Raw genomic sequence first — 57,671 nt, forward strand, 5'->3', positions numbered from 1 at the left:
ATCAGAGGAGGCAGCATCAAGGCGGGCCCCGCCATCGTCGCCATCCTCTTCGGCTTCTTCCTCGCCTCCAGCGGCATGGCTCCGTCGATCAACCGGTTCCTCAACTCGCTGGCCGACACCATCAACTCGATCAGCTTCTGAGGCCGCGGCGCCTACGGACGGCGGTAACCGTCACTCTGGGTCGGCGAGGTGCCGTCCATCGACATCGCGTTGTAGGAGGCGCGGTCGTGGTGTGCCCGCAGTCGGCGGTCCTGCTCGATGAGGAGCCCGTCCGCGTTCTCGGTGGCGCGGTTCCCCCGGCGCAGCAGCTTGACGATCAGGAAGACCGCCAGCGCGATCATGACCCCGAACATGACCCCCAGCTCGACCACCGCAACCCCCGTCCGCGCGCGACCCGCTCCCGCGCCCCACGGTAGCGGCGGCCCCGGGGCGCACTGAAGACGCGGGGAACGAATCAAGCCACCGGCCCTGGCGGTCGCCACCGGCCCTGTCGGTCACCGGTCCGGCAGGGGCATGCCACCCGTCGCGGTGATCATGAATGATGGGCCCATGGATCCTCGATTAAGCCGCATCGTCGGCACGCTGCTCCTTCTGCTCGGTATCACCGTCGTGCTCTGGCGGGCCCTCGGCAGTCCCCGGGACTGGGAGGGCGACATGAGACTGTTCCGCGGCGCCCTCATGCTGGGGGCCCTGGGGGTGATCGGCCTCAGCGCACGGCTGATCTTCCCCGGCACCCGGGGCGAGGCACCGGACGACACGACCGAGAAGGCCGACAGCTGATGGCGCCCCCGCCGGATCCCGGGAACGACCGAAGGCCCAGGGAGAGGATTCCGACCTCTCGCCTGGGCCTTCGGCGTGAAGAGCGGGCGACGGGAATCGAACCCGCGTAGCTAGTTTGGAAGACTAGGGCTCTACCATTGAGCTACGCCCGCACAGCGCGCGCCGCAGGTCAGCGGACCGCGGCACTGCACGCATCGTAGCGGGTCGACGCCACCGCCCGCACATCCCTTCCCGGCGCGCGCCCCCGCCCGCTCCCCGTGCTCCGCAAATGCGGCGGTCAGGGCGGCCTGCGGGCATGTACCCTACGTGTCGCACCAGACGGGGTGTGGCGCAGCTTGGTAGCGCGTCCGCTTTGGGAGCGGAAGGCCGTGGGTTCAAATCCCGCCACCCCGACCACCTGCGCGATCACCCGCGCCGTCCACCCGCGTGATCACACCCCGTGCCTGGCCGGTGATCGGCTTTTGGGCGGCTCACCCGCTGCGGTTACTATGCAAGCTGCGCGCTCGTGTGTCCCGGCCCACCCGGCCGGCGAAATCTCCCGGGCGGCGAATCGCCGGGCCTGTCGGGCTCCGGCGAACCCCAAGAAGTCAGCCACAAGGAGACCGAACCGTGAAGAGCGCCGTGGAGACCCTGAACCCGACCCGGGTTCGGCTCACTGTCGAGGTGCCCTTCGAGGAGCTCAAGGACAGCCTCGACGCGGCGTACAAGAAGATCAACCAGCAGGTCACGGTGAAGGGCTTCCGCAAGGGCAAGATCCCGGCCCGGGTCATCGACCAGCGGTTCGGCCGCGGTGCGGTCCTGGAGGAGGCGGTCAACGACGCGCTTCCGAAGTTCTACACCGAGGCGGTCAACGAGGCGGAGATCGACGTCCTCGGCCAGCCCGAGGTCGACATCACGGAGCTGAAGGACGGCGAGACGCTGAACTTCACCGCCGAGGTCGACGTCCGCCCCGCCCTGGAGCTCCCCGAGGACTTCTCCTCGATCGAGGTCGAGGTCGACGCCGTCGAGGTGGGCGACGAGGACATCGACAAGTCGGTCGAGCAGCTCCGTGAGCGCTTCGCCTCCACCTCCCCGGTGGAGCGCGCTGCCGAGGACGGCGACGTCGTGACCGTGGACCTGGAGGCCAAGGTCGACGGCGAGGTCCTGGAGGACGGCGTCGCCAGTGGCGTCTCCTACACCATCGGCTCCGGCGAGCTGCTCGAGGGCATCGACGACGCCGTGAAGGGCCTGGAGGCCGGTGGCGAGGCCACCTTCACCTCCGAGCTCAAGGGCGGCTCCGCGGCCGGCAAGGAGGCCGAGGTCACCGTCAAGGTCACCCAGGTCGCCGCCCGCGAACTGCCCGAGCTGGACGACGAGTTCGCGCAGCTCGCCTCCGAGTTCGACACCCTGGAGGAGCTGCGCGCGGACAGCCGCAAGCGCCTCGAGAACATGAAGCAGTACGACCAGGCCACGCAGGCCCAGGAGCGCGTCCTGGAGAAGCTGCTGGAGCTCGTCGAGGTGCCCGTCCCCGAGAAGCTGCTCGAGGACGAGATCAACACCCGCAAGCACAACCTGGAGCACCACCAGCTCGGCCAGATGGGCCTGACCCTCGACAAGTACCTGGAGATCCAGGGCAAGACCGCCGAGGAGTTCGAGACCGAGACCCGCGAGGCCGCGGTCAAGGGCATCAAGACCCAGTTCGTCCTGGACGAGCTCGTCAAGCGCGAGAAGCTCAACGTGAACCAGGAGGAGCTCACCGAGCACCTCATGCGCCGCGCCGCCTCCTCCGGCATGTCCCCCGACCAGTTCGCCCAGGCGGTCGTCGAGGGCGGCCAGGTTCCGCTGCTCGTCGGCGAGGTCGCCCGCGGCAAGGCCCTGGCCACGGTCGTCGAGTCCGCCACGGTCAAGGACACCAACGGCGAGATCATCGACCTGGACGACGAGGACGAGGACGAGGCCGAGGCCGCCACCGAGACGGCCGAGGCCGCCGAGGGTGCCGCCGAGGCCGAGGGCGAGGGCGAGGGCGACGAGAAGGCCGACGCCTGATCCCCACCCAGCTTCGCTGTGACGGGCCCCGGAACCTTGCGTTCCGGGGCCCGTTCCGTTACTCGCGCGACTACGCGCCGCTACGCCCCCGGCGAACACCCACCTCTCCGGGATTCTCCGGCGGGACCCGCGCGTTAGGGTCCATGAATACGAGGGCAGGGGAGTCCCCGTTGCCCCCGGCAGTACACGTGAGACGGCCCGGCGCCGTCGTAAGACGAGCAGGTGGAGACGTGACGAATCTGATGCCCTACGCCGCCGGCGAGCCCTCTATCGGTGGTGGCCTCGGCGACCAGGTCTACAACCGGCTGCTCGGCGAGCGGATCATCTTCCTCGGCCAGCCGGTCGACGACGACATCGCGAACAAGATCACCGCACAACTGCTGCTCCTTGCCGCGGACCCGGACAAGGACATCTACCTCTACATCAACAGCCCCGGCGGTTCGATCACGGCCGGCATGGCGATCTACGACACCATGCAGTTCATCAAGAACGACGTGGTGACCATCGCCATGGGCCTCGCTGCCTCGATGGGCCAGTTCCTGCTCAGCGCGGGCACCCCCGGCAAGCGCTTCGCGCTGCCGAACGCCGAGATCCTGATCCACCAGCCCTCCGCCGGCCTGGCCGGCTCGGCCTCGGACATCAAGATCCACGCCGAGCGGCTGCTGCACACCAAGAAGCGCATGGCCGAGCTCACCTCGCAGCACACCGGCCAGTCGGTCGAGCAGATCACCCGTGACTCGGACCGTGACCGCTGGTTCGACGCGTTCGAGGCCAAGGAGTACGGCCTCATCGACGACGTCATCCCCACGGCCGCCGGCATGCCGGGCGGCGGCGGTACCGGGGCGGCGTAGGACCACGACCGACGGCAGCGGCCCCTACGGGCCACGGCCGGCCGAGGCCCGGGCGATCTCCGGGGACGCCGGGTTCGCACGATCCCACGCAGGTCGACGGAGACTTGTCGGGTGTCACGGGATCGCACCGGACCCCACCGGTCCCTCCGGATCGCAACGGTCCGGGCAGCCCCGCAGCCCGCAGCCCGACGGTCCGCCCGACGGCGGCCCGCGGCACCCGGCGGGTCGCGCACCCCTCGGGGGCCGACCCGACAGGGCACCGGTCCCGCGAGGGTCGGCGCGCCCCGCAAGGGCTCGCAGGTCCCGCAAGGACCACCGCCCCGCAGGCGGCGGGTCCCGCGAGGGCACGGCAGGCCCGAAAGGGCCCCCGAGCCCCGTGAAGGCCTTCACGGGCCCCTCAGGGGTCACGAGGCCCCCGCGGAGCCCGTCGAACCCGACAGGGCCCCCACGGAGTCCCCGAGGCCCTCGTGGAGCCCGTAGAGCCCGACAGGGCTCACGGAGCCCGGGGAGCCGACCGGGAACCGGCCGTGGCCACCGGACGGAACCGGGGCCCTCGGAAGGACCCGGGGCCACCGGAGGACCGAGGCCACCCGGCCCGCCGGGACCCCGCCCGCCCCGCCCGTGAGGACGCCGCCGTCGCCAGACCCAGAGGGACCCTGCCGTCAGAGTCCCGCCCGCCCCTCCCAGCCCCCGCCCCACCCTCTCTCCAGGAGACACCGTGAACGACTTCCCCGGCAGCGGCCTCTACGCCGGCACGGCGGCCGAGTACACCGGCCCCCGCGCCGAGTCCCGCTACGTCATCCCCCGCTTCGTCGAGCGCACCTCCCAGGGCATCCGCGAGTACGACCCGTACGCGAAGCTCTTCGAGGAGCGCGTGATCTTCCTCGGCGTGCAGATCGACGACGCCTCCGCCAACGACGTCATGGCGCAGCTGCTGTGCCTGGAGTCGATGGACCCCGACCGCGACATCTCGGTCTACATCAACAGCCCCGGTGGTTCCTTCACCGCGCTGACGGCCATCTACGACACGATGCAGTTCGTCAAGCCCGACATCCAGACGGTCTGCATGGGCCAGGCGGCCTCCGCCGCCGCGATCCTGCTGGCGGCCGGCACGCCGGGCAAGCGCATGGCCCTGCCGAACGCGCGCGTGCTGATCCACCAGCCGTACAGTGAGACGGGCCGCGGTCAGGTCTCCGACCTGGAGATCGCCGCCAACGAGATCCTCCGGATGCGTGCGCAGCTGGAGGAGATGCTGGCCAAGCACTCGACCACGCCGATCGAGAAGATCCGCGAGGACATCGAGCGCGACAAGATCCTCACGGCCGAGGACGCCCTGTCGTACGGCCTGATCGACCAGATCATCTCCACCCGGAAGATGAACAACAGCTCTCTGCGTTGACGCACTGGGCGCTCTCGTCCGTACCCCTTGGCACGGTGTGACACGGTCCACGCGGAAGTGAACCGTGCCAAGGGGGGCCCGAACGGGGGTCCCGGCAAGGTACCGTCGGAATAAGGCAGCACCAGGAGCCGCTGGATTCGAAAGTGTCCAGGCGTCTCCCAGGCGAAGGGGAAGCACACCGTGGCACGCATCGGTGACGGCGGCGATCTGCTCAAGTGCTCGTTCTGCGGCAAGAGCCAGAAGCAGGTCAAGAAGCTCATCGCAGGGCCCGGTGTGTACATCTGCGACGAGTGCATCGATCTCTGCAACGAGATCATCGAGGAGGAACTCGCCGAGACGAGCGAGGTGCGCTGGGAGGAACTCCCCAAGCCCCGCGAGATCTACGAGTTCCTGGAGGGGTACGTCGTCGGCCAGGAGGCCGCGAAGAAGTCCCTCTCGGTCGCGGTGTACAACCACTACAAGCGGGTCCAGGCCGGTGAGAACGGCGGAGCCCAGAGCCGCGAGGACGCCATCGAGTTGGCGAAGTCCAACATCCTCCTGCTCGGCCCCACGGGCTCGGGCAAGACCCTCCTCGCACAGACCCTCGCCCGCATGCTGAACGTGCCGTTCGCCATCGCCGACGCCACGGCGCTGACCGAGGCGGGGTACGTCGGCGAGGACGTCGAGAACATCCTCCTCAAGCTCATCCAGGCCGCCGACTACGACGTCAAGAAGGCCGAGACCGGGATCATCTACATCGATGAGATCGACAAGGTCGCCCGGAAGAGCGAAAACCCCTCCATCACGCGCGACGTGAGCGGGGAGGGCGTGCAGCAGGCGCTGCTGAAGATCCTGGAGGGCACCACGGCCTCCGTCCCGCCGCAGGGCGGACGCAAGCACCCGCACCAGGAGTTCATCCAGATCGACACGACGAACGTGCTGTTCATCGTGGGCGGTGCCTTCGCGGGCCTGGAGAAGATCATCGAGTCCCGGGCCGGCGCCAAGGGCATCGGCTTCGGCGCGACGATCCGCTCCAAGCGGGAGCTGGAGGCCAAGGACCAGTTCGAGGACGTCATGCCCGAGGACCTGGTGAAGTTCGGCATGATCCCGGAGTTCATCGGCCGCCTCCCCGTCATCACCAGCGTCCACAACCTCGACCGCGAGGCCCTGCTCCAGATCCTGGTCGAGCCGCGCAACGCGCTGGTCAAGCAGTACCAGCGGCTGTTCGAACTCGACGGCGTGGAGCTGGACTTCGAGCGCGAGGCGCTGGAGGCCATCGCGGACCAGGCCATCCTCCGCCAGACCGGCGCCCGCGGTCTGCGCGCCATCATGGAGGAGGTCCTGATGTCGGTGATGTACGAGGTCCCGTCCCGCAAGGACGTGGCCCGCGTGGTCATCACGGCCGACGTCGTCCACTCCAACGTCAACCCGACCCTGATCCCGCGCGAGCAGCGCGGCGGCCGGGGCCCGGGCGAGCAGAAGACGGCGTAGAGGCCGAGGCACCCGGTGGGGCTCCGCGCGTAGTCGCAGAGCCCCACCACCTTTTGGGCTCACAAAGGGAGAGGCCGCCCGGGTGAATGTGCCACGGGCGGCCTGTGCATGTGAGGGTAAGCGCGAGCTTTACGCCCACTCACACGCGCTTATCGCGTGTTTGTTCGTCACTCCGATGCCCACGAGCTGGGTCACGCAGAGGGAGTGCGGTACGGACTTGCCGAAGAAGTAGGAGTGAGGGTAGCCACAGGCCGTAGTCGACTTGGCTCCTACCGCGTATCCGTAGCTGTGCAAGATGCCCGTGCACTGTGCGACGGTGGCGGATGCGGGCGCCGCCGTTGCCAGAGGGGCGATGGCCCCTGCGATCACAAGTCCCGTAATGGTGAGTGCTCGCTTGAGCATCCGGAATCCTCTCGATGATCCAACAGTGGTAAGTCGTGATCATGACAGGTTGGCTGGCGGTCGATCAGGGGATACCTGGCTGTCCTCAGGAATGTGGCCGAGAACGAGTCCTGCAGTAAGAACATGGCCAGGAACGAGCCCCGCAGTCCCCCGCCCTTCGCCGACGACGGCGTGGCAGTCTCTGCCGTAGGACGTGCAAGGGGCCCAGGTCGACCGACCGGGGCCTCTTCGCCGTTCAGCGCCGCCGCGCTCAGGCCTTCACGCGGACCGCGTTGCGGAACTTCGCCGTCAGTTCGGCGTCCGCTTCCGCGTCGGTGGGGCGGCCCGCCGCGGCCGTGGCGATGTCCATCGGCATCACGAACCCGAGCGTGCTGTAGTCGCCCCAGATGCAGAAGTCGAACGAGATCTCCTTGGGCCCCTGGGAGGTGTCGGAGTTCGATCCCTTGGCCTGCTGGCACTTGAGGACTGCGCCGTCGAGTGAAGCCGGCTTGTACTCCTTCGGCTCGCCGACCAGGCTGAAGTCCTCGTCGTTCTCCTTGGTGGTCTCCGTCTTCATGTAGGCGAACATCGCGTCGACGGCCTTCTCCGGGTCGTCGATGGTGCCGTACACGCCGCCGAACTGGATGAGCTTCTGGCTCAGCGGGTTGTCCTTGTCCCCGGCCGTGTACTGTGCGCTGACGTCCTTCGGGTCGTGTACGCCCCACTTCTCGGCGTCCTTCAGATCGTCCTTCGTCATCGTGTCGCTGTCGCCGTCGGTCTTCTTGTACTCGGTCAGCACTGTCGCCGGAGTCGTCAACGTGTGCGGCCCGTCGTCCTCGATCCCGCCGGCGCCCCCGCCGCCGCCCAGGACGAAGAACGCGCCCACGCCGATCGCCACGACCACGGCGACCGCGCCGAGGATGATGCCGGCCTTCTTGCCGCCGCCCCCGCTGGGCACGGGGGGCTGCGGGACGCCGTAGGGGGCCTGGCCGTACGGGGGCTGCTGGCCGTAGCCGGGGACGGTCGGCGGCTGGCCGTACGCCGGCTGCTGCCCGTAGGGCCCGGCCTGCGGGGGCTGCGCCGGGTAGCCGTAACCGGGCTGCGGGGCGGGGGGCTGCTGGGGGTAGCCGTAGCCGGGCTGGGGCGCCTGCGGGGGCTGGCCGTAGGGGCCGGGCTGGCCGCCGTACGGTCCGGGCTGCTGGGGCTGCCCGCCGTACGGACCCGGCTGGTGCTGACTCATTCTGGGTTCCCCTCCAGATGCTTATGTGATTTTCACATCCTGGCTTAAACCTGGTGCCTGCTCGGCGGCGGGGGCCCGACCGTTACAAGGCAAACACGTTTCGGGACGGCCCCGTGACACCCCTAAACTGGGCCCGTGACCGAGAACGCTCATCAGCAGCCATCAGCGCCCCACACCGAACTGCCGACCCAGTACGCGCCGGCCGACGTAGAGGGGCCGCTGTACGAGCGCTGGGTGGAGCGGGGTTACTTCGAGGCGGACGAGAAGAGCGACAAGCCGCCGTACACCATCGTCATCCCGCCGCCGAACGTCACGGGCAGCCTGCACCTGGGCCACGCCTTCGAGCACACCCTCATCGACGCCCTCACCCGCCGCAAGCGCATGCAGGGCTTCGAGACGCTGTGGCAGCCCGGCATGGACCACGCCGGCATCGCCACCCAGAACGTCGTCGAGCGCGAGCTGGGCAAGGAGGGCAAGTCCCGCCACGACCTCGGCCGTGAGGCGTTCGTCGAGCGCGTCTGGCAGTGGAAGGGCGAGTCCGGCGGCCAGATCAGCGGCCAGATGCGCCGCCTCGGCGACGGCGTCGCCTGGTCCCGTGAGCGCTTCACCATGGACGAGGGCCTCTCCCAGGCCGTCCAGACCATCTTCAAGCGGCTCTACGACGACGAGCTGATCTACCGCGCCGAGCGCATCATCAACTGGTGCCCGCGCTGTCTGACCGCCATCTCGGACATCGAGGTCGAGTACCAGGACGACGACGGCGAGCTCGTCTCCATGAAGTACGGCGAGGGGGACGACACCATCGTCGTCGCCACCACCCGCGCCGAGACGATGCTCGGTGACACCGCCGTCGCCGTCCACCCCGACGACGAGCGCTACCGGCACCTGGTCGGCAAGGAGATCCGCCTGCCGCTGACCGACCGCTCCATCCCGGTCGTCGCCGACACCCACGTCGACCCGGAGTTCGGCACCGGCGCCGTCAAGGTGACCCCGGCGCACGACCCGAACGACTTCGAGATCGGCCAGCGCCACAACCTGCCGTCCCTCACCGTCATGGACGAGCACGCCGTCATCACGGCCCACGGCCCCTTCCAGGGCCTGGACCGGCTGGAGGCCCGCTCCGCCATCGTCGCCGCCCTGCGCGCCGAGGGCCGGATCGTCGCCGAGAAGCGGCCGTACGTCCACTCCGTCGGCCACTGCTCCCGCTGCAAGACGACGATCGAGCCGCGCCTGTCCATGCAGTGGTGGGTCAAGGTCGGCCCGCTCGCGAAGGCCGCCGGTGACGCGGTCCGCGACGGCCGCGTCAAGATCCACCCGCAGGAGATGGAGAAGCGGTACTTCGACTGGGTCGACAACCTCCACGACTGGTGCATCTCGCGGCAGTTGTGGTGGGGCCACCGCATCCCCGTCTGGTACGGCCCGAACGGCGAGGTCGTCTGTGTCGGCCCCGACGACGAGGCCCCGGGCGGCGAGGGCTGGCGCCAGGACACCGACGTCCTCGACACCTGGTTCTCCTCCGGCCTGTGGCCCTTCTCCACCCTGGGCTGGCCCGAACGGACCGAGTCGCTCGCGAAGTTCTACCCGAACTCCGTCCTGGTCACCGGCTACGACATCCTCTTCTTCTGGGTCGCCCGGATGATGATGTTCGGCCTGTACGCGATGGACGGCACCCCGCCGTTCCACACCATCGCCCTGCACGGCATGGTCCGCGACCAGTTCGGCAAGAAGATGTCCAAGTCCTTCGGCAACGCGGTCAATCCGCTCGACTGGATGGACAAGTACGGCTCCGACGCCCTCCGCTTCACCCTCGCGCGCGGCGCCAACCCGGGCGTCGACGTCCCGATCGGCGAGGACTGGGTCCAGGGCTCCCGCAACTTCGCCAACAAGATCTGGAACGCGACCCGCTTCGCCCTCATGAACGGCGCGACGGTGGACGGGCCCCTCCCGGACGCCTCCGCGATGTCGGCGACGGACCGCTGGATCCTCTCCCGCCTCAACTCGGTCGTCGCCGAGGTCGACGCGTTCTACGAGGACTTCCAGTTCGCCAAGCTCTCCGACGCCCTCTTCCACTTCGCGTGGGACGAGGTCTTCGACTGGTACGTCGAGCTGTCCAAGACGACGTTCCAGGCCGGCGGCGAGCCCGCGAAGGTCTCCCAGCGCGTCCTCGGCGAGGTCCTCGACGTCACCCTGAAGCTGCTGCACCCGGTGGTCCCGTTCGTCACCGAGACCCTCTGGACCACACTGACCGGCGGGGAGTCGGTCGTCGTCGCCGACTGGCCGACCGACTCGGGCTTCCGGGACCCGGCCGCCGAACAGGAGATCGAGAGCCTCCAGTCGGTGATCACCGAGGTCCGCCGCTTCCGCGCCGACCAGGGCCTCCAGCCCGGCCAGCGCGTCCCGGCCCGGCTGACCCTGGAGGGCACGGCCCTGGCGCCCCACGAGGCCGCCATCCGCCAGCTGCTGCGCCTGCAGCCGGAGGGCGAGGCCTTCTCCGCCACCGCCACCCTCCCGGTGGCCGGCGCCACGGTCGCCCTCGACCTCTCCGGCACGATCGACGTGGCGGCCGAGCGCAAGCGCCTCGCGAAGGACCTCGCGGCGGCCGAGAAGGAGAAGGCCCAGGCCCACGCCAAGCTCGGCAACGAGGCGTTCCTGGCGAAGGCCCCCGACCAGGTGGTCGACAAGATCCGGGGCCGCCTGGCCAAGGCGGACGAGGACATCGCCCGCATCGGGGCCCAGCTGGACAGGCTGCCCGAGGCGTAAGCGCCCTGAAAGGGCGCGGGGAACTGCGCGACCAGCCGCAGACTCCCCGCGCCCGCAGGACGGGACCAGCCACCCTCTTCCGTAGGCCCCGGCCTAGACTGAACCCCGTGAGCGACAGCGACTCCTTCGACGAGATCATCGAGGCCGAGACCGAGCGCGACCCGGATCTCGCGGTCATCGAGGCCGGCAGCCGCACCCTCCGCACCCAGGGCGGAGCCCCGAGCGCCGACGTCCCGACCCGCCCCGAGGACCCCGAGGTCGACAAGGCGCTCCGCGCGGTCGAGGCCGATCTGGCCACCCGCTGGGGCGAGACCAAGCTGGAGCCGTCCGTCAGCCGGATCGCCGCGCTGATGGACGTCCTGGGCGAGCCGCAGCGGACGTACCCCTCGATCCACATCACGGGCACCAACGGCAAGACCTCCACCGCCCGCATGATCGAGGCCCTCCTCGGCGCCTTCGACCTGCGCACCGGCCGTTACACCTCCCCCCACGTGCAGTCCGTCACCGAGCGCATCAGCCTCGACGGCGCACCGATCTCCGCCGAACGCTTCATCGAGACGTACGACGACATCAAGGCGTACGTCGAGATGGTCGACTCCCAGCAGGAGTACCGGCTCTCCTTCTTCGAGGTGCTGACCGGCATGGCGTACGCCGCCTTCGCGGACGCCCCGGTTGACGTCGCCGTCGTCGAGGTCGGCATGGGCGGCTCCTGGGACGCCACCAACGTCATCGACGGCGATGTCGCCGTGGTCACGCCCATCGACCTCGACCACACCGACCGGCTGGGGGAGACCCCGGGTGAGATCGCGGGCGAGAAGGGCGGGATCATCAAGCAGGACGCCACGGTCATCCTGGCCCAGCAGCCGGTCGACGCGGCCCAGGTCCTGCTGAAGCGGGCCGTCGAGGTCGACGCCACGGTGGCCCGCGAGGGCCTGGAGTTCGGTGTCGTGGCGCGCCAGGTCGCCGTCGGCGGACAGCTGGTCACCCTGCGCGGGCTGGGCGGCGAGTACCCCGAGGTGTACCTCCCGCTGCACGGCGAGCACCAGGCGCACAACGCGGCCGTCGCGCTCGCCGCCGTCGAGGCGTTCTTCGGCGTCGGCTCCCAGCGGCCCGAGCCGCTCGACGTCGACGCCGTCCGCAAGGCCTTCGCGGCCGTGTCCTCGCCGGGCCGGCTGGAGGTCGTACGGCGCTCCCCGACCGTCGTCCTGGACGCCGCCCACAACCCGGCCGGCGCGCGGGTGACCGCCGACGCCGTCCGTGAGGCCTTCGACTTCAGCCGGCTGATCGGCGTGGTCGGGGCGAGCGGCGACAAGAACGTCCGCGGGGTGCTGGAGGCCTTCGAGCCGATCTTCGCGGAGGTCGTCGTCACGCAGAACTCCAGCCACCGCGCCATGGACGCCGACGAGCTGGCCGCGATCGCCGTGGAGGTGTTCGGCGACGAGCGCGTCCAGGTCGAGCCGCGGTTGCCGGACGCCCTGGAGGCGGCGATCACGCTCGCCGAGGAGGAGGGCGAGTTCGCCGGCGGCGGCGTGCTGGTCACCGGTTCCGTCATCACGGTCGGCGAGGCCCGGCTGCTCCTCGGGAAGGGCTGAACACCCCGCCATGCGTACGCTCTGTTCCTCGACCCTGATCGGCGAGTTCTTCATCATCGGATTCGCCGGTCTGGTCGCCATGAAGGACCCCGACCTGTCCATGACCACGGTGTGGACGGTGTGCGGGATCGCGATGTTCCTCAGTGTGCTGCTGTGCGCCGTGGTCACCCGGCCCGGCGGCGTGGCCCTCGGCTGGGCGCTCCAGATCGCCCTGGTCGCGTCCGGTTTCTTCGTCCCGATGATGTTCGTCATCGGGGTGCTGTTCGCCGGCCTGTGGTGGGCCTCGGTGCACTATGGGCGCAAGGTCGACGAGGCGAGGGCCCGCTTCGCGGCCCAGGCCGGGACCTGACCGCCGGTCCTGCTGACGCTGTGTGACAGGTTCACGGACAATCCCTGTAATCTCGTCCCACCGCACCCGGCAGTAGTGCACCTCAGCAGTCCCCGAAGGAGTCCCCCGTGAGCCAGCGCACCCTCGTCCTCCTCAAGCCCGACGCGGTCCGTCGTGGCCTGACCGGCGAGATCATCAGCCGTATCGAGCGCAAGGCGGGCTGGCGGATCACCGCGCTGGAGCTGCGGACCCTGGACCAGGACACGCTGGAGCAGCACTACGGCGAGCACAAGGGCAAGCCCTTCTACGAGCCGCTGGTGGAGTTCATGGCGTCCGGCCCGGTCGTCGCGCTGATCGTCGAGGGCGACCGGGTCGTCGAGGGCGTGCGCGCGCTGGCCGGCCCGACCGACCCGATCGCTGCCGCTCCCGGATCGATCCGCGGCGACTACGGCGTCATCGTCCGCGAGAACCTGATCCACGCCTCCGACTCCGAGGAGTCCTCCGAGCGCGAGATCAAGATCTTCTTCCCGGGTCGCGCGTAACCGTTCCGAGACGACCGGACGGGCGATCGAGGGAACGAGACTCCCCGAACGCCCGTCTCCGGAAGCGAACCCACACAGCATCTGCTGACAATGGCCAAGACCCTTCCGCAGTGTCCGAGAAGGCGCGTCTACGATGGAAGCCTTCACGTCACCGCACCCACCTCGCCGACCTGAAAAGCCCTCAAAAGCTCATGGAAGGCCAGTCGAATCCTGATGGGGAACTCAATGTCGTTCATCGGCCGTGACATGGCTGTCGACCTCGGGACCGCCAACACGCTGGTGTACGTCAGGGGTCGCGGGATCGTACTCAACGAGCCGTCCGTCGTCGCGATCAACACCAACACCGGTGGCATCCTCGCGGTCGGCGCCGAAGCGAAGAAGATGATCGGGCGCACGCCGGGCAACATCGTGGCCGTGCGGCCGCTGAAGGACGGCGTGATCGCCGACTTCGAGATCACCGAGCGGATGCTCCGCTACTTCATCCTGAAGATCCACAAGCGGCGGTATCTGGCTCGTCCGCGGGTCGTCGTCTGTGTGCCGTCGGGCATCACCGGCGTCGAGCGCCGCGCCGTCATCGAGGCGTCGACCCAGGCCGGCGCCCGTCAGGTGCACATCATCGAGGAGCCCATGGCCGCGGCCATCGGTTCCGGCCTGCCGGTCCACGAGGCCACGGGCAACATGGTGGTGGACATCGGCGGCGGCACCACGGAGGTCGCGGTCATCTCGCTCGGCGGCATCGTCACCGCCCAGTCCATCCGTGTCGCGGGCGACGAGCTGGACAACGCGATCATCCAGCACATCAAGAAGGAGTACAGCCTCCTGCTGGGTGAGCGCACGGCCGAGCAGATCAAGATCACCATCGGCTCGGCGTACGACCTCGACTCCGACGAGCACACCGAAATCCGTGGCCGGGACCTCGTCTCCGGGCTGCCCAAGACCGTCGTCATCTCGGCCGCCGAGGTGCGCAAGGCGATCGAGGAGCCCGTCAACGCGATCGTCGACGCCGTCAAGACCACGCTGGACAAGTGTCCGCCGGAGCTCTCCGGCGACATCATGGACCGCGGAATCGTTCTGACCGGCGGCGGAGCGCTGCTGCGCGGTCTGGACGAGCGGCTGCGCCGGGAGACCGGCATGCCGATCCACATCGCCGAGGACCCGCTGGACAGCGTGGCCCTCGGTTCCGGCAAGTGCGTCGAGGAGTTCGAGGCGCTCCAGCAGGTTCTGGACGCCGCGCCCCGCAGATGACGTAACGCTTCGGTTCCGCCGTACGGGATGATCGCCTCTCGTGCGGCGGATCGTTGACATCCCGGCATAAGCTCCCACAAAGCGCCCTTGGTCATCCTGGCCCGGGGCTACCCGAATTCCTGTGTAGTGATTTCCCTATCGAGGAAGGGCACGGCCGCCGCACGTGAGGGACACACGAGAGAGCCGGCTGCTCCTGGTGCTGCTGATCGCCATCGCGTTCGCACTGATCACGGTGGACATCCGCGGTGGTGAGGACTCCCCGGTCGACGGTGCCCGGCAGGCCGCGGCCGCGGTCTTCGGCCCGATCGAGGAGGGGGTGTCCTCGGCGGTGGACCCGGTCGGCAACGCCGTCTCGGCGGTCCGCGACTCCGGTGAGCGCCACGACCGGATGGCGCTGCTGGAGAAGGAGAACGCGGCCCTCAAGGCGAAGCTCGGCAGCGACGACCGCAACCGCAGCAGGCTCGCCCAGCTCGACAAGATGCTCAAGATCGCGGGCGAGGGCCAGTACGGCATCAAGGGCGCCGAGGTCATCGCGATCGGGGCGGCCCAGGGCTTCTCCTGGACGATCACCATCGACGTCGGCGCGAACGACGGCATCAGGCGCGACATGACCGTCCTCAACGGCGACGGGCTCGTCGGCCGCGTCACCACGGTCGGCCCGAACACCGCGACCGTGCTCCTCGCCAACGACCCCGACTTCACCGTCGGCACCCGCATGGAGGGCAACGACGAACTGGGCTTCGCCTCCGGACAGGGTGACAGCCCGCTGCGCGTCGAACTCCTCAACGGCAAGGCGGACGTGAAGAAGGGCGACCGGCTGGTCACCTTCGGCTCGCAGGCCGACAAGCCGTTCGTGCCCGGGGTCCCGGTCGGTGTGGTCTCCCGGGTCGACCCCTCCGGCGGCGACCTCACCCGCACCCTCTACGTCACGCCGTACGTCAGCTTCACCAAGCTGGACGTCGTCGGCGTGGTCGTCGAGACCCCGAAGAAGGACCCGCGCGACACCGTGCTCCCGGCCAGACCCAAGCCGGTGCCCACCCCGACGGTCACCGTCACCGTGACCCCGAACGCCGACGGCCAGCAGCAAGAGCAGCAGTAGGAGCTGACAACCCCCATGCGCGTCAACCGGATCCTGCTCTCCGTCCCGCTGGTCGTCGTCGCCCTGGTGATCCAGGTGAGCGTCCTCGCCCGCCTCCACCTCCCGGGCGCGGTCCCCGATCTGCTGCTGCTCACCGTCCTCGGCCTCGCCATGGTGTACGGCCATGTCGGCGGCGCCCTCATCGGCTTCGGCGCCGGCCTCCTCGCCGACCTCGCGCCGCCCGCCGACCACGCGGCCGGGCGCTACGCCCTGGTGCTGTGTGTGATCGGGTACCTCGCCGGGCTGGTCAAGCCGGAGACCGGCCAGATCAAGTCGGCCACCGGTCCGATGGCCGTGGTGGTCGCCGCCGCGGTCGGCTCCACCCTGCTGTACGCGGGCGTCGGCGCCCTCGTCGGCGACACGGCGGCCCGTCATGTCGGCCTGACCGGGCTGCTGTTCTCGGCCGCCCTGTACGACCTGCTGCTCGCGCCCTTCGTGGTCCCGGGCGTGATGTTCCTGGCCCGGCGGGCCGAGAACGATCCGCTCGCCGAGACCCACTCGGCGGCCAAGGGCTCGGATATCTCCTCGGGCTGGCCGGCCTCCGGGACGGGCCTGAAGATCGGCGGCCAGCGCGGCGGGCTCAAGCTGAAGGCGGCGAAGTCGCGGGCGACCCGGGCGGGGCGCATCAAGGGGGTCAAGCGGCTGTGAACACGCAGGAGTTCACCCGAACGGGTCACTTTCGGCGGAACGCGGCCTCACAGGCCGCTCGTTCATCATTCGTACGCACGGCCAGCCGTGCACCTGTGTTCGCTCACTGAGAGGGGGAGGCAGCCGCAGTGACCAACATTCCCGAGACCGGCCGGACGCCACGCGTCCAGATCCGGCTCGTCGTGATCCAGATCCTCGTCCTCTCCCTCCTCGGCACCCTCGGCGGCCGGCTGTGGTACCTCCAGATCCGCGAGGGCGCTGCCTACGCCAAGGAGGCCTCCGGCAACCACGTCCAGCAGGTCGTCCAGCCCGCCGTGCGCGGCTCCATCCTGGACGCGCGCGGAGTACCCCTCGCGGACAACGAGACACGGCTGGTGGTCTCCGCCTCCCGCACCGAGCTCCTCAAGCAGCAGGACGACGGCAAGGCGGTCCTGACCAAGCTCGCGGGCGTCCTCGGCATGGACCCCGCCGAGGTCATGCAGAAGGTCCGGCTGTGCGACGCGAAGACCCCCCAGCCCTGCTGGAACGGCTCGCCCTACCAGCCGATCCCCATCACCGACGAGGCCACCGCCAAGCAGGCCCTGCAGATCCGCGAGCGCGCCGAGGACTTCCCCGGCATCACCGCCGAGCCGCAGGCCGTGCGCCGCTACCCCGCGCCCGGCAAGTCCAACACCGCCCAGGTCCTCGGCTACCTCTCGCCGGTCACCGACGACGAGCTCACCAAGGCCCGGGACACCGACTCGCCCTATCTGCGGTCCGACCAGGTCGGCCGCTCCGGCCTGGAGCGCCAGTACGACAAGGAGCTGCGCGGCAAGGCCGGCGTCACCCGCTACGAGGTCGACAACCTCGGCCGGGTCATCGGCCAGGCCGAGGCCACCCCGGCACAGCCCGGCTCCAACCTGGTCACCAGCATCGACTCCCGCGTCCAGCGCGTCGCCGAGTACGAACTGAACAACGCGATGAAGGTCGCCCGCCAGCAGTTCGACAAGATCACCGGCACCAACTACAAGGCCGACTCCGGCGCCGTCGTCGTGATGGAGGCCAAGACCGGCCGGATCGTCGCCATGGCCTCCGCGCCCACCTACGACCCGAACGTCTGGGTGGGTGGCATCTCCGCCAAGGACTACCGGAAGCTCACCGGGAAGAAGTCCGACTACCCGCTGCTCAACCGGGCCATACAGGGTCAGGCCGCGCCCGGCTCGACGTTCAAGGTGGTCTCCACGGCCGCCGCGGTCGAGGCCGGTTACGTCTGGGACGGCGGCTACCCGTGCACCAGCTCGTACTCGGTGGGCGGCCAGGTCTTCAACAACTTCGAGGGCGAGAACTTCGGCCCGATCTCGCTCGGCCGGGCCCTGGAGGTCTCCTGCGACACCGTCTTCTACGCCCTCGCGGACCGCGAGTGGAAGAAGGACGGCGGCATCAACCCCAAGAAGGGTGAGCCGAAGGACTACTTCTACAAGGCGGCCCACCAGTTCGGCCTCGGCAAGGAGACCGGCGTCGACCTGCCGAACGAGGTCACCGGCCGGGTCCCGGACCGCCAGTGGAAGGAGTCCTACTGGAAGGCCAACAAGGGCGCCTGGTGCAAGTACGGCAAGAAGAACGGCACGTACGTCGAGAAGATCGCCTACGAGAACTGCCTCGAGGGCAACAAGATGCGTGAGGGCGACTCGATCAACTACTCCATCGGCCAGGGCGACACCCTCGTCACGCCGATCCAGGAGGCGGTGATCTACGGCGCCCTCGCCAACGGCGGCACCATGTACCAGCCGTCCATCGGCAAGGCCGTCGTCAGCGCCGACGGCAAGACCGTCACCGAGATCAAGCCGAAGAAGACGGGCAGACTGCCCATCAGCAAGGCCACCCTGGCCGGCATGGACGACGCCCTCGCGGGCGTGGTCACCCGGGGTACGGCCGCCTGGAAGTTCGGCGGCTGGCCGCAGGACAAGATCGAGCTGCACGCCAAGACCGGTACCGCGGAGGTCTACGGCAAGCAGACCACGTCCTGGCTGGCCACCTACAGCAAGGACTACACGGTCATCATGACCATCGCCCAGGCCGGTACCGGTTCGGGCGCCTCCGGTGAGGCCGTGCGCCACATCTACAACGCCCTCTACGGCGTCTCCGCGGACGGCTCGATCGACACGAAGAACGCCCTGCTGCCCACCCCGCAGAAGGCCCTGCCGACCATCCAGACGGACGGCACGATCCAGTCCCCGAAGGTCGCCAAGGACCCGGCCAAGGACCAGCGCGCCAGCCAGGAGAAGGCCCCCGAGCCGGACGCCTCCCAGCCCGCCGCGACCACCGGGCAGAACACCACGAACCAGAACACCCGCAGACGACGACGGCGGCGACGGGACGGATGCGGCCGGGCCGCGGGCCGGCGGTCGGTCGGCAGGAGGTCGCTCGCATGACCGGTGTGAACAGCTTCTCCGTCTCCGGATACGGGCCCCGGCGGGCCGGCTGGACCCGGGTCTTCGCCCGTGACTCGCTGGCCCGCCGACTGGACTGGCCGATACTGCTGTCGGCCGTTGCCCTCTCCCTGATCGGCTCGGCGCTGGTCTTCTCCGCGACCCGCAACCGCACCGAGATCAACCAGGGCGACCAGTACTACTTCCTGATCCGCCATCTGATGAACACCGGCATCGGGATCGCCCTGATGATCGGCACCATCTGGCTCGGCCACCGCACCCTGCGCAACGCCGTCCCCGTCCTCTACGGCCTCTCGCTGCTCGGCATCCTGCTGGTGCTGACCCCGCTGGGCTCGACGGTCAACGGCGCGCACTCCTGGATCGTGTTCGGCGGCGGCTTCTCGCTCCAGCCCTCGGAGTTCGTGAAGATCACGATCATCCTGGGCATGTCGATGCTGCTCGCAGCCCGGGTCGACGCGGGCGACAAGATGTACCCCGACCACCGCACGGTCGTGCAGGCGCTCGGTCTCGCGGCCGTCCCGATGCTGATCGTGATGCTCATGCCCGACCTCGGGTCGGTCATGGTGATGGTGATGATCGTGCTCGGGGTGCTGCTCGCCTCCGGCGCCTCCAACCGCTGGGTCTTCGGCCTGCTCGGGGCGGGCGCGGCCGGTGCGGTCGCCGTCTGGCAGCTGCACATCCTCGACGAGTACCAGATCGCCCGCTTCGCCGCGTTCGCCAACCCCAGCCTCGACCCGGCCGGCGTCGGCTACAACACCAACCAGGCGCGCATCGCGATCGGTTCCGGCGGGCTGACGGGCGCGGGACTGTTCCACGGCTCGCAGACCACCGGCCAGTTCGTCCCCGAGCAGCAGACGGACTTCGTCTTCACCGTGGCGGGCGAGGAGCTGGGCTTCGTCGGCGCGGGCCTGATCATCGTGCTCCTCGGGGTGATCCTCTGGCGCGCCTGCCGTATCGCCCGCGAGACGACCGAGCTGTACGGCACGATCGTCGCCGCGGGGATCGTGGCGTGGTTCGCGTTCCAGTCGTTCGAGAACATCGGGATGACGCTCGGGATCATGCCGGTGACCGGTCTGCCCCTGCCGTTCGTCTCGTACGGCGGATCGTCGATGTTCGCCGTGTGGGTGGCGATGGGGCTGTTGCAGTCGATCCGGGTACAGCGGCCGATGTCCGCCTGAACGAGGGTTTTCCGGCCGTTGGTATTGAATTCAACGGAAGTTGACCCTGCCGTCGCGGCCCGACTGCGACTAGATTCATTTCATGGCGGAGACGAAACGCGAGATCGAGCGCAAGTACGAATCCGACGACAGCGGGCTGCCCGACCTGACCGGCGTCGCCGGCGTGGCGAGCGTCCTCGACAAGGGCACAGCCGAGCTGGACGCGACCTACTACGACACCTCCGACCTGCGCCTGGCCTCGGCCTCCATCACCCTGCGCCGCCGCACGGGCGGCTCCGACGCCGGCTGGCACCTGAAGCTTCCGGTCGGCCCCGGAGTCCGGGACGAGATCCGAGCCCCGCTCTCCGACACCGTCCCGGACGAGCTGGCCGCACTGGTGCGCTCCCGGGTGCGCGAGGGCCAGCTGGTGGCGGTGGTCCGGCTGCGCTCCGCACGGGACGTGAGGGACCTGGTGGACGCCGGGGGCAGACTGCTCGCCGAGGCGAGCGTGGACACCGTACGGGCGCAGCGGCTGTTCGGCGGGCAGGGCAGCGCCCAGTGGAGCGAGATCGAGGTCGAGCTGGCCGACCACGGTACCCCGGCCCTCCTCGACAAGGTGGAGAAACGGCTGCGCAAGGCGGGCGTCCGCCCGTCGAGGTCGGCGTCGAAGCTGGCGCGGGCCCTCGCGGAGACCAAGGGCGGACATCCGCGCCCCGAGGACGATGCCCCCGGCGAACCCGTCACCGCGGGCGACCACGTCCTGGCGTACGTCCGCGCCCAGCGCGACGCGATCGTCGCGCTGGACCCGGCGGTGCGCCAGGACACCGAGGAGTCGGTGCACGACATGCGGGTCGCCACCCGCCGACTGCGCAGCACCTTCCGCTCCTTCGGCAAGGTCCTCGACCGGGACGTCACCGACCCGGTCGCCGTCGAGCTGAAATGGCTGGCCGGCGAGCTGGGCGTGGGCCGCGACCACGAGGTGCTGGCCGAGCGGCTGACGGCGGCCTTCGACGAACTGCCGCCCACCCTGGTGGCCGGCCCGGTCCGGGAACGGCTGCGGACATGGTCCAAGGCCGGGGAGAAGGGGTCGAGGCGCCGGCTGCTCGGGGTGCTGGACTCCGCGCGCTATCTGACGCTCCTCGACACCCTGGACGCGCTCGTCGCCGATCCGCCGGTGCTGAAGGCAGCCGGCAAGAAGCCGAAGAAGGTGCTGTCCAAGGCCGTGCGCAAGGACTTCGCGAAGGTGTCCGCGCTGATCGAGGAGGCCCTCGAGCAGCCGCCGGGCGCGGACCGCGACCTCGCCCTGCACGAGGCCCGCAAGAAGGCCAAGCGCACGCGGTACGCGGCGGAGACGTCCGTGCCCGCCCTCGGCCGTCCGGCGAAGCACCTGGTCAAGTCCATGAAGTCGCTCCAGAGCCTGCTCGGCGACCACCAGGACAGCGTGATGGCCCGGACGACCCTGCGCGAGCTGTCCGCCGTGGCCCACGCGGTGGGGGAGAACGGCTTCACGTACGGCGTGCTCTACGCCCGTGAGGAGCGGCGCGCCCAGCGGGTGGAGGAGGCGGTGCCGGGACAGTGGAAGGAGACCAGCGGTTCGATGGAGGTTTAGAACGGTTTCGCTCGTGATTTTCGCGGGAGGGGGAGTGCTCCGGGCGCGTTAGGCTGGATGGCCACCCTGTCAGCTCACGAAGGTAACGCCGCGATGTCTGTCGAGTCGGTCTTCCCGCAGCTCGAAGCCTTGCTCCCGCACGTGCAGAAGCCGATCCAGTACGTCGGGGGCGAGCTCAACTCCACGGTCAAGCCGTGGGAGTCCTGTGACGTCCGCTGGGCGCTCATGTACCCGGACGCCTACGAGGTCGGCCTGCCCAATCAGGGCGTCATGATCCTCTACGAGGTGCTCAACGAGCAGGAGGGCGTCCTCGCCGAGCGCACCTACAGCGTGTGGCCGGACCTGGAGGCGCTGATGCGGGAGCACGGCGTCCCGCAGTTCACGGTCGACAGCCACCGCCCGGTGAAGGCCTTCGACGTGTTCGGCCTGTCCTTCTCCACCGAGCTGGGCTACACCAACATGCTCACGGCCCTGGACCTGGCGGGCATCCCGCTGGAGTCCAAGGACCGCACGATCGACGACCCGATCGTCCTCGCGGGCGGCCACGCGGCCTTCAACCCCGAGCCGATCGCCGACTTCATCGACGCGGCGGTCATCGGCGACGGCGAGCAGGCCGTGCTCGACATGACGCGGATCATCAAGGAGTGGAAGGCCGAGGGCCGTCCCGGCGGCCGCGAGGAGGTCCTCTTCCGCCTCGCGAAGACCGGTGGCGTCTACATCCCGGCGTTCTACGACGTCGAGTACCTCCCCGACGGCCGTATCGCCCGCGTGGTCCCCAACAAGTCGGGCGTGCCGTGGCGTGTCTCCAAGCACACGGTCATGGACCTCGACGAGTGGCCGTACCCCAAGCAGCCCCTCGTCCCGCTCGCCGAGACGGTGCACGAGCGCATGTCGGTGGAGATCTTCCGCGGCTGCACGCGCGGCTGCCGCTTCTGCCAGGCCGGCATGATCACGCGCCCGGTGCGCGAGCGCTCGATCACGGGCATCGGCGAGATGGTGGAGAAGGGCCTGAAGGCGACGGGCTTCGAGGAGGTCGGTCTGCTGTCGTTGTCGAGCGCGGACCACTCGGAGATCGGCGACATCGCCAAGGGCCTCGCCGACCGCTACGAAGAGGACAAGATCGGCCTCTCCCTCCCCTCCACCCGCGTCGACGCCTTCAACGTCGACCTGGCGAACGAGCTCACCAGGAACGGCCGCCGGTCCGGCCTGACCTTCGCCCCCGAGGGCGGCTCGGAGCGGATGCGCAAGGTCATCAACAAGATGGTGTCGGAGGAGGACCTGATCCGCACCGTCGCCACCGCCTACGGCAACGGCTGGCGCCAGGTGAAGCTGTACTTCATGTGCGGCCTGCCGACGGAGACGGACGACGACGTCCTCCAGATCGCCGACATGGCGATGAACGTGATCGCCAAGGGCCGCGAGGTCTCCCGCTCCAACGACATCCGCTGCACGGTCTCGATCGGCGGCTTCGTCCCCAAGCCCCACACCCCCTTCCAGTGGGCCCCGCAGCTCTCGGCGGAGGAGACGGACGCGCGCCTGACCAAGCTCCGTGACAAGATCCGCGGCGACAAGAAGTACGGCCGTTCGATCGGCTTCCGCTACCACGACGGCAAGCCCGGTATCGTCGAGGGCCTGCTCTCCCGCGGCGACCGGCGCATCGGCGCCGTGATCCGCGCGGTCTACGAGGACGGCGGCCGCTTCGACGGCTGGCGCGAGCACTTCTCCTACGAGCGCTGGATGGCCTGCGCCGACAAGTCCCTCGCCGCCTTCGGCGTGGACGTCGACTGGTACACCACCCGCGAGCGCACCTACGAGGAGGTCCTGCCCTGGGACCACCTGGACTCGGGCCTCGACAAGGACTGGCTCTGGGAGGACTGGCAGGACGCCCTCGACGAGACGGAGGTCGAGGACTGCCGCTGGACGCCGTGCTTCGACTGCGGCGTGTGTCCCGCCATGGACACGACGATCCAGATCGGCCCCACCGGCAAGAAGCTGCTGCCGCTGACGGTCAAGAAGGAGCCCGCGACCAGCGGACACACGCACGGGCACGGCCACTGAGGCGAGGGAGGCGCTGCGGCCGGGGAGGCCGCGGCGCCGGGTGCGGCCGTGATTGAGGCGTCCATCTCCGCCGTACCGGGCCTGGTCGTCTCCTTCTCGGTCCTCGCTGTCCTCGTCGCGGGGCCCACGGCGCTGGTCGCGAGGGCGAGAGGTAAGCCATGGCCGCTGAGGACGGTCCTGGCGGCCTACCTGGCCGGCATCCTGGCGGTGACGCTGCTGCCGGGGCATGCCGGGATGGAGTCCTGGCAGTGCGACACCGGGATGCCCCTCCACCAGTTCACGTCGGCGAGTGCCCTGCTGAACATCGCGCTCTTCGCCCCCGGCGCGTTTCTCGCCGTCCTGCTCTTCCGGAGGCCGGTGACGGTCGCGGCCGCGTTCGGGGCCCTCAGCGGGGCGGTGGAACTCGCCCAGTCGGCGGGGTATCTGGGGCGTGCGTGCAGTGTGACCGACCTCGCGGCCAACGGGACCGGCGCGCTGCTGGGCGCTGTGGCGGGGGCCGGGTGGCTGTACCTGCGGAGGCAGCCGCCGGCCAGGCCCGTGCGTGACCTCGTGTGGGGGGTGTCGCTCGCGGCGGTCGCCGTGCTGGCCGTCGGGGGCGTGTTCCGGTCGCGGATCGACGCGGTGGACGTCGTCGCGCTGGACGACCAGCGGCACGATCTCGTCGAGTCCGCGGTGCCGGCCGAGGCGTGGATCACCGCGGCGGCCGAGGGCGTGTTCGGAAAGGGCACCGACATCCGGGGGACGTCCACCGAGAAGGTCGGAAGCCGCCTGAAGATCACCGCTGAGACGAACCACGGCACCCTCACCGGCACCTGGCCGGCGAAGACCCTGGAGAGTGGCCGCTTCGCGCCCGGCCCTGGGGACGAGGGCGACCTCAGTGAGAAGGAGGTCGCCGCAGCCGCCGACCGGTTCGCCCGGACATGGTTCCCGCGGAGCGTCGCGGGGAGTGAGCGGCGCATCCGATCCACCGGGGGCGGCCCGAGTGCGGGCTACACGGTGCGGTACCGGCGTTACACCGACCGGGTCATGATGCCCATGCGCCTCGACCTGACCCTCACCGCCGCGGGACGGGTCACCGGGTTCTCCGCCCGTACCGTCGACGATCCCGGGCTGCCGCGGGTGACCATCGACGAAGCCCGGGCGAGGACCCTGGCCGAGGACGCGACCGGGCGGCCGGCCGGCTCCGCCTCGCTCCTGGCCCGGCGGGTCAGGGGCGCATGGCTGCCGGTCTGGCGCGTGGACTGCGCCCGGCGGCCCGTCACGATCGACGCCACCACCGGCGAACGCATCGCCGACGAGGGGTGACGTCCGAGCCGCCGGCGCCCGGCCGTCAGCCCGGCGAGCGCAACCGGTCCAGCTCGCTGCCGATCCCGTCCCGCAGCACGTCGTGGCGCGGACCCAGTCTGTAGCGCTCGTCGCTCCACCGGTCGCCCGGATACAGCCACACGGGCCTGCCCACCAGCTCGGCCGGCTCCCAGGCGAACCGCGGCCAGACGTGGGCGTGCAGGAACGGATCGGTGTTGCCCAGGATCTCCAGGTTGACCCGGCGGAAGGCGGGGTCGAGGCGTCGGCAGACCCGCTCCACGGCTTCTCCGAGCCGGTCCATGTCGGACAGGAACGACAGCCGCCTCGCCCTCGGCAGATCGGTCAGCCGCTGCACACCCGGTTCGTCCACGGGGAGGACCGAGTACCCGGGCAGGAACTGGACGTCGCCGATCACCGCGAACCCCGATGCGAGCCGCCGTATCACCGTCGGGTTCTCGCCCCGCAGAGCCGCCCCGATCCGATCCGTTCTCCAGTCGTCCGTCATGACCGTCAATCCAAGCCGGGGCCACCCGGCTGTGGCGAACCACCCGTGGCGGGTGAGGCCGGGGAAGGTCCGTGCGGTGATGCTGCTGGTGGGGCTCAGGGGACTCGGCGGCGAAGGGACGAGCGGGCGATGGGCGACGAGAGGGCCGAGCGGATCGCGGAGTTCGTCCGTCCGTTGCGGGTCGAGCCCGGCCGCAAGGTGCGGCTGGAACGGGACTTCGATCCGCGGTACAAGGCGGGGATCCACAGGAAGCGGGACGGCGTCGAGCTGCTGCGGAGCGGGGTCGAGCTGCTCGCCGACTACCAGCAGCGGCTGGCCGCGCAGGACACGTACGGGGTGCTGGTCTGTCTCCAGGCGCTGGACGCCGGCGGCAAGGACGGCACGATCCGGCATGTGATGAGCGGCGTCAACCCGCAGGGCGTCCGGGTGGCCGGCTTCAAGGTGCCCTCCGACGACGAGCTCGACCACGACTTCCTCTGGCGCTACCACCGCGAACTGCCCCGGCGCGGCGAGATCGGCATCTTCAACCGGTCCCACTACGAAGAGGTCCTGGTGGTACGGGTGCACCGGGAGAACCTCCTGCGCCAGAAGCTGCCCGCCGCGGCCCGGGGCCCGGGCGTCTGGAAGCGGCGCTACCGGGAGATCAACGACTGGGAGCGCTACCTCATCGACAACGGCTTCACCGTCGTCAAGATCTTCCTGAACCTGTCGAAGGAAGAACAGCGCACCCGTTTCCTCAAGCGTATCGACGTCCCCGAGCGGAACTGGAAGTTCTCGCCCGCCGACGTCCGTGAGCGCGCCCACTGGGGCGACTACCAGAAGGCGTTCTCCAAGATGCTGTCGGCCACCAGCACCGCCTGGGCGCCCTGGTACGTCATCCCCGCCGACCGGAAGTGGTTCGCGCGGGTGTGTGTCAGCGCGGTGCTGGCCCACACCCTGATCGGCATCGACCCCCGCTATCCGGAGGTCGGCGGCGAGACCCGGCGCGAGCTGGCCGAGGTCAAGCGCGAGCTGGAGCGCCAGGCCCCCGAGGGCAAGCCGGCCGACCCCTACGCCGCGCAGGAAACGGGCGAGGGCGAGGGAAGGGCCAAGGGCGAGGGAAAGGGAAAGCAGCAGGCCAGGGGAGAGGGCAGGGGTAGGGGCAGGGGCAGGAAACCGCGTGGGGGGCGGGCATGAGCGCCCCGGCTCGCGCCTCGCAGCAGGGGCAGCGGGTGGCAGGCGACAAGCGCCAGCCAAACGGCCGAACAGCCGAACAGTCGAACAGCCAATTAGGCGAACAAGCGAACAGACGAACAGGCCACAAGAAATCACGGTGAAGAACCCAAGAGAAAGGTGATGCCGATATGGCAACCGCATCCGAGACCCCCGTTCTGGACACCCTCGCCGCCATGACCATCGACTCCGTCGAGCGCTGTCACATGGACGACCGGACGCTCATCCTGACCCGTATCGCGGCCCTGGTGGCCGTCGACGCCCCGGCCATCTCGTACCTGGCGCACATCGACCCGGCGGTCAAGGCCGAACTCACCGTCGAGGAGCTCCAGGACGTCCTCGTCGCGATCGCACCCGTCGTGGGCAGCGCGCGCGTGATGTCGGCGGCCGGCCATATCGCGCAGGCCTTCGGCGTCGCCATCGCGCTGGCCGAGGCCGAGGCGGAAGCCATCGCCACCGCCGAGGCGGAGAGCCGCGGCACGTCCTGAACTGCGCACACCGGTCACACTTTTGTCGTCCGTCCGGCTGATCCGGTGCATCCAGTGAGCGGTCCGCGGCGTCTACACCGGTATGGACCTGCAGAAACCGCCCGCCGAGCCGCGTCAGCCGGAAGGATGTCTCGTCGTCGCGATCCGGCTGCCCGTGCGGATCGTGGTGCTCGTGCTGGTCGTGCCCGTGCGGATGGCCTGGGACGCGCTGGTCGTCACCGGCCGCTTCCTGCGGGACACCCTGCTCCGGCCCCTGGGCCGGGCCCTGCTGTGGCTGGGGCAGGTGCTGTGCGTGCTGCCGCTGGTGGGGCTGTGGCGGTACGTCCTCGTCCCCGTCGGGCAGGCCCTGCTCCGGCTGGGGAAGGTCCTGGTGATCGCCCCCGCCGTCGCCCTCCACCGGTACGTCCTCATCCCGCTCGGCCAGGCCGGCCGGTGGCTGGCCCAGGGTGCCGGGGCGGGGCTCGCCCGGCTGTACGCGCGCGTACTGACGCCCGTGGGGCACGCGGTGGTGTGGCTGGTGCGGTACGGGATCGTCGTGCCCGTGCTCTGGACCGTGCGGTACGCGGTCGTCGCACCGGTGCGGTGGCTCGTCCGGTATCTGGTCGTCGTCCCGGCGCAGTGGGTGTACGCGTGGATCCTCGCCCCCGTCGGACGGGCCGCCGCCTGGTGCGTGCTCGGGCTGTGGCGGCTGCTCGGACTGCTGGTCACGGGTCTCGGGACGGCCGTGTACTGGATCGCGCGGGTGCTGCTGGTGCCGCCCGCGCTCGCGCTGTGGCGCCGGGTGCTCGTCCCCGTCGGGCACTTCCTGGGCGTCCTCGCCCGCGAGGTCGGGGACGCGCTCGGACACGCCTGGCGGATCGCGGGGCACCTCTCGCGCGCCGTCGGACGGTTCCTCGCGGCTCTCTTCCGGTGGGGCGTCGTCCAGCCGGTGCGCTGGGTCTACCGGACCGTCCTCACCCCGGTCGGACACGCCGTGCGCGACGCCGTCCTGAAGCCCGCCGCGCAGGCCGCGCGCGCCGTGGGCCGGGCGACCCGGCAGGTCCTCGCCTCCGCGCGCGAGACGGCCCGGCAGACCCGGGCCGACGTACGGCGGCTGCTGTTCGGGGAGCCACGGGAGCGGGCCGTGCGGACCCGGGAGAGGGAAGCGGTGCTCCGGCGGGAACCGACACCGCTCGGCACACGTACTCTTGATAGCAGTACGACCGCTCTCACGAACCTCACGAAGGACTGAACGACACTGGGCAAGCGACAGCCCGAAGGCCCGCCGCCCGCACCCGCGGTGCAGCGCATCCGACTGCGCTACACCAAGCGCGGCCGCCTCCGGTTCACCAGCCACCGTGACTTCCAGCGTGCCTTCGAGCGCGCGTTGCGCCGTGCCGAGGTGCCGATGGCGTACTCGGCGGGGTTCACGCCGCACCCGAAGGTGTCGTACGCCAATGCCGCACCCACCGGCACGGGCAGCGAGGCGGAGTACCTGGAGATCGCGCTCACCGCTGCGCGCGAACCGCAGACGTTGCGTGCGCTGCTCGACGAGTCGCTGCCGACCGGGCTCGACATCGTCGACGCGGTCGAGGCCCGCACCTCGGGTCTCGCCGACCGGCTCACGGCCTCCGTGTGGGAGCTGCGGCTCGACGGAGTCGACCCGGCCGACGCCGAACGCGCCGTCCAGGCCTTCAACTCCGCCGGGTCCGTCGAGGTCCAGCGCATGACCAAGAACGGCCTGCGCACCTTCGACGCCCGCCCCGCGGTCGTCCGGCTCGAAACACAGAGTGAAGCGGCTGATAGGCCGACCGACCGGGCCTGTGCGATACTGCGCCTGGTTGTTCGGCACGTGACGCCTGCCGTACGACCCGACGACGTCCTGTCCGGTCTCCGCGCCGTGGCCGACCTGGCGCCGCCGGTCCCCGCAGCGGTGACCAGGCTGGCGCAGGGGCTGCTCGATGAAGAGACCGGCGCCGTGACCGACCCGCTCGCGCCCGACCGCGAGGCAGCCGAGGCCCTCACAACGGCCTAGCGACTGCCGCCGCGAAGGCGTCGACGCACGGAAGGTTCCGCATCGGGACGGGCGTCGTAGCGCAGCCCTTGGACTCGGGAGCCACCTGGGTCGGGCGGCGCACCCACCAGAAGACTTTCGCCAGGCCGTCGCAACAGGGCTACGGAACCGGCGAGACAGGACACAGAGAGCTCCCGTGCGGCGGCCGCGCCCCGGACGGCGGCAGCGCGCAGGCGCGCGAGCCGCGGACGTCAACGGCGACCGATCCCTTGTGATCGGCGCCGGGCCCGGTGCGGCGCCCGGGAGCCTGACGGGAGACACACCCGCATGCTCGAACCGACCGAACCCACCCAGGGTTCCGAAGAACAGAACAACACCCCCAGCGACACCCTGCCGCCGCGTCGTCGGCGCCGTGCCGCTTCCCGCCCGGCCGGCCCGCCGAGCGGCGCCGCCGAGGCCCCGGCCGAGATCACCGCGCCGGCCATACCGGCCGTGGAGACCGCCGAGCTGCTGGCGGACGAGGTCGACGAGACCGAAGAGGTCGCCGTGACTGCCGCGACCGAGGAGGCCGCGGCGGAGAAGGCCGAGGAGGCCGCTCCCGCGCCCCGTGCGCGTCGCCGGGCCACCCGTCGGGCGTCGGCACCCGCCGGCGCCCCGGCCGAGGCGGCCGAGGCTGCCGCCGAGACGGTCGTGCCGGTGACCGCTGTCGCCGATGCCGCCGAGGTCGAGGCCGTGGCGCCGGTGGCCGAGGAGGCCGCTCCCGCGCCGCGTACCCGCCGTCGGGCCACCCGCCGGGCGTCCGCTCCCGCCGGTGCCCCGGCCGCGGCCGAGGCGGCCGAGGCGGAGCCCGCGACCGAGGTCGCGGCCGAGGTCGCCGCTGCCGCCGAGGCCGACATCGAGGTCGAGGCCGAGGAGGCCGCTCCCGCGCCCCGTGCCCGTCGCCGGGCCACCCGCCGGGCGTCCGCGCCCGTCGGCGCTCCGGCCGAGACCGCGGTGAGCGCGGAGACGGTGAGCGGAGAGACGGTGAGCGCAGAGACGGAGCCCTCCGTGGCCGAGGAGCCCGCCGAGGCCGCGCCCGCCGTCCAGGAGGTCGCCGAGGAGGCCGCCCCCGCGCCCCGTGCCCGCCGTCGTGCCACCCGCCGGGTGACCGCGCCCGCCGGTGCCGCCGCCGAGAGCGAGGCCGAGCCGACCGCGACCGCCACGACCGCGCCCGCCGCCGAGGCCGCCGTGACCGAGTCCGCCGCGGTCGAGGCGAAGGCCCCCGAGGCCGCCGCCCAGGCCCCGGCCGTCGAGGCCGCCCCCCGTACCCCGGCCGTCGCCGAGGCGCCCGCCGACGAGGAGGCCGGTACCCGACGGGCCCGTCGGCGTGTCGTGCGCCGGGCCGCCGGCGGCTTCTCCGAGCCCGCGCCCCTGCGCGACGGCGAGGGCGACGCACCGCGTCGGCCCGCGCGGCCCGCGGTCGCCGTGTTCCAGGCGCCCGTGTTCGCCGAGCCGCAGTTCCAGACGCCGCAGCGCGCCGCCGCCGAGGCTGCCGCCGCGTCCGCCGAGGAGCCGGTCGAGGCCGAGGAGACCGAGGAACTGCCCACCGAGGAGGTTCCCGCCGAGGAGCAGGCCGGCTCGCGCCGTCGCCGTCGTCGCCGGGGTGCCGCCTTCGCGGAGGAGACCGAGGCCGCCGAGCCGGCGGCGCCCGAGCCCGCCGCCGAGGCGCCGGACGAGACCGAGCCGGAGGAGGCCGACGAGGCCGCCGAGGACGGGGTCGAGGGCGACGAGGAGAGCGAGGAGACCGGTTCGCGCCGTCGCCGTCGCCGCGGTGGGCGTCGTCGCCGCCGGGGCGAGGCCGCCGACGGCGAGAGCGACGGCCTGGACGCCGAGTCCGACGAACTCGCCGCCGAGCAGGCCGCTCAGGACGCCGAGGACACGGCCGAGCAGACGGAAGACGACGCGGAGGACACCGAGGACGAGGCCGGCGGCTCCACCGCGGGCAGCCGTCGCCGTCGCCGCCGTCGTCGTCGCGCCGGAGACAGTGGCGCCGACGCCGAGCCGGGCGACGGCGACCCCGAGCGCACCGTCGTCAAGGTCCGTGAGCCCCGCAAGCCCGCCGAGCCGTCCGACGAGGTGCAGTCCATCAAGGGCTCCACGCGTCTGGAGGCCAAGAAGCAGCGCCGCCGCGAAGGCCGTGAGCAGGGCCGCCGACGCGTCCCGATCATCACCGAGGCCGAGTTCCTGGCCCGCCGCGAGGCCGTCGAGCGCGTGATGGTCGTCCGCCAGAGCGGCGAGCGCACCCAGATCGGCGTCCTGGAGGACGGCGTGCTCGTCGAGCACTACGTCAACAAGGAGCAGTCGACCTCGTACGTCGGCAACGTCTACCTGGGCAAGGTCCAGAACGTGCTGCCGTCGATGGAGGCCGCCTTCATCGACATCGGCAAGGGCCGCAACGCCGTCCTGTACGCCGGTGAGGTCAACTTCGAGGCGCTCGGCATGGCCAACGGGCCGCGCCGTATCGAGTCCGCGCTGAAGTCCGGGCAGTCCGTCCTCGTCCAGGTGACCAAGGACCCGATCGGGCACAAGGGCGCCCGGCTGACCAGCCAGGTCTCCCTCCCGGGCCGCTACCTCGTGTACGTCCCCGAGGGCTCGATGACCGGCATCAGCCGCAAGCTGCCCGACACCGAGCGGGCCCGGCTGAAGACGATCCTGAAGAAGATCGTCCCCGAGGACGCGGGCGTCATCGTGCGCACCGCCGCCGAGGGGGCGAGCGAGGACGAGCTGCGCCGTGACGTCGAGCGCCTCCAGTCGCAGTGGGAGGACATCCAGAAGAAGTCCAGGAACGGCGGCGGCTCGAACGCGCCGTCGCTGCTGTACGGCGAGCCGGACATGACCGTCCGGGTCGTCCGCGACATCTTCAACGAGGACTTCTCCAAGGTCGTCGTCAGCGGCGACGAGGCCTGGTCGACCATCCACGGGTACGTCTCGCACGTCGCGCCCGACCTGGCCGAGCGGCTGTCGAAGTGGACCTCCGAGGTCGACGTCTTCGCCACCTACCGGATCGACGAGCAGCTCGCCAAGGCGCTGGACCGCAAGGTCTGGCTGCCCAGCGGCGGCTCGCTGGTGATCGACCGGACCGAGGCGATGGTCGTCGTCGACGTCAACACCGGCAAGTTCACCGGTCAGGGCGGCAACCTCGAGGAGACGGTCACCAGGAACAACCTGGAGGCGGCCGAGGAGATCGTGCGCCAGCTGCGGCTGCGCGACCTCGGCGGCATCATCGTGATCGACTTCATCGACATGGTGCTGGAGTCCAACCGGGACCTGGTGCTGCGCCGACTGCTGGAGTGCCTGGGCCGCGACCGTACGAAGCACCAGGTCGCCGAGGTGACCTCGCTGGGCCTCGTGCAGATGACCCGCAAGCGGGTGGGCCAGGGTCTGCTGGAGTCCTTCTCCGAGACCTGTGTCCACTGCAACGGCCGCGGCGTCATCGTCCACATGGAGCAGCCCACCTCCGTCGGTGGCGGCGGCAAGCGCAGGAAGCGCGGCCGGGGCGGCGACGCCCACGAGCACGAGGCCGTCGAGACCGCCGAGCCGCTGGTGGACGTCGAGGAGGAGCCCGAGAGCGAGGCCGAGGTCGCCGCCGAGGTGGCCGAGCCGGTCGCGCTGACGCCCCCGGAGTTCGCCCTCGACGAGGAGCTGTACAGCAGCGTCGCCGAGGCGGAGGCCGCGGCCACGCGTGGGCGGGGCCGTCGCAGGGCGAGCCGCCGGGCGTCCGCTCCGGCCGGTGCGCCGAAGGGCGCCGGGCGCCGGGGCCGTGGCGAGGTGTTCGCCGCGGAGGAGCCGGACGAGCAGTTCGCCGAGGCTTCCGTCCGGACGCCCGTCGAGGCGCTCGCGGAGGTGCCCACCGCGCAGGCCGTGACGGCCGAGGCGGAGGCCGTGCGTCCGGTGCAGCCGGCCGAGGCGCTCGCCGCGCAGGCCGAGCCGGTCGCCGTGGAGGACCCGGTCGTCGAGGCCCCCGTCGCCGAGACGCCCGCTGCCGAGGAGGCCGCGCCCAAGGGCCGTACCCGTCGTCGCGCCACCCGCAAGGTGTCCGCGCCGGCCGGTTCGCCCGCCGGGGCCGAGGCCGCCGTGGTGACGGTCGTCGAGCCCGCCGTGGAGGCCCCGGCCGCCGAGGCGGAGCCCGTCGGGTCCGAGCCGGTCGCCGAGGCCGAGCCGGTCGCCGAGAGCGCGGCCCCGGCCCGCCCGCGGCGCCGTGCCGTGCGCAAGGCCACCGCGCCGACCGCGCCCGAGGAGACGGCCGTCGTGGTCGTCCCGTCGGCCGCGGCGGAGGCCACGGAGGCGGAGGCCACGGAGACCGAGGCCCCCGAGACCGAGGGCACGGAGGCTGTGGCCCGCGAGGCCGAGGCCGGTGTGCCTGCGGCCCCCGAGGCCGAGGTCACCGAGGCCGAGGGCGTCGTCGGTGAGGAGACCGCTCCCGCCAAGAAGACGGCCGCCCGCAAGACGGCCAAGAAGGCCACGGCGAAGAAGGCCGCCACCAAGAAGACGGTGACGGCCAAGAAGACCGCCGCGAAGAAGACCGTGGCCAAGAAGACGACGGCCAAGAAGGCCGCCAAGGCGACGGTCGCGAAGAAGGCGGCTGCGCAGACGACCGAGGACTGACACCCCTCACCTGCGGTGCGACACGACGCGGGCGTCCGGCTCTCACCGGACGCCCGCGCCGTCGTCCGTACGCCCCTCGGCTCCTCACCTCGTGTCGCACTGCGTTCACCGTAGAGTTACGCTGTGTCTTGCTTGTGATCGAGGGCACCCGTGGTGGTGGTTTCTCTGTGGTAACACTCGGGAAAATCGCCGTCCCCGTGCTGGTAACGTGCAGTCTGGTCCCGGTGGCCAAAGACATGCACACCGTGACCACAGCCGATGAGCACACCCGGTCCCGTACCGGGTACGGCTGACTTCCCGCAAGGAACCCTCGGGGGGCGGGGTCCTGTGTACAAGCCGTCCATCCGCCCACAGGCGGCCATGGACAACCAGGGATGCGGCCGTGCTGAACACCGACATGGCCCTTCCCGACCGCATGACGTGGTGCGCCTTCGAGGTCGCCGTAGAGGAGGGGTACGTCGATGACCGACGCCCATGAGTTCATACCGGCCGCCAAACCCGTGATCGACGAGGACGAGATCGAGGCGGCGGTGCGCGTGCTGCGCAGCGGCCGGGTCGTCCAGGGTCCCGAGGTGGCCGCCTTCGAGGAGGAGTTCTCGGAGCTGGTAGACGGGCGTCACTGCGTCGCGGTCAACTCCGGCACCTCCGCCCTCCACCTGTCGCTGATGGCCCTCGGCCTCGGCCCGGGCGACGAGGTGATCGTGCCCTCGTTCTCCTTCGCGGCCTCCGCCAACGCGGTGCGGCTCGTCGGGGCCGACGTGGTCTTCGCCGACATCGACGCCGACACCTTCTGTCTCGACCCCGCCGCGGTCGAGGCGGCCATCACCCCGCGCACCGCCGCGATCATGCCGGTCCACCTCTACGGCCACCCCGCCGCGATGGACAGGATCATGGCGATCGCCGCACAGCACGGCCTCGCCGTCGTCGAGGACGCCTGCCAGGCGCACGCCGCCGCCCTGAACGGCACCCCCGTCGGTGCCTTCGGCGCCGCGGGCACCTTCAGCTTCTACCCGACGAAGAACATGCACAGCCTCGAGGGCGGCATGATCTCCACCGGTGACGCCGAGGTCGCCCGCACCCTGCGCCTGCTGCGCAACCAGGGCATGGAGCAGCGCTACGCCAACGAGATCGTCGGCGCCAACGTCCGGATGACGGACGTCTCCGCCGCGATCGGCCGTGTCCAGCGCGGCAAGCTCGGCGGCTGGACCGAGCAGCGCATCGCCAACGCCGCGTACCTCACCGAGCACATCAGCGCGCCGAACGTGGTCGCGCCGAAGGTCGCCGAGGGCGCCCGGCACATCTACCACCAGTACACCGTCCGCGTCCAGGGCGACCGCGAGGCCTTCATGACCGGGCTGACCGAGGCCGGCATCGGCAACGCCGTGTACTACCCGACCCCCATCCACCGGCTGAAGCCGTACTGGGAGCCGGACCAGAAGGCGGGCCGCACCTGGGACCTGCCCGAGACGGAGCGCGCCGCCGCCGAGGTCGTGTCGCTGCCCGTGCACCCCTCGCTGTCCACGAACGACCTCGAGCGGATCGTCGCCGCCGTGAACACGCTGGGGGAGCAGCTGTGAGCAACGGGAAGCCGCTGCGCGCGGGACTCGTCGGCCTCGGTTCCATGGGCCGCCACCACGCCCGCGTCCTGGCCGGGCTGGAGGGCGTCGACCTGATCGGCGTCGTCGACCCGATGGGCGACAAGTTCGGCGCCGCCCAGGGCGCGCCGATCCTGGACACCGTCGAGGAGCTCATCGCCCTCGGGGTCGACTACGCGGTCGTGGCCTGCCCCACCCACCTGCACGAGCAGGTCGGTCTGGCGCTCGCCGAGGCCGGGGTGTGCGCGCTCATCGAGAAGCCCGTCGCGGAGACCGTGGAGGGCGCCCGCCGCCTCGTCGAGGCGTTCGAGTCCCGTTCCCTGGTCGCCGGTGTCGGCCACATCGAGCGCTGCAACCCGGCGCTGCGCTCGCTGCGCGCCCGCCTGGAGTCCGGCGAGCTCGGTGACGTCTACCAGGTCGTGACCCGCCGACAGGGCCCGTTCCCGCACCGCATCGCGGACGTCGGCGTGGTCAAGGACCTCGCCACCCACGACATCGACCTGACCGGCTGGGTGACCGGACGCGAGTACGTGTCCATCGCCGCCCACACCGTCTCCAAGAGCGGCCGGGTGCACGAGGACATGGTCTCCGCGGTGGGCCGCCTCGACGACGGCACCATGGTGAACCACCTGGTGAACTGGCTCAGCCCGCTCAAGGAGCGCTTCACCTCGGTGACCGGGGAGCGCGGCTGCTTCATCGCCGACACCCTCACCGCCGACCTGACCTTCCACTCCAACGCCGCGGTCACCACCGAGTGGGAGGCCCTCCAGGCCTTCCGCGGGGTGTCCGAGGGCGACATGATCCGGTACGCCATACCCAAGCGGGAGCCGCTGCTCGTCGAGCACGAGCTGTTCCGGGACGCGGTGCTCGGCAAGGAGGCCGACATCTGCACGCTGCGCCAGGGCATGCGTACGGTCGAGGTGGCGGCGGCGGTGCTCGAGTCGGCGGTGGACGGCAGCACCGTCCTGCTGGACCGTCATGGTTGCGGGGCCGCCTGAGCGTCCGGCCTCGCGTCGCCGGCGGTCCCTGGCCCCTTGTGCGCAGGGGGCGGAATTCTCGTCCCATCCGGAGGAAGACAAGTAATGGAATCCCCTGCTCGCAGGCCGAGGCTCGCGGTCATCGTGGCCAACGGCATCACGGGCGACTCCCGCGTCCAGAAGACCGCGGTCGCTGCGGCGCGAGACGGCTGGGACGTGACCCTGGTGGGCCGCAGTGACACCAAGCGTGTCCAGCGTTCCAAGATGGGCCCGATCACGGTGATCCGGGTACCGGTCGGCGCGGACTACCTGCGCGGGGTGAACTCCCGCCGGAGGCACCCCGTGCGGGCGGCCGCGACGCAGTTCCAGCTGCGGGACCAGGCGGCGCTGAACCGCTACACCGCGGCGTACCGGGCCTGGGTGCGCCAGACGTCGGCCGAGAGCAACTGGGCGGGCAGCCCGCGCCGCGCGTCCCTCAAGGCGCTCCTGAAGGCCCGCCGCTCGGTGCACCGCCTGCGCGTGCGCGCGTTCCGGTGGGAGGAGCAGCGTCGGCCCAAGGACCCGGCTCCGGTGGGCGACTGGCGCCGTGACTGGCCGCAGGTGGTCGACCTCGACCTGGCGTTCGGTCCGGTGATCGAGGAGATCGAGCCGGACGTCATCCACGCCAACGACGTGACGATGATCGCCACCGCGGCGCTCAGCGCGGCCCGGCTGCGGGCCCGCGGCCGCAAGTGCGCCTGGCTGTACGACGCCCACGAGTACGTCAAGGGCGTCGAGTGGCCGAACGCCCGGCAGGCCTCGGCGCTGCCCGCGCTGGAGGCCGAGTTCATCGGCCGAGCCGACGCCGTGGTCACCGTCTCGACCCAGATGGCCGAACTCCTGCGGAACGACCACAAGTTGACCGAGTCGCCGCTGGTCGTGGGCAACTCGCCGGTCCGTGAGGTCATCGGCGGGCGGCGCTCCAGCGCGTCCGTCCGGGAGGCCTGCGGCCTCGGCCCCGAGGTGCCGCTGATGGTCTACTCGGGCTGGATCGGCCGGGAGCGCGGCGTGGACGCCGTCATCGACGGCCTGCCCGATCTGCCGGGTTTCCATCTCGCCCTGGTGGTGGGCCGGATGACGCCGCTCCTCGAGGAACTGCTCGCCCAGGCGGAGTCCCTCGGGGTGCGCGACCGGGTCCACCTGGTGCCCTACGTGCCGCAGCACGAGGTCGCCGACTACCTCTCGTCGGCGGACCTCGGGCTCACCCCCTTCAAGCGCGTCCCCAACTGCGAGGTGTCGCTGCCCACGAAGGTCTCCGAGTACCTCCAGGCGGGCCTGCCGCTGGTCACCAGCGATGTGAAGGTCATCAAGGCGTACGTCGAGGAGCACGGCCTCGGCGAGGTGTGGACCTGGGACGACCCGAAGACGTTCGCCGTGGCGGCCGCCCAGGCCATGGACAAGCGCGACAAGCTCGCCGAGGCCATCACCGAGGACGTCCGCACGGAGCTGTCCTGGGAGGCGCAGAGCGGCAAGCTGCTCCGGCTGTACCGCGAGCTGTCGAAGAAGACCCCGCCGGGCCCGCGGCCCGATGTCTCCTGGACCGTGCAGGAGACGCCCGAGGCCGTCCTGACGGTGGACACCGACGACGCCGACGGAAAGCCGGCCTGGCGCAAGCTCGGTGAGACGCGGATCAAGCTGGGCCTGGGCCCGGCCAACTACGCGGGTCAGGCTGCCGCCTACGCCCAGGCGATCACGCGGCTCAACCCGGACGTGTCCGTCGAGGTCGTGATGAACAAGCGGCCCGAGTCCTTCGACTACCCGGCCGACGTGTACGTGGACGCCACCCGGCTGCGGGAGCTGAACGTCCAGCTCCAGCAGGTGGAGCGGATCGTCGGGCGGTACACGCACCTCCTCGTCGACGCCTTCATGCCGGTCTTCGGGCATCTCAACGGGCCGTCGATCGCCGGTGACCTCGACGCCCTCAAGCAGGCCCGGATCAAGGTGGCGCTGCTCGCCCACGGCAGCGAGATCCGGCACCCGCTCCGGCACATGGAACGGCACGCGTTCTCGCTCTTCCACGACGCGCCCGAGGGCATCGCGGAGAAGCTCCGGGTGAAGGCCGAGCTGAACCGGCGCATCGCGCAGGAGGCGGGACTGCCGCTGTACGTCACCACCCCGGACCTCCTGGAGGACCTGCCGTCCGCGACCTGGGCCCCGCTGGTCGTCGACGTCGCCGGCTGGGCGACCGACCGGCCGGTCATGGAGCGCAAGCGCCCGCTGGTGCTGCACGCCCCCTCGAAGCGGTGGACCAAGGGCACGGACCGGATCATGCCGGTGCTCACCGAGCTCCACGACGAGGGCCTGATCGAGTTCCGGCTCGCCGAGGGCATCCCGTGGGCCGAGATGCGTGAGCTGGTGCAGGGCTGCGACCTCGTCCTCGACCAGTTCACGACCGGCAGCTACGGTACGTTCGCGGTGGAGGCCATGGCCGCGGGCAAGCCCGTCGTCGCCTACATCAGCGACGGGGTGAAGGCCGCGACCGACGGGGCCCTGCCCATCGTGGGCGCCACCCCGGACACCCTGCGTGAGGTCATCCGGTCCCTCGTCGACGACCGGGAGGGCACCGCGCGGATCGGCCGACGCTCCGTCGACTTCGCCCGCACGTACCACGACGGAAGCTGGACCGCGCAGGTCCTGAGCGATTTCCTGAAGTGACCAGTTCAGAAAGGCTGTTCATGGAAGCGCAGAGTGCCGACGCACCCCGCCCCACCAAGGGCCGCGTCGTCATGCTCGTCGACAACAAGGTCGACGGCGACTCGCGAGTGCAGAAGGCCGCCGAGTCTGCCGCGGCGGCCGGCTGGGACGTGGTGCTGCTCGGTCTCGTGCGGTCCGGCAGCGGGCGCACCTGGAAGCTCGGGGACGCCGAGGTCCGGCTGCTGCCGCTGAAGACCCCGCTGGCCAAGCGGCACGCCGAACGGCACCGCTCGCCACTGCGCCGCCCCTTCGCCTACCCGCCGGGCCCGATGGCCGCCTACCGCCGCCAGTGGGTCAAGGCGTGGCGGGTCGACCTGGCCACCCGGCGGGCCGCGCTCAGGGTGGCACCCGCCGCCGTGGGCAGCCCGCTGTTCCGCACGGCGGAGAAGGCCCGCCTCACGCTGGGCGGCCCCGTCTCCCGCTTCATGCAGAAGTGGGTCGAGTTCCGCGCCGGGCAGAGCGCCAAGGCCCAGCAGGCGGGCCGCGCCCTGCGCGGTCCCCTGGACCGCGCCTTCACCGCGTCCTGGAAGGGCGTCAAGGGCAAGCGGGCCTGGCGTCGCCTCGAGCCGGTGCTGTGGGACTACGAGCTGACCTACGGCAAGGAGATCGACGCCCTCAAGCCCGATCTCATCCACGCCAACGACTTCCGCATGCTCGGGGTGGGCGCGCGGGCGGCCGTACGGGCGCGGGCCAAGGGCCGCTCGGTCAAGCTGGTCTGGGACGCGCACGAGTTCCTGCCCGGTGTACGCCCGTGGGAGGACAATGCCCACTGGATCCCCGGCAACACGGCGCACGAGAGCGAGTACGCCCCGTTCGCCGACGCCGTGGTCACCGTCTCCGAGGGGCTGGGCGACCTGCTGCGCGAGCGGCACGGGCTCACCACCCGGCCGACCGTCGTGCTCAACGCGCCGGACCGTCCCGTGGAGCGGGACCCGGCGATCGAGGACGCCGAGCCGGAGCCGGACCTGCGCGAGCTGTGCGGGATCGGCCCGGAGGTACCGCTGGTCGTCTACAGCGGCTCGCCCGGACCGCAGCGCGGTCTCGGCGACATGGTGGAGGCCCTGCCCGGGCTGGACGGTGTCCACATGGCGTTCGTCGTCCCGTCCCCGGCGGCCTCCTACATCCAGAGCCTGCTGAGCCGCGCGCAGGAACTGGGCGTCGGTGACCGGTTGCACGCCGTTCCGTACGTCAAGCACTGGCAGGTGGTGCGTTTCCTGTCCGCGGCGAACGTGGGCTGCATCCCCATCCACCACTGGCCCAACCACGAGATCGCGCTGATCACCAAGTTCTTCGAGTACTCGCACGCCCGGCTGCCGCTGGTGGTGAGCGATGTGCGGACCATGTCCGAGATGACCCGTTCCACGGGCCAGGGCGAGGTCTGCCGGGCGGAGGACGTCGACGACCTGGTGCGTGCGATCAAGGCCGTGCTCGCCGACCCGGAGAAGTACACGGCGGCCTACGACAAGCCGGGGCTGCTCGACACCTGGACCTGGGAGGCACAGGCCGAGGTTCTGGACGCGCTCTACACCCGCCTGGTCCTCGGGCCCGCGGGGGAGCCGGCATGAGCGCGCCCGCCGACGTCAGCGTCGTCGTCGCCGTCTACAACACGATGCCGTACCTGACGGACTGCCTGAACTCCCTCCTGGGGCAGAGCATCGGCCGCAAGCGCCTGGAGATCGTCGCCGTGGACGACGGCTCCACCGACGACAGCGGCGCCGAACTCGACCGGTTCGCGGCGCTGTACCCGGACACCGTCAAGGTGATCCACCAGCCGAACTCCGGCGGCCCGGCCGCGCCCAGCAACCGCGCGCTGGACGTCGCCACCGGCCGGTACGTGTACTTCATCGGCTCCGACGACTACCTCGGCGAAGAGGCGCTGGAGCGCATGGTGAAGTGCGCGGACGACAACGACTCGGACGTCGTGGTCGGCAAGATGGTCGGCACCAACGGCCGGTACGTGCACCAGGCGCTGTACAAGGAGAACGCCGCGGACGTCAGCCTGTACGACTCCGCGCTGCCGTTCACCCTGGCCAACACCAAGCTGTTCCGGCGCGACATGGTGGAGAAGTACCACCTGCGCTTCCCCGAGCACCTGCCCGTGGGCAGCGACCAGCCGTTCACCATCGAGGCGTGCGTGCGCGCCCGGAAGATCTCGGTGGTGGCCGACTACACCTGCTACTACGCGGTCAAGCGCGGCGACGCCAGCAACATCACCTACCGCGCCGACCATCTGGCGCGGCTGCGCGCGGCGGCCGAGATCATGGACTTCACGGCCGGGCTGATCGAGGCGGGCCCGGACCGGGACGCCGTGCTGCGCCGGCACTTCACCTGGGAGCTGGCCAAGCTCGTCCAGGACGACTTCCCGTCCCTGGACCGGGAGTTGCAGCGCCAGATCTGCACGAGCATCGGCCGGCTGGCGGACGTGTACTTCACCGATGGCATCCGTGACGCCATGGACGTCAAGCGCCGGGTGCGGATCGCGCTGGCCCAGGCCGTGGCCATCGACGACCTGGCCGAGGCGATCTCCTCGGAGGCGGAGCACGGGGCGCCCCCGTTCGTCGTGGAGGGCGAGCGCGCCTACGCCCGCTACCCGGGCTTCCGCGACCCCCGCATCGGGGTGTCCGACCGGGTCTACGAACTGGTCGGGGAGGCCGTACCGGGCCGCCTCGCCAAGGGCACCGCGCTGCTGGACTCCGCCTGGGAGCAGCAGGGCGAGAAGCTCGCCTACACGGCGTCCGTACGGGTGCCTGTCCTCGGCGACGTGGAGGGGGCCGGTCTGGCGTTGCGCCTGGTCAAGGGTGCGATGCCCAAGTCGGCGGACAAGCCGGGCGCGCGCCGGCTGAAGCCCGGCCACGAGCTCGGGCCCGTGGTCGGCGAGATGAGGGTGGAACCGGCCGTGCCCGGCACCGCCGCCACCGTGCTGCACGCCCGTGTCCCGCTGGAGCCGGCCACCGGCAAGTGGGGCGTGCGGGTGTACGTCGACGTGGCCGGTTCGACGTACGAGATCCCCGTGAGCGGCAAGGGCCTGCCCATGCCGCTGGCCCGCAAATGGGGCAGGGACGACGACCCGTACCGGGCGTCGGCCCTGGTCAACCCCAAGGGACGCGTGGTGGTCGACACGGCCCAGATGTACCCCCCGAAGAGGACTGTGGTCCGGCGGGCGCTGGGGGGCCTTGTCCGGAAACTGAAGTCCCGTTCCAAAAGGAAGAAGTAGCGACCCTCCATGAACATCTGTGTAGTAGCGCTCGGCAAGATCGGGCTTCCGCTGGCGGTGCAGTTCGCCTCCAAGGGCCACCGGGTCATCGGCGCGGACGTCAACGAGAAGGTCGTCGAGCTGGTCAACGCCGGTGTCGAGCCGTTCCCCGGTGAGCACGACCTCGACGTCAAGCTGAAGCAGGCCGTCGACGCCGGTCTGCTGAGCGCGACCACGGACACCGCGTCCGCGGTCGCCGAGTCCGAGGCCGTCGTCGTGGTCGTCCCGCTGTTCGTGGACGCCGAGGGCACCCCGGACTTCGGCTGGATGGACGCGGCGACCAAGGCGATCGCGCACGGCCTCAAGCCCGGCACGCTGGTCTCGTACGAGACGACCCTGCCGGTCGGCACCACCCGCACCCGGTGGGCGCCGATGCTCGCCGAGGGCTCGGGCCTGACCGCCGGCGAGGACTTCCACCTGGTCTTCTCCCCGGAGCGCGTCCTGACCGGCCGGGTCTTCGCCGACCTGCGCCGCTACCCCAAGCTGGTCGGCGGCATCGACGAGGCGTCGACGGCCCGCGGCGTGGAGTTCTACGAGCAGGTCCTCGACTTCGACGAGCGCGCCGACCTGCCGCAGGCCAACGGTGTGTGGGACCTGGGCACGGCCGAGGCCTCCGAGCTGGCCAAGCTGGCCGAGACGACCTACCGGGACGTCAACATCGGGCTGGCGAACCAGTTCGCGCGGTTCGCGGACAGCAACGGCATCGACGTCAAGAAGGTCATCGAGGCCTGCAATTCGCAGCCGTACAGCCACATCCACCAGCCGGGCATAGCCGTCGGCGGCCACTGCATCCCGATCTACCCGCGGATGTACCTGTGGAACGACCCGTCGGCGACCGTCGTGCGCTCCGCCCGTGAGGCGAACGCGGCGATGCCGCAGTACGCGGTGGACCTGCTCGCGGCCGCCTACGGCGACCTCACCGGTGTGCACGTCCTCGTCCTGGGCGCCGCCTACCGCGGCGGTGTGAAGGAGACCGCGTTCTCGGGTGTCTTCCCGACCGTCGAGGCGCTCAAGGCGCGCGGCGCGGTGCCGTACGTCTCGGACCCGATGTACACGGCCGAGGAACTGGCCGCGCACGGCCTCACCCCGCACGCGGGCGAGAAGGTCACCGCGGCGATCCTCCAGGCCGACCACGCCGAGTACCGCACCCTGACCCCGGCGGACCTGCCGGAACGTCACGGTCCTCGTCGACGGGCGTCGTACGACGGACCCGGAGGCCTGGAAGGGCGTCCGGCGGGTCGTCATCGGCGGCTGACGCCCCCTGCACGGCCGAGGGCCCGTCCGGACGTCGGACGGGCCCTCGGCCGTGTGCGGCTCAGTCGCGGGCGGCCGCCGCCGCCCGCTTGGCGGACTCCTTCTCCAGGGCGGCGCGCAGCCACCTCTGGGACGGCTTCTCCACGAACCGGTGGACGAGCCAGGACAGCGCGAGCAGCAGCGCCGTGGTGATGCCCAGGGTGGCCCAGGCCCCCACGTGCCCGTACAGCGTGCGGATCATCGCCCAGCCCAGCTCCTCGTGGAGCAGGTAGAGCGGGTAGACCAGCGCGCCCGCCGTGGACAGCCACTGCCAGCGGACGCGGTCGAGCTTGTGCAGGGCGACCGCGAGCACCAGCAGATAGAAGACGGTGACCAGGGCCAGCGCGAGGTAGGGGTTGCGGTCCATGCCCTTGTCGTGCCGCAGGTGATCGGCGTGCTGGACCAGGTCGCTCTGCATCACCAGCCAGCTCGCGCCGAGCAGACCCCAGAGCTTGAGGTCGGGGCCGAACCGGTACATCAGGTACATGGCGATGCCGGAGACGAACAGGGCCGTGTTCAGCGGCTGGGCGAAGATGCCGAGCAGGGGCACGTCGTCCTGCTGCACCAGGATGCTCGCGAGCAGCCACAGCCAGCAGAAGACGGAGACCCGGACGTAGTCGAGCCCCTTCCAGACCACCACCAGGAAGATCAGGTAGAACGTGAGCTCCACCCAGAGGGTCCAGTAGGCGCCGACCAGATGCCGGGCGGACAGCGGCACCTGGAACATGGTGAGGTTGGTCAGTGATTCGCTGACGCTCGGGGCCTTGCGCGCCCCGTCGGGCAGCCCGCGCCAGACGAGCACGGCGACGACCACCGAGAACCAGTACGCGGGGAACAGCCGCAGGAAACGGGCCTGCACGAACTGCCCCGGCGTCCGGCCCCAGGCGGACAGACAGATGACGAAGCCGCTGATGATGAAGAAGAGCTGGACGCCGTAGGAGCCGTACGAGGTGACGGGGAACAGCCACGGGAACAGGTCCTTGGGATTGACGCCCCAGTTCGCCTTCGTCGCCGCGTCCACTCCGGTGAAGTGGAACAACAGGACGGAGAGTGCCGCCACCACCCGCAGCGCGTCCAGCGCGTAGAGCCGGGTGGCCCGCTCCCGCGTGGGCGGCGCGGCCGGCGTCTCCTGCCGAGCGGGGACCGTGACATCGGTCTGGGACATGCTTCCCCTTCCGCGGCCGCCACACCCCGCTTCGGCGCGGTTCGCCTCAGGGCCCCGTGGTGTGCAGCCGCGCCCGGTGAGCATACGGGGCGCGGGGCGCGTATCTCCGCGCGGGCGGCCCCGGCGGGGACGGACGCGGTCTTACCTGTTCATCGGACGTTGCATAACTGGTCACAAGGAAGTCGTCGTATGATCCGGCCCTGGCTACTCAGCCGGGGTCGGCCGCTCACCGCTCAGGATGCACACGTGCCCGCTGCCCTCACCGCACCACCGCGCCCCCGCGGCACGGATCACCCCGCCGCGCGCCGCCCGGGGCGTCCGCCGCTTGCGCACCACGCGGCGCGGACGCCCAACCGTCCGGGCCTGCCCCCCGTCGTCGACCGTCACCGGGCATCGGTCCTGGTGGCAGAGCTGGAGCTACGCTGTGCCGGTGCCACCGATACCCGCTGAGCAGTTGATCGGCCTCGCCCGCCCGGTGAGCTCCGGACTGGCCAGGGCGGGAGCGCCGTCCCTCGGGGCCCGGCTGCTGAACGTGCTGGCCCACCGCGTCCCGGAGCCCCGGCTCAAGGCCGACCTGCTGGCCGAGGCCGCCGAGCTGGAGCTCTCCCACGGCCTGGCCCCCCGCCGCCTCAAGACGGCCTACGCGGCACAGCTGGTGTGCGCGGACGCGTTGTTCAAGGAGGGCAAGAAGGCGGCCGCGGCCGCTGCGGCGGCGGACGCCCTGATCCTGGCGTTCCATCGCGTACCGCACCTCGACGGGCTGACCTCGCCTCTGGCGGAGGACCCCGAGGGCTTCACCGCCGCACTCCGCCGCAGCCGCACCCTGCGCGCGGTGGCGAAGCCGCGCGGCCGGGCGGAGGCAGCCGTGACACCGCCGGACGACCGGCCCCACCGGCTGCTCATCGTGAACAGGGGCAACGCGAACTTCCTCCCGCTCATCACCGGCCGTTACGAGGCTCACCCCGAAGCCGAGGTCCGCACGCTCGACATGGCCACCGACCCGGATCTCGCGCCGCTGGCCAAGGGGCTCGGGCGCATGATGGCAAGGGCCGTGGGGAGCCAGGCCGCGTACGGACGCGCGGCCGAGCAGGCACTGCGACCGCACCTCGACTGGGCCGACACGGTCTTCGTCGACTGGTGCTCGGTCGGCGCGGCTTTCCTGACCATGGTGGACCCGGGCACCACCCGGGTGGTCGTCCGGCTGCACAGCTACGAGGCACTCGGCTACTGGCCGCACGTCATGGACTTCTCCCGCGTGGACGACCTGCTCTTCGTCAGCCCCCATGTCAGGGATCTGACCACGGCCGCGGTACCGCGGTTGCTGGCCGAGGACGCGCCCCGCCTCCATGTGATCCACAACGCGATGGATCTGTCCGCCTACCGGCGCGCCAAGCGGCCGGACGCACGGTTCACGCTGGGCCTGGTGGGCACCGGCCAGGTCGCCAAGGACCCCCGCTGGGCGGTCGAGGTCCTGCGGCTGCTGCGCCGGCACGACGAGCGCTACCGGCTGCTGCTCGTGGGCAGCGGCCTGGACGCCGAGAGCAGCCCGGCCGTACGGCGCTATCACGACGCGCTGGAGCGGGACCTGGCGAAACTGGAGCCGTCCGGCGCGGTCCGCCGCATCGGGCAGACCGACGACGTGCCGGGGGCGCTGGAGGAGGTCGGCATCATCCTCAGCACGTCGGTGCGCGAGAGCTTCCACTGCGGACTGGTCGAAGGGGCGGCCAGCGGCGCTGTCCCGGTGGTCCGCGACTGGCCGTTCTTCGCGGGCCGGGAACACGGCGCCCGCACGCTGTTCCCCCAGGACTGGGTCGTCGGCACGCCCGAGGAGGCGGCGCGGCGCATTCTCGCGGTCACCGCCACCGAGGAGACCTGGCAGAAGACAGGACAGGCGGCCGCCGAGCTCGCACTCGCCGCCTGGGACTGGAACGTCGTGCGCGACGACTTCGACCGACTGCTGCTCGGCGCCCGCAGGAACACGGCGGCCTGACCACGGAGCGGTCGGCTCCGTCCGCCCGGGAGCCGTCTGTCCGTCTGTCCGTCCGACGGTGCGGGGACCGGAGGGCCTCCCCGGCGGAGAGCGCCCGCGGCCGGGCACCCGCGGCATGACCGCGGGTGCCGGCACGCGGCAGGTCAGACCGTGCGCAGGTCAGACGGTGCGCAGGTCAGACGGTGCGCAGTTCAGACGGTGCGCAGTGCGAGGGTGCCGTCGTTCTCGTCGTACAGCTCGCCGGTCTGCGGGCAGGTCCACACGCCCGGCTCGGTCGCGTGTTCGGTGAGCCGTACGCCCGCCCGGCCGACCCAGCCGATGCGGCGGGCGGGGACACCGACGACCAGGGCGAAGTCGGGCACGTCCTTGGTGACGACGGCGCCCGCGGCCACCATGGCCCACCTGCCGATGGTGAGCGGCGCCACGCAGACCGAGCGCGCGCCGATCGAGGCACCGTCGAGGATCTTCACCCCGACGGCCTCCCAGTCGCCGCCGCGCTTCTGCTTGCCGTCGGGGTCCACGGAACGCGGGTTGTGGTCGTTGGTGAGGACCACGGCCGGTCCGATGAAGACGCCGCTGCCCAGCTCGGCGGGCTCGTAGACGAGCGCGTAGTTCTGGAGCTTGCAGTTGTCGCCCATGCGCACGCCCGATCCGACGTACGCGCCCCGGCCGATCACACAGCCCTCGCCGAGACGGGCGCCCTCGCGGATCTGCGCGAGGTCCCAGACACTGCTCCCGGCCCCGATCTCGGCGCTCTCGTCGACCTGCGCGCTGGGCTGGACCCTGTAGTTCACTTCTTCTTCGCCTTCCGATGGCTGCCTTCGCCTGGCGAGCATACGGGTCCGGGCCCGCGGGCAACGGGGTGGTGCCCCTCTCCGCGGCGGAGCCCCGATACTCCTGCGCGGACGCTCCGAAGGCCCTTTCGGTTGCGCGTGCGCCCCCTGTGATTCTTGTCATGTTCCGGGGGACTCGAGGGGTATTGCATGTGCACTTCACGCAAAGGGATGATCCTTGACGTTCTTTAAGTTCTCTTTATCAACGGGGTGCTCGTGTCAAGGGTGGGGAAAGTGTGGCGGCGTGCTGCCGCCACCGCTGCGGCAGGGACCTTACTGGCATGGGGCGTCGGGACCGGCGGTGTTCCCGCCGCGGCCGCCGTCGCATGTCCGTCGGGCGTCGAGTCCGACTTCAACGGTGATGGTGTCAGGGACATGGCAATCGCCGATCCCGAGGCGACCGTCGACGGCGTGGCCGAGGCGGGTGCCGTCCACGTCGTGTACGGCGGCGGCAAGGGCACCGTCACCATCTCCCAGGCCCCGGCGAACATCCCGGGCGCCCCCGAGCGGGGCGACCAGTACGGCTACGCGCTGGCCGTCTACGACGCCGACCTCGACGGCTGCAGCGACCTGGTGGTCGGCTCCCCGTACGAGGACCTCGGCACGGTCCCCGACGCCGGACTCGTCCAGGTGATCTACGGCGCCACGACCGGACTGGGTACCGGCACCGCCGCCAAGGAGTTCCTCCAGGGCACCGACAAGCCGCTCGGCGGCTCCGCGGAGTCGGAGGACTGGGTCGGTTACGCCGTCGCGGCCGGGAAGACCGCGGCCGGCACGCCCTACCTGCTGATCGGCAGCCCCGGCGAGTCGATCGGCACGGTCGAGGACGCGGGTGCCTTCTACTACGTCAGCGGCACCGCCCAGACCGTCGCCGGCGTCAACCAGAACACCGAGACCGCGGGCGCCGTGCCCGGCACCGCCGAACAGGACGACCGCTTCGGCGCCACACTCGCCGCCACCCCCACGCACTTCGCCGTCGGCACACCGGGCGAGGCACTGGGCACCGTGGCCTTCGCCGGCGGCGTCGCCTACTTCAGCCACACGCTGACCTCCAACTCCCCCAAGCCGCTGGGCGGTCTGGGCCAGGACCAGGACGAGATCAGCGGAGCCGAGGAGGTCGGCGACCAGTTCGGCGCCGCGCTCGCCATGGTCCCGTACCGGCCTTCGGGCGCCACCTCCACCACCGAGTCGCTGCTCGTGGTGGGCGTCCCCGGCGAGGACCTGTCGACCACCGTCGACGCCGGGGCCGTCCAGGTCTTCCGGCTCACCGCGAGCGGCACCTTCAGCCAGCTGGCCTGGATCGACCAGAACACGGAGAACGTGGAGGAGGTGGCCGAGGCCGGCGACCTGTTCGGCAAGCGCCTGGCCGCCGTCAACACCTCCCCGAACGCCACCTCCACGGCCACGACGACCAAGGTCGCCATCGGGGTGCCCGGCGAGGAGTCCTCCGAGGAGCACGCGGACAAGGGCGGCGTGCAGATCGTCCCGCTGGTCGGCGCGCCCGGCGCCTCCGACCAGTGGATCGACCCCGGTTACGGCATCCCCTCCACGCCCGCACCGCGCATGCTCACCGGTCTGTCCCTGGCCGCCACCCCTTCCCTGCTCTACGTGGGTGTGCCCTACGGTCCGGCCGACGGCCACGCGGTCTACGGCTTCCCGTGGAACGTGACCTCCGGCGGAGCGCCGACCGCGACGGTCAAGCCCGGTGAGGGCGGCATCCCGGCGGGCGACGTGGCCTTCGGGGCGACCGTCCGCTGACGCGGCCCCAGGACACGGTGCCCGTCACGGCCCAGCCGCCGTCGGGCACCGTGCCCCACCGGCCGGGGTGCCCCCGGGTGAGGGGCCTCGGCGCCACCGTCGACGTGGGCTCCACCGGACCGACCGGAACACCGACGGGGCCGTGGGGGAGGCCGGAACCGGCGACCTCTGCGGTCGGCGACTTCTCCGGCCGACGGCACACCGCCGACGGCGCACACCGCCGTCGACATCACCGCCGACATGGTCGGTACGGCATCCAGACCCTCCCCCAGATGACGTACAAGCCCGGTGAGGGCGGCATTTCCGCAGGTGGCGTCGCCTTCGGCGCGAGCATCCGATGACCGGACCCGAGACAGACATGAAGCAACGGGAGAGTGGACGCGTGTCCGCAGACAGACAGAGACCGATACGGCGTGGCGTGCTCAGGCGCGTTGCCGTCGCGGCCGCCGTCGCCGGCGCGGTGACGGCCGGCACCCTGGCGGTCCTGCCGGACGGTGGCCCGGGCCGGAACCAGGCGCCCATCGCCGCCGACCAGCCGACGGTGACCGAACAGCAGGCCATGGCCGTGGCCAAGGAGAGCGGCAAGAAGACCGAGGTCGTCGGCGCGCGCACCGAGCGCCGGGAGATCTTCGCCGAGCCCGACGGCACCTTCACCGCCCGCGAGTACACCGAGCCGGTGCGCACGGTCAAGAACGGCACCTGGGTCCCGGTCGACGCGACACTGGTGAAGCGGGCCGACGGCACCTGGGGCCCCAAGGCCGCCACCGTCGACCTCAGCTTCTCCGCCGGCCAGGCCGACGAGCCGTTCGTGACGATGCAGCGCGCGGGCCGCGAGTTCGCCCTGACCTGGCCGTACGGCAAGCTGCCCGCACCGCGGGTGGACGGTGACACCGCCACCTACGCCGAAGTTCTGCCCGGCGTCGACCTGACCGTGCGGGCCGAGGCCGACGGCTTCGGCCACCTGCTGGTCGTCAAGACGCCCGAGGCGGCCGCCGACCCGAGACTGGCCGAGGTCGATCTCGGTATGACCACCGACGGCCTGAAGATGTCGGAGGACACCACCGGGGCGATCCTCGCGGAGGACGCCGCCGTCGGCGGGACCGTGTTCCAGGCGGGCAAGCCCTCGATGTGGGACTCGGCCGCCGTCGAGGAGACCGCCGCCAGGAAGCAGGGCCCCAAGGCCGTCGCGAAGGCCCTGAAGTCCGCCACGGCCGCCGCCGACGGGACCGCCACGGCCACCCCCGGCCCCCAGACCGCCCCCGAGCCCGCGCTCGAAGGCCCGGGCGGCGGCGGCAAGGTCGCCCCCCTGGGCGTCGAGGTCGGAAAGGGCAAGCTGCGCCTGGTCCCCGACCAGAAGCTCCTCAAGGGCGCGGACACCGTCTTCCCGGTCGTCATCGACCCGATCTCGCGCACCACCTCGCGCACCTCCTGGACCGGCGTCATGTCCGGGATGCCCACCGAGCAGGACTGGAAGTACTCCGGCAGCGCGGGCGTCGGCAAGTGCCCGACCGACTACAACCCGGTCTCCTGCAACGGCGTGGGCGTCCGCCGCGTGATGTTCACGATGCCGCTCTCCTTCTACAAGGGGAAGCAGATCCTGGGCGCGACCTTCTCCGCCCGGGTGGAGCACATCTACAGCGCCAGCCCGACCGCGGAGCCCATCCGGCTCTACCGCATCGGCGGCCAGAACTACTCCCTCTCGTCCTCCAGCAACTGGTCCAACACCTCGGACGACTGGGACGACCACATCGCGACGGTCGACAAGGCCATCTCGCCGACCTCCTGCTCCAGCCAGGCCAACCTGAACTTCGAGAGCAGCGAGAAGACCAACCCCGAGCTGACCAGCGAGATCAAGACGGCGGCCGCCGGCGGCTGGAACTCGATGACGCTGGGTCTGCGGGCCGCCGACGAGTCCCGCTTCGCCGAGTGGAAGCGGATCTGCGGCAACGCCTACCTGTCGGTCAAGTACAACAACCTGCCACGGCAGATCAAGACGTCCGACATGACCACCGACCCGGGCGGTCTGTGCAAGTGGGGCGGGAGCCGCGAGTACACCGAGGTCCCGCCGAAGCTCCAGGCCATCGCGAGCGACCCCGACCACGGCAACGGCCAGACCGACAAGGTCAAGGTCGAGTTCAAGGTGGAGTGGACCGACCCCACCACCAAGGCGGCCAAGTCCTACACCTACCTGACGCCGGACTGGCTCTCCCCGACCACCAGCACCAGGTTCACGCACACGGTCAAGTCGTCCATCCCGCAGAACACCGTCATCTACTGGAGCGCACGCGCCACCGACGGTGACGGCTACGGCCCGTGGAGCTACGACGGCGACTCCGCCCAGCGCTGCGAGTTCATCTACGACAAGACCCTGCCCGGCAAGCCGAACGTGCTGTCCAAGCAGTACCCCTCCGACACCGTCTACCACGACGGCGTGGGCACCTACGGCACCTTCACCTTCGCGCCCAACCCGAACGACTCCATCCCCGACACGGACGTCGTCAAGTACCGCTACGCCTTCGACAGCACCGCGAGCCCGGCGACCGTCGCCACCCCGTCCGCGGCGGGCGGCTCCGTCTCCGTGCAGTGGATGCCGACCCGGGCCGGGCGGCACTGGGTCGACGTGATCGCCGTCGACAAGGCCGAGAACCCCAGCACCAAGGCCCACTACGAGTTCCTGGTCAGCGAGGGCACCCCGGTCGTGGCCCAGTGGAACCTCGCCGACCAGGCGGGTGACACCGAGGCGCACGACGAGAGCGGCGAGTTCTCGGCGACCGCGGGCACCGCCGTCTCGTTCGGCGCCGAGGGCCCCGGCGGCAAGGTCGACAAGGCGGCCCACTTCGACGGCACCGCCGAGTCCTACCTCGACGCGAGCGAGACCGTCCTCGACACCGCCGGGAGCTTCTCCGTCAGTGCCTGGGTGCGGCCCACCGCCCTGGACAAGGACATGACGGTGATCAGCCAGGACGGCACCGGCGAGCCCGGGTTCACCTTCGGCTACGACGCCTCCGCGCAGACCTGGAAGTTCGCCGTCCCGGTCAACGACGTGGACTCGCTCGGCGAGTGGAAGGCCGTCTCCACCGGAGTCACCCCGGTCAAGGACCAGTGGGTGCTGCTGACCGGTGTCTACGACGCACAGAAGAGCACCGGCCCCGAGCTCCAGCTCTACATCAACAAGGACCTCAAGGGCTCCGCCACCAGGCGCTCCACCTGGAAGTCGTACGGTCCGCTGCAGATCGGCCGCGCCACGGCCAAGAGCGGCTACCACGACAACTTCACCGGTGACCTCGCCGAGGTCCGCGTCTTCGACCGGGTCCTGCCGGCGGCCCAGGTCGCCGAGCTGATGACCGTCAAGCCGCAGCGCAAGGCCTACTGGCAGCTCGACACCGCCACCGGCGGTGCCTCCGCCGAGACGGGCGGCGGCCAGGCGCTGACCCTCGCGGGCAACGCCTCGATCTACCGCCCGGCCGACCCGCTGTTCGACACGGCCGCCCTGGTCGGCGACGGCAATCTGGTCCTGGACGGCGACGGGGACTACGCGTCCACCGCCACCGCCCCGGTCACCGGCAACAGCAGCTTCACCGTGACGGCCCGCGCCCAGCTCACCTCGCTGGACCCGGCGAAGTCGCAGACGGTGCTGTCCCTGCCGGGCGCCAGCGCCAACCGCCTCCAGGTCCGCTACCAGGCGACCACACAGCAGTGGGAGCTGGTCGTCGCCAAGGCCGACGCGGCCGCCCCCGCGGTCGTCACCTTCACCGACGACCAGGAACTGCCCGACACCGGCGGCTCCGGCCAGCACCTGGCGGTCGTCTACGACGCCTTCGCCAACTCGATCCGCCTCTACGTCGAGGGCCAGCTCGTGGCCGGTGCCTACGGCACCGACAACACCCTGTGGTCCGCCACCGGCGGCCTCCAGGTGGGGCGTTCGCTGCGCGGGGCGAGCGAGTACTTCGCCGGCGCGATCGACGAGGTCCGCGTCTACAGCGGTGCGGCCGACCAGATCGCGGTGCAGCAGATGGCCGCGCTGACCGCCCTCCCCGATATGTGACGGAAGGTCACCTCTGCGGTGTGCCGGGTCCTTCGAGGGCCCGGCACACCCGGTCCTGCGCCTCACCCTCCGCGCCCTTCAGGACGATCTCCTACGATCAGGAAGTTGCCGAATGTTCTTCCGTGGCCGCTCTCTGAGTCGCCGCATGCCTCGACAGGCGGTTGTCGCCACGGTGCTGGGGCTCTCCCTGGCGCTGTCGGCGTCGTCGGTCCAGGCGTCGGTGCTCGACGGTGACCGGGGCCGTACCAGCCGCCCCGGTGTCCAGGACGACGGTGATCCCGCCCAGGGGCGGGACGCCAGGGCGAAGTCCCGCCCTTCTGATCCGGCGCGCAAGGCGGCGGTGAAGGGGCTGGACAAGGCGGTGTGGCCGAAGCGGGGCGGCGCCGAGGTGAAGCTCGGTGCCACCGCGGAGGCCGGTGGTCTGCCGGTGACGGTGACCAGGGCGAAGGCCCAGGTCAAGGCGGCACAGGCGCCCGGGAAGGTCCGCGTCGAGGTCCTCGATCCGCAGCGGGCCGACCGGCTCGGCGCCGATGTGCTGCTGGGTGTGGCGCGGGCGGACGGTTCCGCGCAGGCGGGCAAGGTGCGCCTCACGGTGGACTATGCGGAGTTCGCGGAGGGCTTCGGCGGTTCGTACGGCTCGCGGCTCCAACTGGTGCAGCTTCCGGCGTGTGCGGCCGTGGCGGCTCCCGGCAGCAAGGACTGCCCCGAGCAGCCGAAGGCGCTGAAGACGGTCAACGACGTGAAGGCGGGGACGGTCTCCGCCGATGTGACGGCGGCCCCCGCTTCGGCCGAGGGCGTCTCCACGATGGCGGCGGCAGCGACCTCGCTGGTGGCCGTCGCGGCCGGTCCGTCGAGCGCGCAGGGCACGTACAAGGCGACGGCGCTCGCCCCCTCGGCCAGCTGGACGGTCTCGAACTCCTCCGGCGGCTTCTCCTGGAACTACCCCTTCCGTTCGGTCCCGACCCCGGGCGGTCTGACCCCGACCGTGGGCCTCGGCTACTCCTCCCAGTCGGCGGACGGCCGCACCTCGGCGACGAACAACCAGGGCTCCTGGATCGGCGAGGGTTTCTCCTACGACCCGGGGTACATCGAGCGCCGCTACAAGCCGTGCTCCGAGGACGGCCACGACGGTTCCGGCGAGCAGTGCTGGGCGTTCGAGAACGCCACGATCATGCTCAACGGCTCGTCCTCCGAGCTCGTCAAGGACGACACCACCGGCAAGTGGCACCTGTCCGGTGAGGACGGCAGCAAGGTCGAGAAGCTGACCGACGCGACCAACGGCGACAACGACGGTGAGTACTGGCGGGTCACCACGACCGATGGCACGGAGTACTACTTCGGCAAGAACCGTCTGCCGGGCTGGGCGGCGGGCAACGAGGAGACCAACTCGGTCTGGACGGCCCCGGTGTTCGGCGACGACTCGGGTGAGCCCTGCTACAACGCCACCTTCACCAGCGCCTACTGCCAGCAGGCCTGGCGCTGGTCGCTGGACTACGTCAAGGACACGCACGGCAACGTGATGTCCTACTTCTACGAGCGCGAGACGAACTACTACGCGCTGAACGGGAAGACGGACGTCAACGGTACGGCGTACCACCGTGGCGGCTGGCTGAAGCGGATCGACTACGGCCAGCGCGACGGCGCGGTGTACGCGGCGAAGGCCCCGGCCCGGATCGTGTTCAACACGGCCGAACGCTGCCTGCCCACCGCCGACTTCGACTGTGCGGAGAGCAAGCGCACCAAGGCCAACGCCTCCCACTGGCCGGAACGTCCCGGTCGACCAGGAGTGCAAGTCGGGCACGAAGTGCACGTCACCGGTGCAGACGTTCTTCACCACCAAGCGGCTGACGTCGGTCGTCACGCAGATGCGCAAGGACGCCACGAACTACCAGGACGTGGACGCCTGGATCCTGACGCATCTGTTCACGGACAACGGCGACGACTCCAAGACGCTGTGGCTGTCGAAGATCGAGCACGAGGGCCGCGCCGGCACGGCGGTCAAGCTGCCGTCCGTCGACCTCTTCGGCGAGCAGCTGGCCAACCGCGTCGACGCGATCGGCGACAACATCGCCCCGTTCTACCGCTTCCGCCTCTCGATGGTCCTCAGCGAGACCGGCTCCCAGCTCGACGTCAACTACGCGCCGGCGGACTGCACCAAGGCCACGCTCCCCAAGCCGGGCGAGTCCACCAAGCGCTGCTACCCGGTGAAGTGGTCCCCGCCGGGCTACATCGACCCGATCACCGACTGGTTCCACAAGTACGTGGTGTCGGCGGTCATCGAGTCCGACCGCACCGGCGGCGGCGACCAGCTCGTCACGCGGTACAGCTACCAGGGCGACGCGGCCTGGCGCAAGGCGAAGCCGGACGGCATCACCGACGAGAAGTACCTGACGTGGGGCGCCTGGCAGGGCTACGGCAAGGTCACCGTGACCTCCGGCAGCGCCGACGACCAGAAGACCCGGGTCGACTACACGTACCTCCAGGGCATGAACGGCGACGCGAAGCCCGACGGGGGCACGCGCTCGGTCTCGGTGACGGACTCCACGGGGGTCTCGTACACGGACTCCGAGGAGTTCACCGGCCATGAGCTGGAGGTCGCCACGTACGACGGCGGCAAGCTGATCTCGAAGGCGATCAGCGAGCCGTGGAAGCACACGACCGCGACGCAGACCAGGAGCTGGGGCACCACCCGCGCCACCATCGTCAAGTCGGACACGGAACGCGGGTACAGCCTGCTGTCCAACGGCACCTGGCGTCAGACGAAGTCGACCACGACGTACGAGACGGATCTCGGCACCGGCCGGGCGGTCACGGTCGACGACCAGGCCGACGTCTCGAAGACCGACGACGACACCTGCACCCGCCTGTGGTACGCGGACAACACCGCGAAGAACATCCTGGCGCTGCCCTCACGCAGTGAGTCGGTGTCGGTGAAGTGCGCGACGACGCCCGACCGCAAGACCCAGGTCCTCGCGGACGAGCGCACCTCGTACGACGACCTCGCCGTGGGCGCGGCCCCCACCAAGGGCGACGCCACGAAGACCGAGCGCCTGACGGCCCACGACGGCACCACGGCGACGTACCAGGTCACGGGCACCACCACGTACGACGACTTCGGCCGTCCGAAGATCCAGAAGGACGCGAAGCAGAACCCGACCCGGACCGACTACGTCGAGACGAACGGTCTGCTCACGCAGACCAAGCTGACGAACGCCCTCGGCCACATCACGACCACCGACTACGCCTCCGCGTGGGGCCTGTCCAAGGGGCAGACCGACCCGAACGGCAGGCGGACGGACCTCGCCTACGACGCCCTCGGCCGGCTGACCTCCGTCTGGCTCCCCGACCGCGCGGCATCGCAGACGCCGAGCATCAAGTACGCGTACAACGTCCGCAAGGACAAGGTCACCTCGATCGAGACCGAGAAGATCGAGAACGACGGCTCCTACGGCGCCGAGTACCAGCTTCTACGACAGCCTGCTGCGCCCCCGCCAGATCCAGACCGAGGGCCCGGCCGGCACCCGGATGGTCGCGGACTCGTTCTACGACGGGGCGGGCAAGATCAGGCAGACCAACGCGACGTACAACGCGGCCGGCACCGCCTCGGACGAACTGCTGCTCGTGCACAACGGCGAGGTAGGCGCGCAGACCCGGGTGGAGTACGACGCCCTCGGCCGCCCCACGGCCGACATCTTCGCGGTCTCCGGCGTCGAGCAGTGGCGCACCACGACCACGTACGACGGTGAGCTGACCCACGTCGACCCGCCGGTCGGCGGCGTGCCGGCGACCACCGTCTCGGACGCCGAGGGCAACACCACGGAGATCCGCCACTACAAGGGAGCGTCGCCGGCCCCGCTGACCCCGTACGACTCGACGAAGTACACCTACACGCGCGCCGGCAAACTGGAGACGGTCACCGACGCCAAGGGCAACGTCTGGCGGTACACGTACGACCAGCTGGGCCGCAAGAAGACCTCGGTCGACCCGGACGCCGGGACCACCCGCACCGAGTACGACGAACTGGACCGGCCCGTCGCGGCCTGGGACGGACGCAACAAGAAGACGTCCACGGCCTACGACGCGCTCGGCCGGGTCACCAGCACCTGGACCGGTGACGTCGACACCGGCACGAAGCTGACCGAGACCCGCTACGACAAGGCCGGCTGGCTCGGCCAGGCGTACGCCCAGCTCAGCTATGTCACCTCGACCGAGTACTTCGCGTCGGTCGTC

39 protein-coding genes, 2 tRNA genes and 1 pseudogene (2 of these 42 cut by a window edge) are annotated in these 57,671 nt (G+C 70.9%); 35 read left to right on the plus strand and 7 right to left on the minus strand.

The window, feature by feature from the left end:
• Nucleotides 1-141, plus strand: the 3' portion of a protein-coding gene (locus tag U5640_RS29740; protein ID WP_055635087.1) for a hypothetical protein. It extends 54 nt beyond the left edge of the window; the window shows 141 of its 195 coding nt (coding positions 55-195); the start codon falls outside the window, past its left edge; it ends in the stop codon at nucleotides 139-141.
• A gap of 11 nt (nucleotides 142-152) precedes the next feature.
• Here the strand turns inward: U5640_RS29740 and U5640_RS29745 are convergent, their stop codons facing one another.
• The gene (locus U5640_RS29745; protein ID WP_340379213.1) at nucleotides 153-371 is read right to left on the minus strand and encodes a hypothetical protein; all 219 of its coding nucleotides are present in this window, start codon (nucleotides 369-371) and stop codon (nucleotides 153-155) included.
• Between the two features lie 178 nt (nucleotides 372-549).
• Between U5640_RS29745 and U5640_RS29750 the strand changes: the two genes are divergently transcribed.
• A complete protein-coding gene (locus U5640_RS29750; RefSeq protein WP_340379215.1) occupies nucleotides 550-780 on the plus strand; it encodes a hypothetical protein in 231 nt (76 codons plus the stop codon).
• Nucleotides 781-861: 81 nt separating this feature from the next.
• Here the strand turns inward: U5640_RS29750 and U5640_RS29755 are convergent.
• A tRNA-Gly gene (locus tag U5640_RS29755) sits at nucleotides 862-932 on the minus strand.
• A 167-nt stretch (nucleotides 933-1,099) separates the two neighbouring features.
• On the opposite strand from U5640_RS29755, the gene U5640_RS29760 reads away from it, so the two are divergent.
• From U5640_RS29760 to clpX, 5 genes are all read left to right on the plus strand, one after another.
• Nucleotides 1,100-1,176, plus strand: a tRNA-Pro gene (locus U5640_RS29760).
• 213 nt (nucleotides 1,177-1,389) lie between these two features.
• Nucleotides 1,390-2,805, plus strand: a complete 1,416-nt coding sequence (gene tig / locus U5640_RS29765; protein WP_340379216.1) for a trigger factor — start codon at nucleotides 1,390-1,392, stop codon at nucleotides 2,803-2,805.
• Nucleotides 2,806-3,047: 242 nt separating this feature from the next.
• Complete coding sequence (locus U5640_RS29770) at nucleotides 3,048-3,656, plus strand: ATP-dependent Clp protease proteolytic subunit (RefSeq protein ID WP_030967072.1); 609 nt, start codon at nucleotides 3,048-3,050, stop codon at nucleotides 3,654-3,656.
• A 718-nt stretch (nucleotides 3,657-4,374) separates the two neighbouring features.
• Nucleotides 4,375-5,055 carry an ATP-dependent Clp protease proteolytic subunit gene (locus U5640_RS29775; RefSeq protein ID WP_340379218.1) on the plus strand — a complete coding sequence of 227 codons (681 nt, stop codon included), beginning with the start codon at nucleotides 4,375-4,377 and terminating at the stop codon, nucleotides 5,053-5,055.
• A 180-nt stretch (nucleotides 5,056-5,235) separates the two neighbouring features.
• Nucleotides 5,236-6,525 carry an ATP-dependent Clp protease ATP-binding subunit ClpX gene (gene clpX, locus U5640_RS29780; RefSeq protein WP_340379220.1) on the plus strand — a complete coding sequence of 430 codons (1,290 nt, stop codon included), beginning with the start codon at nucleotides 5,236-5,238 and terminating at the stop codon, nucleotides 6,523-6,525.
• Nucleotides 6,526-7,177: 652 nt separating this feature from the next.
• Here clpX and U5640_RS29785 read toward each other — a convergent pair.
• Nucleotides 7,178-8,146, minus strand: a complete 969-nt coding sequence (locus U5640_RS29785; RefSeq protein WP_340379222.1) for a hypothetical protein — start codon at nucleotides 8,144-8,146, stop codon at nucleotides 7,178-7,180.
• 135 nt (nucleotides 8,147-8,281) lie between these two features.
• Between U5640_RS29785 and U5640_RS29790 the strand changes: the two genes are divergently transcribed.
• The 12 genes from U5640_RS29790 to U5640_RS29845 all read left to right on the plus strand — a co-directional run bounded on the left by U5640_RS29790 (nucleotide 8,282) and on the right by U5640_RS29845 (nucleotide 24,957).
• The gene (locus U5640_RS29790) at nucleotides 8,282-10,906 is read left to right on the plus strand and encodes a valine--tRNA ligase (protein WP_340379225.1); all 2,625 of its coding nucleotides are present in this window, start codon (nucleotides 8,282-8,284) and stop codon (nucleotides 10,904-10,906) included.
• A gap of 107 nt (nucleotides 10,907-11,013) precedes the next feature.
• On the plus strand, nucleotides 11,014-12,498 hold the full coding sequence (locus tag U5640_RS29795) for a folylpolyglutamate synthase/dihydrofolate synthase family protein (RefSeq protein WP_340379227.1): 1,485 nt from the start codon (nucleotides 11,014-11,016) through the stop codon (nucleotides 12,496-12,498).
• A gap of 10 nt (nucleotides 12,499-12,508) precedes the next feature.
• The gene (locus tag U5640_RS29800) at nucleotides 12,509-12,847 is read left to right on the plus strand and encodes a DUF4233 domain-containing protein (RefSeq protein ID WP_340379229.1); all 339 of its coding nucleotides are present in this window, start codon (nucleotides 12,509-12,511) and stop codon (nucleotides 12,845-12,847) included.
• Between the two features lie 107 nt (nucleotides 12,848-12,954).
• Entirely contained in the window at nucleotides 12,955-13,368 is a 414-nt protein-coding gene (gene ndk / locus U5640_RS29805) for a nucleoside-diphosphate kinase (protein ID WP_340379231.1), read from the plus strand.
• A gap of 225 nt (nucleotides 13,369-13,593) precedes the next feature.
• Nucleotides 13,594-14,613 (plus strand): rod shape-determining protein, encoded by a 1,020-nt coding sequence (locus tag U5640_RS29810; RefSeq protein ID WP_030779466.1) that lies wholly within the window; start codon nucleotides 13,594-13,596, stop codon nucleotides 14,611-14,613.
• A 163-nt stretch (nucleotides 14,614-14,776) separates the two neighbouring features.
• Nucleotides 14,777-15,712 (plus strand): rod shape-determining protein MreC, encoded by a 936-nt coding sequence (mreC, locus tag U5640_RS29815; protein ID WP_340379248.1) that lies wholly within the window; start codon nucleotides 14,777-14,779, stop codon nucleotides 15,710-15,712.
• A 15-nt stretch (nucleotides 15,713-15,727) separates the two neighbouring features.
• Nucleotides 15,728-16,399: a rod shape-determining protein MreD gene (mreD, locus tag U5640_RS29820; RefSeq protein ID WP_340379250.1), complete on the plus strand. Its 672-nt coding sequence runs from the start codon at nucleotides 15,728-15,730 to the stop codon at nucleotides 16,397-16,399.
• Between the two features lie 128 nt (nucleotides 16,400-16,527).
• Nucleotides 16,528-18,810: a penicillin-binding protein 2 gene (gene mrdA, locus U5640_RS29825; RefSeq protein WP_340379252.1), complete on the plus strand. Its 2,283-nt coding sequence runs from the start codon at nucleotides 16,528-16,530 to the stop codon at nucleotides 18,808-18,810.
• On the plus strand, nucleotides 18,807-20,006 hold the full coding sequence (gene rodA / locus U5640_RS29830; protein ID WP_340379254.1) for a rod shape-determining protein RodA: 1,200 nt from the start codon (nucleotides 18,807-18,809) through the stop codon (nucleotides 20,004-20,006). Before mrdA ends, rodA begins: the two co-directional genes overlap by 4 nt.
• Nucleotides 20,007-20,088: 82 nt before the next feature.
• Nucleotides 20,089-21,594: a CYTH and CHAD domain-containing protein gene (locus tag U5640_RS29835; protein ID WP_340379256.1), complete on the plus strand. Its 1,506-nt coding sequence runs from the start codon at nucleotides 20,089-20,091 to the stop codon at nucleotides 21,592-21,594.
• A 93-nt stretch (nucleotides 21,595-21,687) separates the two neighbouring features.
• Nucleotides 21,688-23,652, plus strand: a complete 1,965-nt coding sequence (locus U5640_RS29840; protein ID WP_340379258.1) for a TIGR03960 family B12-binding radical SAM protein — start codon at nucleotides 21,688-21,690, stop codon at nucleotides 23,650-23,652.
• A gap of 48 nt (nucleotides 23,653-23,700) precedes the next feature.
• Nucleotides 23,701-24,957: a VanZ family protein gene (locus tag U5640_RS29845; RefSeq protein WP_340379260.1), complete on the plus strand. Its 1,257-nt coding sequence runs from the start codon at nucleotides 23,701-23,703 to the stop codon at nucleotides 24,955-24,957.
• 25 nt (nucleotides 24,958-24,982) lie between these two features.
• Here U5640_RS29845 and U5640_RS29850 read toward each other — a convergent pair whose 3' ends face one another.
• Nucleotides 24,983-25,462 (minus strand): diadenosine tetraphosphate hydrolase, encoded by a 480-nt coding sequence (locus U5640_RS29850; RefSeq protein ID WP_340379262.1) that lies wholly within the window; start codon nucleotides 25,460-25,462, stop codon nucleotides 24,983-24,985.
• Between the two features lie 129 nt (nucleotides 25,463-25,591).
• On the opposite strand from U5640_RS29850, the gene U5640_RS29855 reads away from it, so the two are divergent.
• From U5640_RS29855 to U5640_RS29905, 11 genes and pseudogenes are all read left to right on the plus strand, one after another.
• Complete coding sequence (locus U5640_RS29855) at nucleotides 25,592-26,638, plus strand: polyphosphate kinase 2 family protein (RefSeq protein ID WP_340379264.1); 1,047 nt, start codon at nucleotides 25,592-25,594, stop codon at nucleotides 26,636-26,638.
• A 167-nt stretch (nucleotides 26,639-26,805) separates the two neighbouring features.
• Complete coding sequence (locus U5640_RS29860) at nucleotides 26,806-27,162, plus strand: carboxymuconolactone decarboxylase (RefSeq protein ID WP_340379266.1); 357 nt, start codon at nucleotides 26,806-26,808, stop codon at nucleotides 27,160-27,162.
• An 82-nt stretch (nucleotides 27,163-27,244) separates the two neighbouring features.
• A complete protein-coding gene (locus U5640_RS29865; protein ID WP_340379268.1) occupies nucleotides 27,245-28,393 on the plus strand; it encodes a hypothetical protein in 1,149 nt (382 codons plus the stop codon).
• A gap of 48 nt (nucleotides 28,394-28,441) precedes the next feature.
• The gene (locus tag U5640_RS29870) at nucleotides 28,442-29,176 is read left to right on the plus strand and encodes a TIGR03936 family radical SAM-associated protein (RefSeq protein WP_340379270.1); all 735 of its coding nucleotides are present in this window, start codon (nucleotides 28,442-28,444) and stop codon (nucleotides 29,174-29,176) included.
• 306 nt (nucleotides 29,177-29,482) lie between these two features.
• On the plus strand, nucleotides 29,483-33,799 hold the full coding sequence (locus tag U5640_RS29875) for an Rne/Rng family ribonuclease (RefSeq protein WP_340379272.1): 4,317 nt from the start codon (nucleotides 29,483-29,485) through the stop codon (nucleotides 33,797-33,799).
• A 461-nt stretch (nucleotides 33,800-34,260) separates the two neighbouring features.
• Nucleotides 34,261-35,376: a DegT/DnrJ/EryC1/StrS family aminotransferase gene (locus U5640_RS29880; RefSeq protein ID WP_340379274.1), complete on the plus strand. Its 1,116-nt coding sequence runs from the start codon at nucleotides 34,261-34,263 to the stop codon at nucleotides 35,374-35,376.
• The gene (locus U5640_RS29885) at nucleotides 35,373-36,392 is read left to right on the plus strand and encodes a Gfo/Idh/MocA family oxidoreductase (RefSeq protein WP_340379276.1); all 1,020 of its coding nucleotides are present in this window, start codon (nucleotides 35,373-35,375) and stop codon (nucleotides 36,390-36,392) included. The genes U5640_RS29880 and U5640_RS29885 overlap by 4 nt, the downstream gene beginning before the upstream one ends.
• Before the next feature lie 84 nt (nucleotides 36,393-36,476).
• Nucleotides 36,477-39,065, plus strand: a complete 2,589-nt coding sequence (locus tag U5640_RS29890) for a glycosyltransferase (protein ID WP_340379278.1) — start codon at nucleotides 36,477-36,479, stop codon at nucleotides 39,063-39,065.
• A 20-nt stretch (nucleotides 39,066-39,085) separates the two neighbouring features.
• Nucleotides 39,086-40,669, plus strand: a complete 1,584-nt coding sequence (locus U5640_RS29895) for a glycosyltransferase family 4 protein (RefSeq protein ID WP_340379280.1) — start codon at nucleotides 39,086-39,088, stop codon at nucleotides 40,667-40,669.
• Nucleotides 40,666-42,318 carry a glycosyltransferase gene (locus U5640_RS29900; protein WP_340379282.1) on the plus strand — a complete coding sequence of 551 codons (1,653 nt, stop codon included), beginning with the start codon at nucleotides 40,666-40,668 and terminating at the stop codon, nucleotides 42,316-42,318. The genes U5640_RS29895 and U5640_RS29900 overlap by 4 nt, the downstream gene beginning before the upstream one ends.
• A 9-nt stretch (nucleotides 42,319-42,327) precedes the next feature.
• A pseudogene (locus U5640_RS29905) lies at nucleotides 42,328-43,612 on the plus strand (nucleotide sugar dehydrogenase).
• Nucleotides 43,613-43,672: 60 nt separating this feature from the next.
• Here U5640_RS29905 and U5640_RS29910 read toward each other — a convergent pair.
• The gene (locus U5640_RS29910; RefSeq protein ID WP_340379284.1) at nucleotides 43,673-44,815 is read right to left on the minus strand and encodes an acyltransferase; all 1,143 of its coding nucleotides are present in this window, start codon (nucleotides 44,813-44,815) and stop codon (nucleotides 43,673-43,675) included.
• Between the two features lie 430 nt (nucleotides 44,816-45,245).
• Here U5640_RS29910 and U5640_RS29915 point away from each other — a divergent pair, with 430 nt between their 5' ends.
• Nucleotides 45,246-46,805, plus strand: a complete 1,560-nt coding sequence (locus U5640_RS29915) for a hypothetical protein (protein WP_340379286.1) — start codon at nucleotides 45,246-45,248, stop codon at nucleotides 46,803-46,805.
• Between the two features lie 191 nt (nucleotides 46,806-46,996).
• Here the strand turns inward: U5640_RS29915 and U5640_RS29920 are convergent, their stop codons facing one another.
• Nucleotides 46,997-47,599 (minus strand): acyltransferase, encoded by a 603-nt coding sequence (locus U5640_RS29920; RefSeq protein ID WP_340379288.1) that lies wholly within the window; start codon nucleotides 47,597-47,599, stop codon nucleotides 46,997-46,999.
• Between the two features lie 414 nt (nucleotides 47,600-48,013).
• Here U5640_RS29920 and U5640_RS29925 point away from each other — a divergent pair, with 414 nt between their 5' ends.
• A complete protein-coding gene (locus U5640_RS29925; RefSeq protein WP_340379290.1) occupies nucleotides 48,014-49,396 on the plus strand; it encodes a VCBS repeat-containing protein in 1,383 nt (460 codons plus the stop codon).
• Nucleotides 49,397-49,814: 418 nt separating this feature from the next.
• On the plus strand, nucleotides 49,815-53,441 hold the full coding sequence (locus U5640_RS29930; protein WP_340379292.1) for a LamG domain-containing protein: 3,627 nt from the start codon (nucleotides 49,815-49,817) through the stop codon (nucleotides 53,439-53,441).
• A gap of 597 nt (nucleotides 53,442-54,038) precedes the next feature.
• Here U5640_RS29930 and U5640_RS29935 read toward each other — a convergent pair.
• Entirely contained in the window at nucleotides 54,039-54,314 is a 276-nt protein-coding gene (locus U5640_RS29935) for a hypothetical protein (protein WP_340379294.1), read from the minus strand.
• A gap of 944 nt (nucleotides 54,315-55,258) precedes the next feature.
• Between U5640_RS29935 and U5640_RS29940 the strand changes: the two genes are divergently transcribed.
• Together U5640_RS29940 and U5640_RS29945 are read left to right on the plus strand one after the other, a co-directional pair.
• Complete coding sequence (locus tag U5640_RS29940) at nucleotides 55,259-57,187, plus strand: hypothetical protein (protein ID WP_340379296.1); 1,929 nt, start codon at nucleotides 55,259-55,261, stop codon at nucleotides 57,185-57,187.
• Nucleotides 57,188-57,218: 31 nt separating this feature from the next.
• Nucleotides 57,219-57,671 carry the 5' portion of an RHS repeat-associated core domain-containing protein gene (locus tag U5640_RS29945; RefSeq protein WP_340385415.1) on the plus strand. 2,787 nt of this gene lie beyond the right edge of the window, so 453 of the gene's 3,240 nt are visible here — the first part of the coding sequence; it begins with the start codon at nucleotides 57,219-57,221; the stop codon falls past the right edge of the window.

This window comes from Streptomyces sp. SS7, from assembly GCF_037993025.1.
Classification (GTDB): Bacteria; Actinomycetota; Actinomycetes; order Streptomycetales; family Streptomycetaceae; genus Streptomyces.

What these genes read in the sequence shown, in the direction of transcription:
- U5640_RS29750 (WP_340379215.1), top strand. Translation starts at nt 550, where the DNA reads ATGGATCCTCGATTAAGCCGCATCGTCGGCACGCTGCTCCTTCTGCTC.
- U5640_RS29770 (WP_030967072.1), top strand. Translation starts at nt 3,048, where the DNA reads ATGCCCTACGCCGCCGGCGAGCCCTCTATCGGTGGTGGCCTCGGCGAC.
- U5640_RS29785 (WP_340379222.1), bottom strand. Translation starts at nt 8,146, where the DNA reads ATGAGTCAGCACCAGCCGGGTCCGTACGGCGGGCAGCCCCAGCAGCCC.
- U5640_RS29800 (WP_340379229.1), top strand. Translation starts at nt 12,509, where the DNA reads ATGCGTACGCTCTGTTCCTCGACCCTGATCGGCGAGTTCTTCATCATC.
- U5640_RS29810 (WP_030779466.1), top strand. Translation starts at nt 13,594, where the DNA reads ATGTCGTTCATCGGCCGTGACATGGCTGTCGACCTCGGGACCGCCAAC.
- mreD (WP_340379250.1), top strand. Translation starts at nt 15,728, where the DNA reads ATGCGCGTCAACCGGATCCTGCTCTCCGTCCCGCTGGTCGTCGTCGCC.
- rodA (WP_340379254.1), top strand. Translation starts at nt 18,807, where the DNA reads ATGACCGGTGTGAACAGCTTCTCCGTCTCCGGATACGGGCCCCGGCGG.
- U5640_RS29835 (WP_340379256.1), top strand. Translation starts at nt 20,089, where the DNA reads ATGGCGGAGACGAAACGCGAGATCGAGCGCAAGTACGAATCCGACGAC.
- U5640_RS29840 (WP_340379258.1), top strand. Translation starts at nt 21,688, where the DNA reads ATGTCTGTCGAGTCGGTCTTCCCGCAGCTCGAAGCCTTGCTCCCGCAC.
- U5640_RS29850 (WP_340379262.1), bottom strand. Translation starts at nt 25,462, where the DNA reads ATGACGGACGACTGGAGAACGGATCGGATCGGGGCGGCTCTGCGGGGC.
- U5640_RS29855 (WP_340379264.1), top strand. Translation starts at nt 25,592, where the DNA reads ATGGGCGACGAGAGGGCCGAGCGGATCGCGGAGTTCGTCCGTCCGTTG.
- U5640_RS29860 (WP_340379266.1), top strand. Translation starts at nt 26,806, where the DNA reads ATGGCAACCGCATCCGAGACCCCCGTTCTGGACACCCTCGCCGCCATG.
- U5640_RS29865 (WP_340379268.1), top strand. Translation starts at nt 27,245, where the DNA reads ATGGACCTGCAGAAACCGCCCGCCGAGCCGCGTCAGCCGGAAGGATGT.
- U5640_RS29875 (WP_340379272.1), top strand. Translation starts at nt 29,483, where the DNA reads ATGCTCGAACCGACCGAACCCACCCAGGGTTCCGAAGAACAGAACAAC.
- U5640_RS29880 (WP_340379274.1), top strand. Translation starts at nt 34,261, where the DNA reads ATGACCGACGCCCATGAGTTCATACCGGCCGCCAAACCCGTGATCGAC.
- U5640_RS29890 (WP_340379278.1), top strand. Translation starts at nt 36,477, where the DNA reads ATGGAATCCCCTGCTCGCAGGCCGAGGCTCGCGGTCATCGTGGCCAAC.
- U5640_RS29895 (WP_340379280.1), top strand. Translation starts at nt 39,086, where the DNA reads ATGGAAGCGCAGAGTGCCGACGCACCCCGCCCCACCAAGGGCCGCGTC.
- U5640_RS29900 (WP_340379282.1), top strand. Translation starts at nt 40,666, where the DNA reads ATGAGCGCGCCCGCCGACGTCAGCGTCGTCGTCGCCGTCTACAACACG.
- U5640_RS29910 (WP_340379284.1), bottom strand. Translation starts at nt 44,815, where the DNA reads ATGTCCCAGACCGATGTCACGGTCCCCGCTCGGCAGGAGACGCCGGCC.
- U5640_RS29925 (WP_340379290.1), top strand. Translation starts at nt 48,014, where the DNA reads ATGGCAATCGCCGATCCCGAGGCGACCGTCGACGGCGTGGCCGAGGCG.